The following is a 53,259-nucleotide window of genomic DNA, read 5'->3' on the forward strand; positions in this document are numbered from 1 at the left end:
TGGCGGGGCCTCCCGGTCGTCGAGGTTCGCTGTTGTGCGGTTTCGGGACGGGCCCACAAAAAAACCGCCCAGTATGTATCTTACAGGCAGTGTTCGGGGGCGTCTCAAGAGGCGGGGCGACGGCAGTCCGGCCGGGGGCTGGGGTGCGTCATGCCGACGAGCCCTCGGTGAGTACCTCCCCGAGGGCTCGGGCCGTCAGGTCCGCGGCCCCTCGGCGGAATGGCTCCGGCAGTGGTCGCGGATCAGCTCCACCACCGTGTCGGCGGTGCGGGCCAGATATGTGCGGCCGTCGGGCAGCAGAGCGCTCCGGCTGATGTAGCTGCGCGGTCCCACGTGGGTGGCCGGGTCGAACCTGTGCACCGTGACCTTGCCCGCGCGGGCGGCCCGGTTCCAGCCGCTGCCCCGGAACAGGGGCCAGCGCTGCGGGAACATCCAGGTACCCACCCGCTCGATCCGGTCACCGGAGCTGGTGAGGCGGTGCACGTGTTCCGCGCGCGTGAGGTTGTTGGCGCCGTTGTGGAAGCCGCCGAACATGATGAGCAGCAGGGGGCAGCCGAGTCGCTCGTGCAGTTCGTCGACGGCGCCCGTGGCCACCTGGGCACCGCCGCTGTAGCTCAGCAGAACGACCGGCACGCCGCTTTCGGGCCGGTAGCCGGCCAGGAGCAGCTGGGTGGCGATCTGCGAACCGACGGCCCGGTTGTACAGCGGCCGGTAGCGGCGGTCGGCGGCCACGAAGATCTGCATCACGTTGTGCAGGAAGAGCACCAGCCCGACGCGGCGGCGCAGCCACGACCACACCGGCCGGTCGGCGAGCGGGTCGGCCAGCGGCGAGTAGGGCTGCACCTGGCCCAGCACCCGCAGCTCCGGCGCACCGGCCAGAACGGCCCTGACCAACTCGCCGCCGTCCCGGCTGTCCCGGACGCGGCGCTTGCCGATGCCGTCCAGGTAGACCAGGTAGGCGGCCGGAGGGCGGTCCGGGTCGGCGCCCCGCGCGTACGGCACGCCCTCCGGCAGCTCGGTGGTCGGGGCCCGCCAGCCGGCGCCGTAGGCCAGCACCTCGTAGCGTGCCAGCAGGCCCTCGGCCAGCAGGGCGGGTCCGAGGGCGACGGCCCAGAGCAGGAAGTCGTTCATCGGGTCTCCGCCGTGTCGGTGGCGCTGATCCGCACGACCAGCCGCCGGACGCCCTCGACCGCGACACCGAGCACCACACCCGCCACGGCCACGCAACCGGCCGCGGCCCACCAGCCGAGACCGGTCTCCGCGGACAGCGGACCGGTCAGACCCGCTCCGACCCCCACGAAGAGCAGAAGGTGGAGCAGGGGCCCGAGCAGGGGGAACGCCAGCACGGCCGAGAGCAGCAGGGGTATGACGAGGCCGGGTGTCCACTCGAGCCCGCCCCCGGGCGGCGGCGAGCCCAGCACGAGCTCGGCCAGGGTCCAGGCGGTCAGCGGCCAGAGCGCGAACACGGCGCCCTCGACGACCGCGCCGGCCAGGACCAGCGGGACGATCCGGCTGCGGGGCACTCCCCGTCGCCGCACCGCGACGGGAGTGACGCGTCCGAGCGCCTCGGACAGCCCGGCGAGCAGCAGCAGGGCGACGACGGCCGGTGTCATCGTCAGCCTTCCCGCGGATCGGCGGGAGCCGGGTGCGCGGCACCGGCGCGGCGCAGGTACCGCTCCAGTTCGTCGGCGGCACGCCGGTAGCCGCCCGCCTCACGCTGGGTGGCCCGCAGCCCGGACGTGGCGGCCAGGTAGCGGGAGTCCTCCAGGAGGCGTCGCGCGACCGCGCGCACGGAGCCCTCGGTGACGTTCTCGGTACGGATCGACAGTCCGGCCCCCAGCTCCACGACACGCCCGGCGACCATGGGCTGGTCGGCGCCCTGCGGGACGACCAGGAGCGGGACGCCCGCGAACATGGCCTCGTTGACGCTGTTCATGCCACCGTGGGTGACGAACAGCGCCGCGCGGTCCAGCACCTCCAACTGCGGCACGGAACGCCGGGCGAGCACGTTGTCGGGCAGGGCGCCCAGCGCGGCGGGGTCGGTCTGCCCGGTGGAGACCACCACGGTCCCGGCCAACGGGGACAGCGCGGTGGCGAACGTACGGAGCAGCCGCGGGTCGGCGTTGAAGACCGTGCCCAGTGAGGCGTAGAGCACCGGGTCCCGGAGGCGGTCGGACGGGAACGACGGGTCGTCCGGCCGGGCACCGATGCTCGGGCCCACGAACCGGTAGGACCGGTCGAACTCCTCCACGGCGGGCTGGAAGGCGCGGGAGGTGTACACGAGATTCAGCGGCTGCCGGATGTCCGCCAGGTCGAGCAGCGGCACGCCCGCCGAGGCGAAGCGGCGCCGCAGCGCCAGCCGCGCCCCCACGTAGCCCGCCAGGTTCCGCGGGCGGGCCGCGGCCCCGGCCAGCAGCTCCCGCGAGGCGCGCGTGGGGCTGGGCACATGACGGTTGTAGGCGAACGTGGTGAACGACGAGGCCGCCGGGACGCCGAGCGCATGCGCGGCGAGCGCACCCCACAGGCAGGCGCTGTCGTGGACGATCAGGTCGGGCCGGTCGTCGCGCAGGTCGGCGAGGACGGCGGGCAGCAGGTCCAGGGCGGCGCGCGCCAGCGACTCCATCAGCGTGATGGGCGACGGAGGGTCGGGAAGCGGCTGCTCCCCCGGGTAGGGACGCACGGTCGCGCCGGTCGCGGCGATCTCCTCCCGGAAGGCGGGGGAGGTGTGGTAGGTGACGGTGTGGCCGCGACGGACCAGTTCGGCCGCGACCGGCAGCGTCGGGTTGATGTGACCGTGCATGCCGATGTTGAGGAACGCGATGCTGCTCACAGGCCGGCTCCTTCGGGCGTGCGACGCGGTGCACACCGTGTCGTCGCGGACGCGGCGGCGTGATGCCCGGCCGCCGCGGCGGCCGGGGTGTCCTCGGCGCGGTACAGGCCCGGTCCGCCGACGCGGAGGTCGTCGAGAAAGCGGCCGGCCGTCGCAGAGGCCGCTTCGATGAGCCGCCTGCTGTGACGGAAGTCCCAGGGCGCGGGCCAGACTTCCGTCCCGGTGGGCACGACAACCGTCGGCAGCAGGCGGGACACCTCCGCCAGGTCCCGTTCGATCTGACGGTGTATCAGCAGCAGACCGGCCCGCGATGCGATGGCTACGGCCCGACGGGGCGGCGGGGTCGGCGGCGGCGGTGAACTCTCCGGGCCGGTCGGCACCACGACCACGCTGGCCGCACCGGCCCGCAGGGCGGCCAGGACCGGGACGTAGGCGATCACCCCGCCGTCCACGAGGGTGCGGCCCTCGCGCTCGACCGGGGGCAGGAGGCCGGGGACGGCCGCGGTCGCGAGAAGCGCGGTCGCGAGGTCACCGCGGTCGAGCAGCGCCGGAGCGCCGGAGACCAGGTCCATGGCGACCGCGGTGAACGGCACCGCCAGCTCCTCGATCCGCTCCGGCAGCCCGGCCCGGGCGATCAGGCGGCGCAGTCCCCGATCCGTGAAGATGCCGGACCGCGAGGCAGGGAAGCCCAGCTGGTACACGTCACGGCGGCGCAGTTGGGTCCACACGTGCTCCAGCCACGGCGCGGCCCGGTCGGGATGCGCCGCCGCGATGGCACCGTTCAGCGCGCCCACCGAGGTGCCGATGATCATGTCTGGACGGAATCCGCGTTGCTCCAGGGCGTGCCCGACGCCCACGTGAGCCGCTCCGAGCACGCCACCCGCGCCCACCACCACGGCCACGGGCCGGGGGAGGGCCGCCAGGCCGACCGGGCCCGAGCTTCTCGGGTCCCCCTCTCCGGAGCCGGTGCACGGAGATGGGGCCGACGGCCTCCGGCGGCGGGTCAGCATCATGGTCTACCTCTCTCACCCGTGGTGGCGTGGTATCGCTTCGCTGAGAACAGGACCGGACAGCAGGACGATCTGTGACAGCGGATGTCTCGCCGGACCCCGAGCGGTCCGGTGCTGAGGGTGATCCGGGCGTTCCGGCCGACCCCGAGAGAGCGCCGTCCGCGACCCCCTGACCGGCCCCTGACCGCCCCGGCTCCGCGCGGCGTCAGCACTGTGCCGGGCGTAGCATGGCCCGTAGCCCGGTCGAAGGGGGCACCATGCACGCAGGCCACGACCTCGGCTCGCTCGAGGAGGCGACGAGGCAGTTCATGGAGGCCCGTCCGAAGCTCTTCGGCATCGCGTACCGCGTGCTCGGCAGCGTCGTCGAGGCCGAGGACGTGGTGCAGGAAGCGTGGCTGAGGTGGCAGAAGGCCGACCACGCGGACGTTCTCGAACCGGCCGCCTTCCTGGCCACCGTGACCACCCGGCTCGCCATCAACACGGCACAGTCGGCCCGGGTGCGGCGTGAGGCCTATGTCGGTCCCTGGCTCCCCGAACCGGTCGACACCAGCGCGGACCCGCAGATGGGGGCGGAACGGGCGGAGGCCGTCGAGATGGCGGTGCTCCTCCTGCTGGAGCGGCTCAACCCGGTGGAGCGGGCCGCCTACGTTCTCAGGGAGGCCTTCGACTACCCCTACCGACAGGTCGCCTCGATCCTTGAGACGAGCGAGGGCAACGCGCGCCAGCTGGTGAGCCGGGCCCGCAAGCACCTCGCCACCGAACGCCGGGAGCAGGTGAGCCGCGGCGAACACCAGCGGTTGCTGGAGGTGTTCCTGACCGCGGCACAGTCCGGGGACCTGCGGACCCTGGAGCAGGTCCTCGCGGCGGACGTCGTCAGCTACGCCGACGGCGGAGGCATCCGGGGAGCGTCCAAAATCCCGGTGGTCGGGCGCCCGCACGTCTCCAAGTACCTCACCGCCTTCGCACCGCGTTTCTGGCCGGGGGCGCAGGTGGAGTGGGTCGAGGCGAACGACCGCCCGGCCGTGCTGGTCCACTCCGACGGGAGGGCGGTGGCCCTGCTGAGCATCGACGCGTCGGCCCAGGGCATCGACCGGCTGATGTGGGTGATGAGCCCGGACAAGTTGTCGTCCTACGCGGCGTCGTCGAGCGGCTGAACCGTCCCAGCGACGCGCACGCCGCGTTCGCCCATGGTGTCACGTCCCGTTCGCCACGGTGTCACGGACGGCCGCTCGGCCGGTTGTACGGGGAGACGGAGTACCTACCGGCCTGGAGATCCGGCGCACGCCGACCGTCGTCCCCTGTCACAGAGCCGGCCGCCGTTCGGTCCTTCCTGTTGAGGGATGCCGCCGGGGCGGGGCGACCTCCTTCCCGCCCCGCCCGCACCCGTACGAGAACAAGCCCTGAGACACCTTGAGAACAAGACCCGAGAGGACAGAAATCATGAAGGTCGTAGTCATCGGAGGCACCGGCCTCATCGGCTCCAAACTCGTCGCCAAGCTCCAGGAGCACGGCCACGAAGCCGTCCCCGCCGCGCCCAACACGGGCGTCAACACCCTGACGGGCGAGGGACTGCCCGAGGTGCTCCAGGGCGCCGACGTCGTGGTCGACGTCTCGAACTCCCCGTCCTTCGAGAAGGACGCCGTCATGGAGTTCTTCCGCACCTCGACCACCAATCTGCTGAAGGCCGAGGCGAACGCCGGAGTGACACACCATGTCGCCCTGTCCGTGGTGGGTACCGAGCGGCTGCCCGAAAGCGACTACTTCCGCGCCAAGGTGGCGCAGGAGGAGCTGATCAAGGACTCCGGCATCCCCTACTCCATCGTGCACGCGACGCAGTTCTTCGAGTTCATGAACGGCATCGCGGCGTCCTCGACGGACGGCGACACCGTGCGCCTCGCCCCGGTGATGGTCCAGCCCATCCTTGCCGACGAGGTGGCCGCCGCCGTGGGCCGCGCGGCCACCGGGCAGCCGCTCAACGGTGTGGCCGAGGTGGCGGGCCCCGAGGCCTTCCGGCTGGACGAGCTCCTGCGCGACACCCTCGCCGCCCAGAACGACCCTCGTACGGTGGTGACGGACCCGCACGCCCCGTACTTCGGCGCCGAACTCCAGGACACCACCCTCCTGCCCGGCCCCGACGCCCACATCGCCGAGACCCGGTACGCCGACTGGCTCGCCCGGCAGCAGTGACCCTTCCTCGCGGCGGGGTGGCCACCCTGGGGGAACAGGGAGGGCCACCCCGTTCGTGCTGTCTCCGGCCGCACAGGTCGGGGTCCTCTCTCGACGCCCGTCAGGGAAAACGTGGCCTCCGGCCGCAGCCTATGATGGCCGGGGAAAGTCGAGGATGAGAGGAACACATGGTCTCGGCAACCGGCGCCGCGCACAACATCGAGGTCACCGCTGAGAGCCTTCAGGAAGACCTCGCACGCCTCGAGCTGCAGAAGCAGTCCCTGGAGCGGGAGCTGGCGGCGGTCGTCGCCCATCTCGGCTCCGTCCAGCGGGCACTGAGCGCGCTGGACGTCCTGATGAGCGCCCCGTCGGCCCCCCTGCTCCCGTCCGGTGGGAGCGAGCCGGAACCTGCCGGGCGGGCCGCCGTCCAGAGCCCCGCCGAGCCCGCGCCGAAGGCTGCCGCGGACGCGGCACGAGCCCCGGGCGGCCGACGTCCCCAGGGACAGGTCACGAAGAGGAGGAGCCGGGCCTCCGGGACCGGATCCCAGCCCGACCAGCGGAGTTACGGCAGGCTGACCGAGCAGATCCTCGAGTACTTCGCCGGCGTCGGCGACAAGGACGTACGCGCCCGGGACGTCGCGGCCGCACTCGGCCGGGACACTGACAGCGGCAGCATCAACGCGGTCCGCAGCACACTCGACCGCCTCGTGGGCGCATCCCGCGTCCGCCGGTCCGGCCGGGGCCTGTACCGGGCCGAGCGGCCCTGAGACAGGTCGGCCGTGCCGGTCCGCGGAGACGGTGTCACACGGTCCACGCAACGATGTGAACATTGTGAAGGATGACGAGCCGGGACCGCACGCGTCCGCGCGGCGGCAGTCGCACGCCTGGCAGACGTTCAGCGTTCCGCGCCGGCCTCCGGACCCGCCGGACGGAGCACCGGGTCCCGTTCGACGGCACCGGTCGACGGCAGCAGTGCCACGGCGAGGGCGACGACGGGCAGCATGATCACGGCGGCCCGGGCTCTCCGCCCGAGTCCGTCGCCCGCCCGGCCCGGCCCACCGCCCCTGTCCCCGCTCCCCGCCCTTCCGCCACCCCACAGCCGCGACCAGCGCGGCACGAGCAGCGGCCAGAGGACGGCAAGCCCCACCAGGGCGGACCACAACGGGACCGTGAGGACATCCCGGTGAGCCAGGTCCAGGCTGCTGGCCGCGGCGGACGACCAGGGATCGCCCGCGAGCACCAGGGCCACCGTGGTGAAGCAGACGACCACCGCCGCGTGCACGAGCAGGGCCACCGGGCCGGCGAGGGCCAGCAGGGCGGGAATCAGTGACCCGTCGGCCCGCACGGCGCACCACCGGCGCAGACGGGACGGCGGATGGGTCAGGCCTCCCCGGGCCCGACCGCCGGCCGAGCCGATCTCGGCCAGCGCGTGCTCGACGGCACGGCGGCCGCAGACCGCCGCCGCGTGCCGGTCCGCCGCCAGCTCCGCGCACCACAGCGCGGCCACGGGCACCATGACCACGCTCGCCCGGGACAGAACGACCACGACCTGCGCCCACATCAGCGACGCCGTCGGCTCGTGCCGCCAGGCGAGCCACACCAGCGGGGCGGCCCCGAAGGCCAGAAAGACCACGGGCCAGGCCTGCACGGCCCGCGTGAACGGGCTGCCGAGACCCGCGATGAGGTGCTCGCCCGACCCCAGGTGTCCCGCTTCGTGCAGCAGCAGGGCCCTGGCCCGCGCGGGGTCCCGGCGCCACAGGGCGAGGAACCCCAGTGACACGGCGATCCGTCTCTCCCGCCAGCCCGCCGCGTAGACGCGCGCGGGAGGACCGCTGCCCCACAGGGAGACCATGACCGTGGCGCCCGGGGCGACGGCGGCGGCGAAGTCCCGCAGACCGCCCACCCCTTGGGGTGCTGCCGCGTCCGTGGAGCCGAGCGCCGTGAGCGGCACCAGGCGGTACCGCAGGCGCGTGTACCACCCCCGCAGGTGGGGGAGGGCCACGGCCACCAGTCCGGCGACCAGCACGAGGGACGGCATGAGCTGGCTGACCGTGGAGGCACGGAGCGCGGCGAACCCGGGGCTCGCGACGACCTCCGGGCCGTAGGCGCCCCCGTCCGTCCACAGGTCGCGGATCTGCTCCCGCCACCACACCACCCCCGAGGGCAGCTCCCACAGGTACATGCAGACCAGCAGCCACAGCCACGGGGGCGGCGGGAGGCGGGCGCCCCCGTGAGCCGTGGGTGCCGTCATCGTGAACGGCCCCGGGCGCCGGCGGAGCGCCGCAACCCGGGCACCCGGGCTGCCAGCCGGCGCAGACCGGTGCGTGGGACATCCGACGACCCCTCACCGGACGCGTCGTCCCGGCCCTCGCCCGCCAGGAGGTCCAAGAAGGCCCCGGCTCCCTCGTCCCGCCCCGCGTGGAGTGCCGCCACTGCCGAGGCGGCCGCCTGGTCCGCCACCGCGGGACCCATCCCGTGGGCCTGGAGGCGCCGGGACACCTCGGCCACCGCGCGGGCCAGCACCAGCAGTTCGTCGCCACCGGTCGCCGGCTCCGCCGGTGCCGCCCCGCCGGTCCCCTCCGCAGGAAGGGCGCCGTCGTGTCGCCGGCGAACGGCGAGCAGCAGGGTGGCCGTGGAGACGCCGTTGGCGACCACGGGCGAGCCCAGCGCGGACTTCAGCAGCTCGCACGAGGCCGCCAGCGCGTCCCACAGGGCGGGCAGGACGGCCGTGACCAGTTCGCCACCGCTGCCCGCCGTGACCGACGGGGCCCGACGCACGAGCGCCCGGCGCCCGCGGCCGCCCCGCGTGCAGGTGAGCGCCGTGTGCACGGCGAAGTCGGTCTCGTACGGTGCGGACGCCGAGGCGATGGCCGTGGCCCACGCCTCCAGCAGGGCGGGTGCGCCGTCATGACCATTCGACACGGAAGCTCCTCGTACCGTCGACCGTGGTGCCGCTGAGCGTGACGGACGCGGAGTCGTCGGTGATGCTGCCCTCGATCGTGGTGTCGGTGTTCATGCCGTACGGGAAGCTGGTGTAGGTGCCGCACTGGAACAGGGGCTTGGGCACGAAGAGCAGGTTCAGCGAGGCTCCCGCGGCCGCGGCCGTGTCGGTCAGCTGCCCGGAGAAGGAGCCGTCCCCGTCGTCGGACAGCGACCAGTAGGCGATCTCGACGGACTCCCCGTCGACGGTGTCGGTGCCGCTGTGCGCCGAGGTGACGCCGAAGGCACCGTCCGCGGTCTGGTCGTCGCTGGCCCAGGAGAGGTGGAAGGAGTTGCCCTCCGTGCCCACCGGGTCGTCGATGATCAGTGTGGCGGGCAGCGCGTAGGACCGGGAGTCGGCGGCGCAGCCCGGGTCGGCGAAGTCGACGGTGACCTGCGCGGTACCCGTCCATTCGCCGTGCGGCACGCCGGAGGAGTCTTCGAGGACGTCGTCGCCCTCGTCGTAGCCCTCCGTCCCGGGACCCGTCGCGGACGGATACTCGTCGGGTTCGCTCTCCTCCGTGTACGTCGGCTCGGCGGGTGTCGTATCGGACTCCAGCGGTGTGTCGGTGGCCGGCTCGGGGCTGGTCACGACGGTCGTGGGCGTACTGGTCGTGTCCGTCGCGGACTCGGCTCGGCCCGAGCCGTCACCGTCGCCGCACGCGGTGACCGCCGCGACCCCGACGAGGCAGCAGCTCAGTGCCGCGACGAAGCGCCGCGTCAGTGGACGTGGTCGGCCGGAGCCGTGCGTACGCGGCTCATCCCGGAGTTGTGTCATGTCGTCGTCCCCCCGGCGGTGCCCCCCGGCAGCCGCCTGCTCACCCGAACGGGCCCTTGCCAGCGGCGGATCCGTGCGCCCTGATCGACCGGCACATATGGCCGGAAAAGGGGGTGGACGTCCGCCGTAGTCCAGGACCATACGGGACGGGAACGTAGATCATGGAGAAAACGTGAAAATCGTGCGAACCGGCGAGTGGGGCGGGTCACTGGTACGGCCTCGCTCCCGGCGAGCACCACGTGCATCCCTCCCGGTACTCCCACCAACACCCGGGCTGTACGCCGACGTCGACCTGGTGTGACCCGGTCTGGGCTATCGTTCTGATCGCCCTGGAGATCACGTCCGTCGCGCGGACAGGAAGCGGCAACACGCTCCTGTACAGGCGGGATTCACAGTTCCTGAACGGAGTCCAGGGCCTCCGCCCGATCACACGTAGAGAGAATCGGATGCGCATCAGAAACACGAGCCTCGCGCTCGTAGGTTCCGCGATGGTGGCCGCCCTGGTCACCGCCTCGCCGGCCGTCGCGGACTCGACCCCCACTCTTCCCCAGCCCTCGCTCACCGGTGTCCTCGCCGTGCAGAAGCAGGCGATGGCCGCGGGGGCGCCCGGCGCCCTCACCCGGATCGACTCCGGCTCCGCGGTCTACCGGCTCTCCATGGGCAAGGCGGACCGGGCCGCCGGTACGCCCATGGACGCCGACCGCAGGTTCCGCGTCGGCAGCGTCAGCAAGAGCTTCACCACCGTCGTGCTGATGCAGCTCGTCGCCGAGGGCCGCATCGACCTGGACGCCCCGGCCAACGACTACCTGCCGCAGGCCCTGCCGGACGACCGCATCACCGTGCGGCATCTGCTGAGCCACCGCAGCGGGCTGTGGGACTACACGAACGACATGTTCTACCACACCGTTCCCGGCTTCGAAGCCGTACGGAACAAGGTGTTCACGTACCAGGAACTCATCGACCTCTCGACGGCGCACGCCCCCACCGGCGAGCCCGGGGCCGCCTACGGTTACTCCAACACCAACTTCGTGGTGCTGGGCCTGATGATCGAGCACACCACGGGTGTGCCGATGGCGACGCAGTACCAGCAGCGGATCTTCGAGCCGCTCGGCCTGAAGAACACCTCGTACGTCCACCCGCGGGCCACCCTCACCGGCTCCTACGCGCGCGGGTACGTACGCGACGACGACACCACGCTGCCGCTGGTGGACTCGACCGAGCAGACCGCCTCGTGGGCGCAGTCCGCCGGTGCCGTCATCTCGAACTCCTCGGATCTGAACCGCTTCTTCGCCGCGGTCGTCTCCGGCAAGCTGGTCGCTCCCGCGCAGCTGCGCGAGATGATGAGCATGGTCCCGGTCAACGCGGACCAGACCCAGTCCTACGGCCTCGGCCTGCGTGGGCGGAAGCTCACCTGCGGTGTCACCGTCTACGGTCACACCGGCACCGTCCAGGGCTACTACACCTACGCGTTCACGACGGCCGACGGCCGCCGCAGCATGTCGTCGATGGCGAACACCTCCAACAACGGCACGGTGAACACCATCCTCGGCGGCACCCTCGAGGCCGCCTTCTGCGGCACCGACCCGACGCGGACGACCGCCCTCAGCCGCTCCGCCTCCGCCGGCGGCGGCCACACCGAGGACATCGCTCCGCAGGTCGTACGTCGCTGACCCGACCCGGCGCGTGACCTCCGGGTCACGCGCCGGTACCTCCGCGGCGGGAGCAGGACGCCCGGGGCGCGCGCCATCGCCGCCGTAGCCGCCATCGCCGGATGAGCGGGCCGGGCGGTGTCACATCCGGTGCCGCTCCCCGGTCCAACTCACATACCGGGAGGACCGGAGGACACCGTGTGGTTCCACCATGGAAGCAGGGCGCGGCGTCCCCGTCGGCCGAAGGCTCATCGGGGGAGGAGGCACTGTGGAACAGGCTGGTGAGTCGGTGCCGATCGCGGAGCTGCTGGACGAGCGGCGGCATCTGCTGGAGGTGGCACGCTGCATGCTCGGCAGCCGGATCGAGGCCGAGGGAGTCGTCGACGAGGCGTACCGCCGCTGGTTCGGCCTGTCTGACCGGCAGCGGTCCCGGGTGGTGCCGAGGGTCTGGCTGACGCGGGCGGTGGGAGCCATCTGCCTGGGCCGGCCGGCCCAGCCCGGCAGGGACCCGGAGCCGCCGGACACGGTCGCGGGCATCGTCGGCCGCTCGGAGCCGGAGTGCACCGAGCCGGCCGACCGGGCCTGGCGCAGCCTGATGGCACAGGGCTCCCGGCCGACCTTGCCACACCGGCACGAGCAGATCGTGCGCTCGGTGCGGGGGGCGTGCGCCGAGGGCGACAGGGGCCGGCTGATGTCGCTCTTGGCCCCTGACGTCACGGCCTTCTTCGACGGAGGAGGCAAGGTACGCGCGCTGACGCGGCCGGTGGACGGCGCCGAACGGGTCGCCCGGAGCCTGCTGACGCTGTTCGCCAGGCACCCCCGCACCACCTTGCACACCCACTCCGTGAACGGGAGCACCGGCGTGGTCGCCCGCTACGACGACGAGGTGGCGGCCGTCATCACTTTCGACGTGACCGGAGCGCGCGTCGTCCTGGTGTGGGCCGTCCTCAATCCCGACAAGCTGCGGACCTGGAACCACCCCCGTCCCTCGGGCGCCTGAGACGTCTCACGGTGGGGCTCCCTTCTCCCGCGGCGCGTGGTGCGACGAGAAGCCGTCACCGTGGCGCCCTCCCGCCTCGGCCCGGCGGGGCGGGAGGACGCGCTGGATCAGTCGGCCAGGGACGCCACGTAAGGTGTCAGCTTGGCCGGGTTCATCACCCACATGATCCGGTCGATGCCCTCGGCGCAGACGTCGACGGACAGCAGCGCCGCGGGAGTTCCGGCCGCGAGCACCAGCACCGCGGGACGTCCGTTGGCCTCCACCCAGCGGGTCTCGGCCTGCGGCCAGAAACGGGGCGCGAAGGCTGCGAGGTACCGGGATACGTGCAGCCGCCCGACCACGGGGATCTTGGAGGCGCCCCTGATGCCGCCGCCGTCCGAGTAGCTGACGACGTCCGCGGTCAGAACGTCCTCGAGCACGGCCAGGTCACCGGTCCGCGCCGCGGAGAGGAACACCTCCAGCAGGCGCCGGTGGGTCGCGGGGTCGACACGTTCCCGGCGCTCGTCGGCCAGGTGCCGGCGTGCGCGGCTCACCAGCTGACGGGCGTTGGCCGTGCTCGTCTCCAGGATCTCGGCCACCCGGCCGTAGGGGTAGTCGAACGCCTCCCGCAGCACGTAGGCGGTCCGCTCCACGGCGTTCAGCTTCTCCAGGACGAGCAGGACGGCCATCTCGACGGCTTCGGCCCGTTCCGCGCCCAACTGCGGGTCCGCTGCGGTGTCCACGGGCTCGGGCAGCCACGGCCCGACGTAGGTCTCACGTCGCACCCGGGCGGACTGGGCGAGGTTGATCGCCAGCCTGGTGGTGACGGTGGTCAGGAAGGCACCTGGTTCGTGCACGGCGTCGCGGTCGGTGCTCTGCCACCGTACCCAGGTCTCCTGAAGGACGTCCTCGGCCTCGGCGGCACTGCCGAGGATGCGGTACGCGATACCGAAGAGTCGGGGCCGCAGACGGAGAAAGTCCTCCGTCGCCTGGCCGAGAGGGTCGGGGTGGGCGCCGGCGTGCATGGATCGTCCCTTCTCGCGTGGCACCGGCGATGTTACAAGTGGCCCTGAACGAACGTTGCAGCGGGCACACCATGTGGCAAGGCAGTGGCGCTCGGCTCCGCCGGCGGACCACAACAGTGTGACACTGTGCTACGTTCGGCGCAGTGCTCCGGAGACTCGGTGGACGGTACCCGAGGAGGATTCCGGAGCGCGTACGCACCCGCCCTCAGAGCCGAGCGGGTGAGCGCCCCGGGTGCCCTCGATCCCCCGTGAGCCGGCACCCGGGGCCGCGTACGTCCGCCACCCGGCCGGAGGCGCGAGTCGCGGCGCGTCGTCGGTGTCCTGCTGGCGCAGCCGGCCGAGTCTCGCGGAGGTCTCCCGGATCTGTGCGTCGACAGCGTCGAGCGCTTCGCGCAGGATGTGGGCACGTGTCTCCAGCAGAGCCGCCTGGGCGGCAAGGGACACGCCGACGGCGGCGGTGTCCGGGGCCTCGGGCGGACGGTGGGTCGTACGGGCACTGGACTGCACGAGCGTCACTTCCTTCTGGGCGGCGAGGACCCGAGCGGCGTCACTGGGCCCGTCACGGTATTGACCGGGCACCCGGGGGAGCTGTGACAGTGCCCGCCACGCCCGAATCGGTCGGTGTCTTCCTCGGCTTCCTCTTCCATCGCGTCCGCCCGCGTCGCGTCGCGGCCCCGCCACGATGTGACCGACCGGACGTCGACTCGCCTCGCACGTCGACGGCACACCGCTGCCGAAGCCAGCCGGCCCCGCCCAGCGGCGGCCCGCCGGGCAGCCGATTCCATGCCCGGTCGCCTGCACGCGTCACACATCGGCGCCATATGCGGTCATATCGGGTTAAGAACCGCAAAAACGCCACATGATCGGGAGGAAGCACTGTATGAGTGACGTCGATATCGAGCCCGCCGCGCGGGCGTTCGCGGAGGCGACGGCCGGCCCGCCCCTGCTGTACGTCCCGCCCCAGAGTCTTGGCACCGACTGATCCGTCGGCGCCCCGATACCCCGCACCCCCATGCTCCGTGCGCACGCACGAGGGGGCACCCTGCTCCACCTCTCCCCACTCCTATGAAGAAGAAGGTCATACCCATGCACGCACAGAAGCCGACCGTCGTTCTCGTCCACGGTGCCTTCGCGGACTCCTCCAGCTGGAACGGTGTCGTGGAGGAACTGCGGTCCGACGACCACACCGTGGTGGCGGCCGCCAACCCTCTGCGCGGGCTGACCGCGGACGCGGACTACGTCCGCCAGCTCGTGGCGTCCATCGACGGCCCGGTGGTCCTGGCCGGCCACTCCTACGGCGGCGCGGTCATCACCAACGCCGCCCGGGGACTCGACCATGTCAAGGCGCTCGTCTACGTCGCGGCCTTCATGCCGGATGAGGGCGAGAGCGCGCTCGAGCTGGCCGGCATGTTCCCGGGCAGCACCCTCGGTGAGGCGCTCCGCCCGGTCCCGGTCACGCTGCCGGACGGCAGCCGGGTCACGGACCTCTACATCCAGGCGGACAGGTTCCACCAGCAGTTCGCCGCCGACGTCCCCGAGGGTACGGCCGCGACGATGGCCGCCACCCAGAGGCCCGTCACCGACGCCGCGCTCGGTGAGAAGTCCGGCGCCCCGGCGTGGCGGGACGTTCCGTCGTGGGTCCTGGTGGCGACCGAGGACCGGAACATCCCGCCGCAGACGCAGGCCTTCATGGCCGAACGCGCGGAGGCCACCCTGGTCAGCGCGGCGGCCTCCCACGCGGTCGGCGTCTCGCGACCCGGCGACGTGGCACGGCTGATCGGCGAGGCCGCCCGGGCGACCGCGTGAGCGGTGGCCCCCGACGAGCCCGTCGGACGGCACGACCGGACGGCGGGCGAGTGGGACGGCGCGGGTGGCAGGGCAGGCCACCGGCCGGACAAGGGCCGTCGCAAGGGAAGAGAGCCCGCTTACGGGCACGTAGCCAATGTGCGCTACGTCGCATCCGGATCTTGTTATGCCTGCTGTCCGGCCGGTGTCTCCAGGGCGAGTGCACAACACGAGGGAGACATGATGAACGACAACGTAGACGTGGTCGTGGTCGGCGGTGGGTACGCAGGCGTGACGGCCGCCAATCGGCTGGCTCGGCATGACGGCGTCTCGGTGACCCTGGTCAATCCGCGGCCCGACTTCGTCTCGCGGATCCGCCTGCACCAATTGGTTGCAGGCTCCGATGACGCGATCGAGGACTTCGGTGATGTTCTTGGCCGGAACGTTCGCCTGATGGTTGACTCCGTGACCCGGATCGAGGCTGCCGAACGCCGGGTATCGCTCGCAGGAGGCGGCTCGGTCTCCTACGACTACCTGGTCTACGCGGTCGGCAGTGGTGCCGCCGATCCTGGTGTCGCCGGAGCGATGGAGTTCGCCCACTGGGTATCGGACCTGGAGGGCGCGCAACGGCTGAGGTCCACGCTGGCCGCGACCCCTCTCTCAGCGCCGGTGACGGTGGTCGGGTCCGGTCCGACCGGTCTGGAGACGGCCGCCGAGCTGGCAGAAGCGGGCCGTGACGTGACGATCGTTTGCGGCAACGTGCTCGGCCCGTCCCTGCACCCCCGAGTGCGCCGCCCGGTCGCCCGACGGCTCGCCAGGCTGGGGATCACCGTCCTCGAAGGCCCTCGGACGCAGGTGACGGAAGTGTCAGGCGATGGTGTGCGGCTCGACGACGGCCGAACTCTGCCCAGCGCGGTTACGGTCTGGACCGCGGGATTTCAGTTCCCGGATCTGGCTGCCCGCAGCGGGCTGCACACCGATGCTGAGGGCCGCTTGGTCACCGATGTCACGCTGACGAGTGTCGACGACGGGCGCATCGTCGCCGCCGGGGACGCAGGAGTGATGCCGGACCACCCCTTCCGGATGAGCTGCCAGGCTGCCGTGCAACTGGGCCCGGCGGCTGCCGAGACGATTCTGCGCCGCATCATGGGGAGGAAGCCCACACCCGTCCGCATGTTCTTCGCCGGGCAGTGCCTCAGTCTCGGTCGGGGCGAGGGCGTCACGCAGTTCTCCTACCCCAACGACAGGGTGAACGCGCTCAGCATCGGCGGCGGACCCGGCGCCGGCGTCAAGGAGATCGCCTGCCGCTTCACCCTCAACAAGTTGGTGTCCGGGGCGCGGAAGGCCAGTTCCCGCGCGCCACGTGCGGAGAACGTCGCGCGCGTCCAAGGACAGTAGCCGAATCAAGTGCGGGCCGGCGTCGTGCCATGAGCGCGCGACGCATCTGCCCGTGAGATCCAAGAAAGCGCAGCTCAGATGAACGATCCCGTCCACGATCACGCGACGGAAATCTTCGTCGCCCACCGCGACCTGCTGTTCACCGTCGCCTACGAAATGCTGGGTTCCGCGGCGGACGCCGAGGACGTTCTCCAGGAAGCCTGGCTGCGCTGGGTGAGGGTGGATCTGGGGCAGGTGCGTGACACGCGTGCCTACTTGGTACGCATCACGACACGGCAGGCACTCAACCGGCTGCGCACCCTCAAACGGCGCAAGGAGACCTACGTCGGCCCGTGGCTGCCGGAGCCTCTTCTGACCTCCCCCGATGTAGCTGAGAACACCGAGCTCTCCGAGCACCTGTCGCTGGCGCTCATGCTCGTCCTCGAAACGCTCTCACCCACCGAACGCGCCGTCTTCGTGCTGCACGAGGTTTTCGACTTCGGCTACGACGACATCGCGGCCGCGATCGGCAAGACTCCCACCGCAGCCCGTCAGATCGCCTACCGGGCCCGCCTGCACGTCGACGCTCGGCGTCCCCGGGCCACGGCATCCCCGAGGCAGGCGGAAGCGGCCCTCGACTCGTTCCGGACCGCGCTCGAGACGGGGGACCTTCAGGCGCTGCTCGACGTACTCGCTCCGGACGTCGTCTTCGTCAGCGATGGCGGCGGCCTTCGCCTGGCAGCCCTGCGACCGGTTGAGGGAGTCGACAACGTACTGCGCTACATGGCCGGCAGCCTTACCAAGGCCGGGGGCACATTCACCAGCGTGCCCACGACGGTCAACGGGAACCCCGGCCTCGTCCTGCGCCTGGACGGTGCGATCGACGGAGTACTCGCCCTTGCTGTGGAAGACGCCCGTGTGACCGGCCTCTACTACGTGCGCAATCCCGAGAAACTCACCCGCGTCGAGTCCGAGACGCCCCTCGCCTCCCGCTGACCGCCGCCCATCGTCTCTGCGGGTGTGGGTGCTTACGCTCCCAACGCCCGCGGACCCGTTCAACCAGGGCCTCGTCCGGGGCGTTGCTCATGCCCAGTTCGGCTGCTGCCCCGGGCGGTTTTGGCGTGAACGCCGCGGCTTCTACGATTCGCCGGTGGAACGTCGTGACCGTACGGGGCGCCGACCGGGATCGCCGGCGCCTTGGTGCGCGTGAACGAACGCGAGGTCGGAGTGCGCCATCTGCCGGCAGTCGAGGATGGCCGCGGACACCAACTCCTCACCCAGAGCGAACACCTCCTGCCCGCCACCCGCGACAGAACCCGCGGCATCTTCCTCACCCACCAGGCCGCCGGCCACCTCACCCACCACGACATCTAGCCCGCCGCCCACGCCCTCGAACTCACTCGCCGCACCCACGCGCGGATGGCCGGCTACCGGTAGAGCGACCGCCCCGAACCCTCCCAGGCTCGTGCCACGCGGGCCCCGCCGGGAGCACCCAGCAGGCCAGCGAATCACGGCGTGCGATACGCGCCGACGCGCGAGGGACACCCGCGCCCGTCCCTCTACCGCCACCTCGTGACGCCCAGCCTGACCTACGTGGCCAGGAAGGGACCTGGGCATCTTGGGAGCTGAATTCCCGCAGTCCCGCAGCCCGTGGGTGATCAACCGGCCGCCGATGTCCTTCGAGCCGCTACGCGCGTGTGCGAGTGCGAGTGCAGAGGCTTACGTTTGAGGTATGGCGGGTGAGAGCTACGACGTGATCGTGATCGGGACAAGCCAAGGCGGCCGATTCCTCCCGATCGATCTGGCGAAGGCGGGCAAGAGCGTGGCCCTCGTCGAGCGGGACCACGTCGGTGGGGTCTGTGTGAACACCGGGTGCACTCCGACCAAGACGATGGTGGCCAGTGCGCGTGTTGCTCATCTGGCGCGCCGCGCCTCGGAGTACGGCGTGCGGACCGGTCCGGTGTCGGTGGACCTCGCGGCTGTGCGGGAGCGTAAGCGCGGAATGGTCGCCGGCGCGCGGGAGAACTACGTCAGCCGCCTGGCGCAGGACGGACTTGAGCTGATCGAAGGGGAAGCCAAGTTCACCGGCCCCAAGACGGTCGAGGTCGCCATGAAGGACGGCGGGACGCGGACGCTTGGCGCGCCCGTGATCATTGTCGACGCAGGCGCCAGGTCCAGGCCGCTGGCACTGGACGGTGCACGAGACGTACCCGTTCTGGACTCCACGTCGATCATGGAACTCGATGAGTGCCCCGAGCATCTCATTGTCCTCGGCGGGGGCTACATCGGCTTGGAGTTCGGACAGATGTTCCGGAGGTTCGGCAGCGAGGTCACGATCGTCCAGGCCCGCTCCCGCCTGATGATGCCAGAGGACGACGACGTCTCCGACACGGTTGCCGGCATCCTGCGCGATGAGGGGATCACCATCCTGACCTCGGCCACGCCGGAGCGGGTCGAAGACGCCGGCGAGGGGAGGCTGCGCCTGTTGCTTCGCACGGCGGAGGGCGAGCGATGGATCGAGGGGTCCCACCTGCTGTCGGCCATCGGGCGCGTCCCCAACACGGAGGCACTCGCGCCTGCCGCCGCCGGTATCCGCCTGGACGACAGGGGCTTCATCGAAGTCGACGAGTACCTGGAAACCTCCGTACCGGGCGTCTACGCCATGGGCGACATCAAAGGCGGACCAGCCTTCACCCACCTTTCGTACGACGACTACCGCATCCTCCACACCAACCTGCTCACCCATAAGAAGGCGAGCACTCGGGACAGGATCGTCCCTTACACCGTGTTCATCGACCCGCAGTTCGGCCGCGTCGGCATGTCCGAGCGCCAGGCCAGGGAACAGAACCGCGCAGTGCGCATCGCCAAACTGCCCATGAGTGCGGTCATCCGGGCCATCGAGGCCGGGGAGACCCGCGGCTTCATGAAAGCCGTCGTCGACGCCGACACCCACCAGATCCTCGGCGCCGCCGTACTGGGCGCGGAAGGCGGCGAGATCATGTCCATCATCCAGGTCGCCATGTTGGGCAAGCTCTCGTCCAGCGACATGGCGAACACCATCTTCACCCACCCGCTGCTCGCGGAGGGCCTCAACAGTCTCTTCAGCACGCTCAACGACTAAGAGGTCGCTTCAGAAGGGCGGGTCGTCCGCGCAGCCTTGGGCGTGCACCTGCCTGTCCGTGTCGTACTGGAAGAAAGCACTGCGTGCACGCAGCCCCCGTCCGACGGAAGTCCCGCGTGTTGCGGGGCTTTGACGGTGGCCACCAGTGCGTACTGAGCGAAAAGGTCGCTCTGCCGGATGTCTCTGGCAGACATTTTCAAGGGGATCGAGCGGGACAGCGACGTGGCCTGACGCCCCACGTCGCTTCAGCCGGCCGGGCACTCGATCAGGCGTTGATCACCCGCTGAAAGATCTCGGAGAACTCGCCGTTCTCGATCAGTCCGGCGATCACGGTGGTCATGTTGTCGATGCCGGGATCCCTGACGATCAGACCGTCCGAAACCCAGAAGTACCGGCCCCCGAGGGCCTCGTCGGTCCCTGCCCAGAGCCTCATCAGACGCTCGACTTCCACGACGGTGAACACAGTCGCAGTCCAACGAGACCCATTCTTCAGAGTCACGAAGACGTCGACGTTGCAGACCTCGTCCAAGTCCTCGCCGTCACTTGGCAGGAACGACGCGTCGAAGTCCTCCATGCGGATCCGATACCAGGGCTTGTCCCACCCTCGCTCGATCGCTTCAAATGAAGTGCTACAGCTCACCGCGCGAGTGTCCCTGGTCGGAGCATCCATCTCAACCGAGATCCTCTGTCGCACTGCTGACCGCGGTCAATGCTGGGGATATTCGTCTGCACGCGGCCGGGGAGAAATGTCCGTACGCCGACAGCGTGTGGATCTTGGTCGTCGGTAACCGCAGGCCGCGTCCTGCGGTCAGCCGGCCCTTGCTCCGGTCTCAGGCAGCAGGTCCAAGTCCGACCAGGGCCCGGCGACGTGGCTGACGTCGGCCGCCGAGGTGCAATGCCGCTATATCGCCGAGTCGGTGGGTACCAAGCTGCGCTGGAGTCTGTCGGCGGATGAGGCCGAAGCGGCGGTTGTCCGCGAGGTCGCGGCAGGATGCCCCGGACAGTTCCGTGCCCGGGGCACCGCCAAGCCGTTCGCCCCAGCCTGGGTCGATCTTCGGGTCGGCAGTGGTGTGGGTGGCGACTGGCGGGATGGTGTGGTGCCGCAGCGCCAGCACGGCTTTGACCGCCCCGATGGCACCGGTGGGCCCCGAGTGAATGACTGAAAGTCTCCTGGGGTGCCGTGACCGGTGGCGGATGAACCGATCCGGCGCGTGAACTGTCCGGCGGTGCGGTGCTCAGGTGCTCTGGGTGGAGCGGCGCGCACGCAGGAGGAGGGTGGTGCCCCCGGCGAGGGTCAGCAGGGAGACACCTGCAAGGGCGAGCGCCGGGGTCGAGGCGCCGGTCTTGGCGAGGCTGGGGCGGGCGTCGTCGGCGGCCTGGAGGATCAGTCGGGTGACGTCGCCGGGGTTGGTCTCCATGACGGCGTGCGGGGCGTCCACCTCAACCGTGGTGGAACCAGCGCGCTTTGCCATGAAGCGCAGGTTGTCGGTCCCGATGGTGCGGTCGTCCGTTGCCACCAGGTACCAGGAGGGAATTGTCTTCCAGGCGGCGGCCTTGGAGGGCTCCGCGCCGGTGACGGGGGTCGCAGGGCGCTGGGAGGCGGCCAGGGCGTTGGCACGGCTCTCATCGAGCCGGTTGCTCAGGAAGACGTCGCTGTACTTTTCGGGCTTGATGTACAGGTCCACGTCGGTGGGGCCGCTGCCGATCGGGACGGCATTGAGTGCGGTGGGCACAGGGGCCTTGGGGTCGTCCGTGAGGCGGCTGCCGGGGTATTTGGCGGCCAGTTGCAGCGTGCCTTCTCCCTTGTCAGGGGCGAACGCTGCGATGTAGACGAGGGACTTGACGTTGGGATTGCCGGCTGCGGCGTTGGTGATCACCGCGCCGCCGTATGAGTGGCCGACCAGGACGATGGGGCCCTTGATGGTCTTGATCCGGGCGGCAAGGTAGTCCGAGTCGCCCGACAGGCTCCGCAGCGGGTTGGCGGTGGCGACGACCGGGTACCCCTGGGCCTGCAGGCTTTCGGTGACCTCGTTCCAGCCCGAGGCGTCTGCCCAGGCTCCGTGTACCAGCACAACCGTCGGCATTCCGCTCTTGTGCGACGCCGTGGTGTCGCCGCCGCTCTCGGAGGCCCCTGAGGGGCCGGCGGCTATAAGGGCGGTCGCGGGAAGAATCACCGCGAGCGGAAGGATGCGTCGGGGACGGGCGTGCGCTATTCGCTTCATGTCCACTCTTCCCGGGGAACGGAGTCTGATTGCTGATGACACTGCCTTTCGGGGCGTTGTCCAGCACCGCCGAGCGGTCCGGACGGGTGACGGGGGTGTGGCGGGCGAGTGGATCACACGTGCAAAGGGTGGATGTCACCGCGAGCGGGTGGACGGCTCCGGGGCGAGTGTGATCTGCGGGGCCCGATGGACGACGGCCGGCGGACGTCGAGCCGGCCGATGGCTGAGCGGTTGCCGGATAGGAGCATGCAGGCCCTGCAGCAGTTCGAGTGGACTGCGGTCGGCGTGTGGCCCCGGCCGCACGAGGTCCTCCTCGCGAAGCTGCGCGGCGCGAACGTCGTGGGCTTCTCCCGAGCGGTGGTCGACGGTCCCGTGTCCGGGCATTGAGCGGGGATTCGAGACGGGACGAAGTTCTGTCTCAGAGGGTCGTAGGAGTGCACCACAGCGGGCGGGTGCCGAGGCCGGTGACGTCCAGGGCGAGTTCGGCGTACATCGCGTTCGCCCACGAGAACCAGGGGCGGGTGAAGCGGCGGGGGTCGTCCTTGTGGAACGACTCGTGCATCTGGCCCGTGCCCGCGTCGGTCGTCACGAGCGTGCGCAGAGCCGTCAGGCGCTCGTGCTCGCCGCCGGTCAGGCCCTGCACGGCAATGGCGATCGGCCAGATGTGCTCGTCGGGTGTGTGCGGGCTGCCGATGCCCTCGGCGGCGGTGCCCCGGTGCCAGGTGGGGTTGGCCGGGGAGAGTAGGAACCGTCGTGTGGCGAGGTAGAGCGGGTCCGTGACGGGAACGTTCGCGATCAGGGGCAGCGAGAGCAGTCCGGGCATGTTGGCGTCGTCCATCAGCAGCGCGTTGCCGTGGCCGTCCACCTCGTACGCGTAGATCGTGCCGAACTCGGAGTGCTCCACGGTGCCGTGCCGCGAGGTGGCTTCCCGCAGCTCCGCTGCGAGGTGGGCTGCGTTCTCGGCCAGCTCCATGTCACGGGCGGGGCGGGCCAGTTCGGCGACGGCGTCGAGGGCGGCGGCGGCGCACAGGTTCGCGGGGACGTTGTACCCGTAGGCGCAGGCGTCGTCACTGGGCCGGAAGCCGCTCCACGTCATGCCGGTCCGGGCGACGGGCGTGCCCTGGCCCGCGTTCGGCAGTGTGTCGCTCGGTGAGCCGCCCTCGCGGCGGAAGCGGTACGTGGAGAGGCGTTCGTGGTCCTGCTCCGTGCGCCACAGCGCGATGACCGTGCGCGCGGTCCGCAGGGTGTCCGGGACGTGGTCCGTCCGCCCCGTCGCCACCGAGAAGCGGTGGGCCAGCAGGAGGGGGAGCGCGAGAGAGTCGACCTCGTACTTCTCCTCCCACACCCAGGGGTCCTCGCACAGGTCCGCCGGGTCGTGGGCCTGGCCGGACGGTCCGGCGTTGAAGGCGTTGGCGTACGGATCGCGGGCGATCTGGGCGAACTGGCGGCGCAGCACGGCGAGTACCAGTTCCTGAAGGCCGTCGTCGTCGCGCAGCAGGGCCAGGTAAGGCATCAGCTGCGTGGTGGAGTCGCGCAACCACATGGCGGGGATGTCGCCGGTCACGACGAACGCTGTGCCATCGGGCATCGGCCGGACCGTGCGGGCCAGGGTGTCGTCCAGGCAGCGCGTCAGCATCCGGCCGAAGCGCGGATCACCGAGGTCGTCGAGTCGTCGGACCGCCTCCCGCACGGTGGGGTGGTCCTTGACGCTGGTGGGGAAGCTGAGGGAGCCCATGGGTCGGCCTTTCGGCGATCGGCTGGAGGTGCGTCTCGCATCGGCTGCGGGTGCGTCCCGCAACGTGGGAGTGGGTCCGGCGCCGGCGGGTGCGTGGTGGGGACGCGGGTGTCAGGTGCCGGCCGACGGGCGGTCGGGCCCGTTCCCGGTGGCGGCTCCGTGGCGGACCACGTGGGTGGGGACGGTGACGCGGCGGGAGGCCCGCGGCGCCGCGTCATCCTGTTCCAGGCGGTCGATCAGCAGACGTGCGGCCTGGCGGCCGATCTCGTCGGCGTCGTAGGAGACGAGGGTCAGTGGCAGCCCGAGGACGTCGGACAGGTCGAAGTCGTCGAAGCCGGCGACGGGCAGGGTGGTCCCGGCCTTGTACAGGGCCCGGATGGCGCCCTGACTGATGCGGTTGTTGGTGCAGAAGAGCGCGGTGGGGCCATCGACCCGCTCGAGCAGGTCCAGGGTGGCCCGCTCCGCGGCCGCGGAGTCGACCAGGCCCTGGCAGATCAGGGAGTGGTCCGGCTCGGTGCCGACCTCCTCGTGCGCCGCCCAGAACCCGCGCAGGCGCTCGGCACCGGTGTAGAGCGCCGGCGGGTTGCCGAGGAAGGCGACGCGGGTGTGTCCGTCGGCCAGGAGGCAGGCGGTGGCCTCGCGCGCGCCGTGGAAGTCCTCGACCAGCACGCAGTCCGTGTCCAGACCGGCGGGCGGCCGGGCGGCGAAGACGACCGGGACGTGCCGCATGGCCGCGGCCAGGTGCTGCTGCCGGCTGCCCGCCGGTACGACGATCAGCCCTTCGACCTGGTGGTCGACGAGTCCGTCGATGAGTTCGGGTTCCCGGTCGGCCTCCTCGCCCGAGTTGCTGAGCAGCATGCGGAAGCCGTACTCCGTCGCCACCTCCTGGACGCCGAGCGCGAGGCGCGAGTAGAAGGGGTTGGCGAGGTTGGTGACGACGAGACCGATCATGCCGCTGCCGCCGAGGCGGAGACTCCGGGCGGTCTGATTGCGGCGGTAGCCGAGCCGGTCGACCGCCGCGAAGACCCGCTGGCGGGTCGCTTCCGACACGCCCGGGTCGTTCTTGAGTACGCGTGAGACGGTCATGGCGCTGACCTGCGCGAGCTTGCCGACGTCGTGCATCGTCGGCCCGCTGCCCCGGCGAGCGGTCATGCTCCTGCCCCCTTCTCTGCCCGTCTGCGTCTCGGCCCCGGCCCTCATGGGGCGTCCCCTGCCTCACGCGCCCAGTGGGCGGCGCCGAGCAAGGGGGCCTCCTCGGGCCGCCGGGCCGGCAGCACGGGTACGCGCCGTCCACCGGCCGAGGCCAGCCCCGCGGTGAGCGAGGGGTGGATCAGATCCCACGACCGGGCCACGGAGCCACCGATGATCACCGCGGTCGCCTCGAAGCGGTCGGTCCAGGGAGCCAGGGCCCTGCCGAGTGCGTCGAAAGCGTAGCGGAAGGCTTCGCCGGCGGCGGCCTCCCCCTTCCCGGCGCGTGCGGCTATCTCCCGGACGTCGGGCAGGAGTACGTCGTCCGCGCCGGAACCGGTGGCGAGGCGGGTGGGCACCTCCGCGCCGCCCTCCGCGAACACCCCCACGCCCCCTTCCCCGACCGCGGCCGTCCCGCGGAGCGCGGCGTAGTGGGCGCGGAGGCCGCTGCGCGACACCGTGTCCTCCAGGGGCCGGCCGTGCACGGTCAGTCGGTGCACGTGGCCGCTCGGCGGCACCACGGGGCCGGAGTGGACGGGACGGCCGCAGGACAGGAACGAGGACCCCACCCCCGTGCCCAGAGTCAGGCAGACGACGCGATCGTGGCCCGCGGCGGCACCGGAACGGTACTCGCCGATGGCGAACGCGTCGGCGTCATTGAGGAAGCACAGGCGCTCCGCCCGGCCGGCCAGGCGTGCGCGCAGTCCGGCGCCGACGTCGACGCCGGACAGGGACTCGAACTTGCCCATCCCCGCGAAGCGGCCGACGCCGGTGGCGTAGTCGAAGGGACCCGGCATCGCCACACCCCAGCGTGGGCCGTGCCCGGCGGGCAGCGCCAGGGCCGCCGCGGCGACGGCGTCGAGGACCACGTCGGCCTCCGCGTCCGAGCGCAGGGGCGTGCGGACCATCGACGAGGGGAGCACGCGGCTCGCGGCGAGGTCCACCAGCGCGGCGGTGACGTGCGTACCGCCGATGTCGAGCACCGGGACCGGCAGCGGGGCCCGGCCGGTGGGGGACCCGGTCACGGCTCCACCACCAGCGCCTTGACGATCCGCACCTCGGTGTCGCCCAGGGCGCGGACGCGGTAAGGGCCGACCGCGGCGGGGACGGTGAGCGTCTCGGCGAAGGCGAGCGGGTGCGTACGGCCGTCCGCCGTCTCGACGACGGCGCCCTCGCCCGCGGCCAGGTTGAGGATGTGGAAGCGGCCCGCGGTGTCGTCGGGGATCGCGGAACCCGGTTCCACGACGAGCCGGTGCACCGCGTAGAACATCTCGGGCAGGGCGCCGACGACCTCCTCGCGCCAGCCGTCCCCGGCGCGCAGCGTGCGCGGCTGCTGGACGAGATCCTTGACGACGTCCTCCCCGCGCCGGCCCGTGTCCAGGTTGGCGAACCCGTGATCGTAGGGCAGTGGACGGGACGCACCCGCGGCGTCCTTGCGCAGCCAGTCGTAGAGCCGCAGGGAGTAGAGGTACGGGGTGGCGCTCACCTCCAGGACCAGGTTGCCCGCGCCGGAGGCATGCGGTGTGCCCGCCGGGATCATGAAGAGCTGGCCCACCGTCGCAGGGTGGGACTGGACGTGGTCCTCGACGGGCACCGGGCCGCCGTTCTCGACGGAGTCCTCCACCTGGCGCCGCAGGGTGTCGACGTCGGCCCCCTCGGTGAGGCCGAGGAGCACCCGGGCGCCGTCCTCGCTCGCGGTGACGTAGTACGTCTCGTGCTGGGTGTACGGCCAGCCGAACACGTCCCGCATGTACTGCTCGCGCGGGTGGAGGTGCAGGGACAGGCTGCCCCCGCCCACCGTGTCCAGGTAGTCGAACCGGATCGGGAAGGAGGTGCCGAACCGGCGGTGCACGTCCGCGCCGAGCAGGTCCACGGGGTGGGTGACGCACAGAAGCTGGAAGGGGACCTCGACCTGCGGTCCGCCCCGCTCGCCGACCAGTACGCCCGCCTCGGGCGCGATCAGCTCGTAACCGAGGGCCGTGTTGCCGGCCTGCGGGGTGAAGCCGAGTTCGCTTGCCGCCCACCGGCCGCCCCACGGGGTGGAGTTGAAGTACGGGCGGGTGCGCACCGGGCCCCGGGCCAGGTGGGCAAGGGTGGCGCGCAGGGCCGCACCGTCCAGTGCGGCCGGGGCGGCCGGATCCTGGACGTCGATCCATCGGTCGATCCGTTCGGCGATCGCGTCGCGGTGCCGGTCCAGCACGGGCCAGTCGGTGTAGAACAGGCGCACCAGGTCACCGGGTGCGGCGGGGCGGCCCAGATTGACGCCGACCGGCAGCTCGCCCTTCGACACCGCCGCCTCGGCGTACCGCTTGGGCAGGTCCGCGTACCAGAGCAGGTCCGGCTCGCACAGCGAGGCGCCCGGCCCGTACGCCACGACCACCGTGTCTTCGCCGGGGCGCTCGGGCCGCGGAGGGGAGTCGAAAAGGTCCTGGACCCGGGCCTGGGACAGCGGGGTGAAGAACGGGTCGTCGTCGGGAACGGGCCGGGCCGCCAGCCGCTCGGCGGCGGCCGGCCCGTAGTGGGCGCGCACGTCGACCAGGTCCGCCTCGCGGCCCGCGGCGCGAACCGCCTCGGCGAGGCCGTCGGCCAGCGCGGCCCAGTCCAGGGCCGCGGGACCGTCGACGGCCAGGACGAGCGGGCCCGGCGGCAGGCCGACGGCCAGGGCGGGCCAGCCGGTGACGACCTCGCCGGCGACCGGCTCGTAGCTGGGGAGGGGGTCGTACGAACGAGACGCGGGCACAGCTGCTCCTTACTCGGCTCCACGATGCTCGTTAACGATAACAGTGCATGGCTGAAGGAGTCCATGCCCGTTCCGCGGGCTCTCGGCTACACCTTCATGCGCTTGAACTGCATGTTTGCTCCGTCCCGCGATGAAGCTGGATTTTCTTCGAGTCGAAGCCTTGCTGTGGCCGGAATGGTGTCGTTAACCTCCAGGCAACACGCACCGGGCAACTCCGGGCCTCAACGGGTCCCGCGTGCCCCGTGATTCACATCCGGCCATGCAGGTGGCCCGATTCCGTGAAGGTGATCCATGTCAGCATCGGGCAGGACCAGCAGCGCGACCGCGCCGCTTGCCCGGCGCCGCCTCCTCGTCGGGGCGGCCGCCGGTGCGGCCGCCCTCACGGCGGGGGGCTGCGCACGGGGAGCGAGCACATCCGCGCAGCCGGGGACCACGAGCATTTCCAACGACAACGCCACCTGGGACGACGGCTACCGCGCGGCCGGCCGGGAACTGAAGAAGATCACCGGTTTCGCGCTGCGGCCGCTGTCGAATCCGTCGGTCACCTCGTACCAGCAGGTCGTACAGATGACCCTGCAGACCTCCAAGGCCTCGGACCTCGTCAAGTGGGCGTCTGGCTACCAGCTCAAACGCCTGGCGCGGGCCGGTGGGCTCACCGACCTGACGCACGTCTGGGAGGGATACGCGGCCAAGGGGTGGGTGCGCGGCACGTCCCGGGAGGCGGTCTCCTACCGCGGCAAAGCGTTCGGTATCCCGCTGTACGAGTCGTACTACGTGCTCTTCTACAGCAAGCCCGTGTTCCGGAAGCTCGGCCTGTCCGCCCCGGGCAGCTGGGACCAATTGCTGCACTGCGCGGAAGTCCTCAAGCGCAACGGGATCACCCCGTTCCTCGCCAGCCAGGTGGGCGGCTGGCCCGCGATCGAGTGGTTCCAGGAACTGGTCAGCAAGGTCGACCCCGGCTTCTACGGGCGCCTGGTGGCCGGCGAGGCCTCCTACACCGACGAACCGGCCCGCCAAGCGATGGACATCTGGCACGACTTCATGCGCAGGGGCTGGATGACGCCCCCCGACTTCGACCAGGCCCGCGGCCCCGGCGCGCTGAAGGAGGGCACGGTGGGCATGTTCCTGCACGGCACCTGGCAGGCCTCCGGCATGTCGGCCGCGGGCATGAAACCCGGCACCGACTACGGCGCCTTCATCCTGCCGACGGTGCGGCCCTCCACGCCCAAGAGCGTGATCGCCGAGTCGGGGGTCTTCGTGGTGCCCGGCCGCGCCTCCTCGCACGAGGCGGCGACGGCCAACGTCGGCGCGTGGCTCACGCCCTCCGTCCAGCGAGTGTGGAGCGACTTCCTCCAGGACAGCTCCGCCAACCCCACGGTGCGCGCCGGCAACCCGGTGGTGGCCGAGCTCCAGCGGGACATCGCCCGCAACCGCCGGACGGCCCTGGTCCGCTACTGGGAGGCCAGCCCGCCCAGCCTCATTCAGGGCAACACCAACGACCTCGGCGGATTCATGGCCGGGCAGACCTCCCCGGCCACCACCCTGCGCCGGATGCAGGAGCGCGCGAACGGCGAATGGGCGGCCTGGAAGCGAGACGAAGCATGAGCACTCCTGTGACCGACCGACGCCCTCCGACCGCCGCCGGACCCAAGGCCCCCCGGCGCACCCCGCCCACCCCCCGGACCCACCGGTGGGTCGCCGTGCGGGAACGGGCGGCGGCCGCCGGCTTCATGGCCCCGGCGGTCCTGCTCGTCACACTGTTCCTGCTGGCGCCGTTCGTGTGGACCATCCACCGCGGCTTCTTCAGCGACACCCGGACCTCGCCGTTCAGCTGGTTCGACAACTACGCGCTCTTCGCGTCCGACCCGGCCCTGGCCCGCTCCATCCAGAACACGCTGATGTGGGTGGTGGGCACGGTCGCCCTCCCCTTCGTGCTCGGGCTCGCGATCGCCTGCATGACCAACGCCGGCCGCTTCTCGCGCCTCGCGCGGCTGTGCGTCGTCCTGCCCTACGCGCTCTCCGGGTCCGCGGTCGCGGTGGTGTGGAACTTCATGCTCACCACCGACGGTGCCGTCAACCAGGTCCTGACCGGCATGGGACTCGACTCGCTGGCCCAGGGCTGGCTGCTGACCTGGCCCGGCAACACCGTAGTGATGATCCTCGCCAACGCCTGGCAGGCCACCGGCGTCGCCGTCATCCTCTTCCTCGTCGGACTCCAGTCCATCCCGCCCGAGACCCTGGAGGCCGGCGCCCTGGACGGCGCCGACGGGCGGCAGCAGTTCTGGCACATCGTCCTGCCCCAGCTCCGTCCGGTCTCGATCATCGTGATCGGCATGAGCCTGGTCAACGGCCTCAAGTCCTTCGACCTGATCTGGGTGCTCACCCAGGGCGGCCCCGGACGGGCCACCGAGACGCTCGCCGTCTCCATGTACAACGAAACCTTCCTTGAGCTGCGGCCCGGCGCGGGAGCGGCCATCGCGGTCGTCCTCACCGTGATCGTGCTGGCGGCCTCCTGGCTCTACCTGCGCCGCCAGCTCGACGTGAAAGGTGAATGACGATGCCCCTCGGCCGACTTCTGCGCAACGCCGTCATCGGGGTGCTCGCCCTGCTGTGGCTGATCCCCACCTGGCTCCTGGTCGTCAACGCGCTCGTACCCGCCGGGAGTTACACGGGCAGCCCGCACTGGCTGCCCCGGGAGTTCGGGCTGTTCGACAACATGTCCCAGGCCTGGGAGAAGGCCGACCTGGGCCCCGCGCTCGGCAACAGCCTCCTGTACTCCGTGGTCAGCGCCGTGGCCGCCGCGGTGATCGCCGGCTTCGCCGCCTTCGCCACGATCGTCATGCCGGTCAGGAGGCAGGCCCTGTGGTTCTGGGTGATCTACTCCGGCACCCTCCTGCCCCTCCAGGTCTTCCTCAGGCCGCTGTTCCTGTCCTACGCACACACCTCGCTCTACGACACCCAGATCGGCCTGGTGCTGATCTACACGGCCATCGCGGTCCCGTTCGCCTTCTTCGTCATGCGCAACTACGCCCTGACACTGCCGCGTGAGGTGGTGGAGGCCGCGCGCATGGACGGCGCCTCGTGGTGGCGGGTGTTCTGGCAGATTCACGTCCCACTGACCCGGTCCGCCATGATCGCCGTGTTCGTGTTCCAGTTCGTGGCCGTCTGGAACGACCTGATGTTCGGCATCACCATGGTCACGAGCCGCAACATCCGCCCCGTCATGGCCGCGCTCGCCGACCTCCAGGGCAACTACTCCAACGTCGGCCCGCCCATCGTCCTGGCCGGCGCCCTGCTGGTCTCGCTGCCGACGCTGCTGCTGTTCTTCTCCGCCCAGCGCTTCTTCGTCAGCAGCCTCAAGATCCACCGCTGAGCCCGCACTCCTGCCCGTCGCCTCTCCCGCAACGCCCTCATCATCGCGAAGGGACACCGTCATGCCGAGATCGCTGCTCACCCGCGCCGTAGCCCCCGTCCTCTGCGCCGGACTGCTCTGGGCCGCCGCCCCCGCACAGGCCCGGACCCCCGCGGACGCCCAGAGCCCCACACACCCCCGCCCGCTCTCCTCCGCCCAGTGGGCCGACCGCGCCACCGGCGCCTACCGTGCCCTGCAGAAGCACTTGTACGAGGGCCCCGGCCGCCACGGGCTGTACCTGGAGCACACCCCCCGCCAGGCCTCCGACCCCGAGCACTCCTACCTGTGGCCGTTCCGCGAGGCCGCCCAGGCGGCCGTCGACATGCAGCACCTCCCGCGCACCGGGGCCGCCTACCGCCGCGACGCCACCGAGCGCCTCGAGACGGCCGAGCTCTACTACACCCCCGGTGAGCGACCGGGCTACGAGTCGTACCTGCCCGCCCCCCTGGGCACCGGCGGCGACGTGTACTACGACGACAACGCCGTCGTCGCCCTGTCCCAGCTGGACCAGTACGAGGCGACCGGCGACAAGCGGTACCTGGAGCGGGCCGAAGCGGTCGTGCCGGTCGTCTCCCGGGCCTGGGACGACGACACCACCAAGGCGTGCCCCGGCGGCATGGACTGGTACGACGGTCCCGGCAACACCATCCGGGCCACCAACGTCACCGCCCTTTCCGCCCAGCTCGCCGCCCGGCTCTACCAGCACACCCGCGACCCCGCCCACCTCGCCAAGGCCGAGCAGTGGTACGGCTGGGTGTACTCGTGCATGCGCACCGCACCCGGCCTGTACGCCAACGACCGCGGCGACGACGGCAGCACCAACGGGACGCTGTGGACGTACAACTCGGGCGCCATGATCGGCACCGCCACCGCCCTCCACCGCGCCACCGGTGACGCCGGCTACCTGCGCAAGGCAGTCGAGGACGCCCGCGGCTCCCTGGCGTACTGGACCGAGGGCAGCCGACTGCACGACCAGCCGGCCGTCTTCAACGCCTTCTACTTCAAGGACCTGCTCGACCTGGACGCCGTCCGACCCGACGGGGCCTACCTCAAGACCATGAGCGCGTACGCGGACAGCACCTACCGGACCAACCGCGACGCCACGAACGGCCTGTTCCGCTTCCAGCCCTCCAACGGCGGCGACTACGACCCCGCCGCGCCGGCCGCGACGCTCAACCAGTCGGCCATGGTCCAGATCTTCGCCACCCTCGCCGACGCCACCCACCAGCGCCACCGGTCCTGACGCCACCCACTTGCGCCACCCGCTCCTCCTGACGCGGCCGGCCGCGCCGCACCCTCGACGCAAAGGACACCCACGCACATGCCCAAGCCACCGCTGACCCGGCCGTCCTGGTGGGACTCCGACATCGCGCGCGACCTCCTCAAGGAGCGCGTGGCCACCACCGTCGGCCTCGGCGGCCTGCGGGTGCGGCTGTCGGGGGAGCCCCTGCTGCGCCACGACACCAGGGGCGGACTGCTGCAGTCCGTACGGCTGCGGGTGGAAGGCCCCGACGGCGACCGCCCGCGACCGCCCCTCACCAGGGCCCGCGTCACCACCAGCGGGGGCACCCCGGTCCACAGCGAGCTCGTGCCGGGACCAGGGGGAGACACCCGCCTCCTGGTTCCGGAGGTGGACGCCCCCACCCCGCTGCTGATCGAGCTGCCCGAGCTGGAGGAGGGCACCCTGCTCGCTTTCGAGGCCCACCCGCAGCGCCACTGGACGCTCCACCTGGTGCAGCACTCCCACCTCGACATCGGCTACACCGACCCGCAGGGCAGGGTGATGGCCGAGAGCCGCGCCTATCTCGACTCGCTGCTGGAGCTGTGTCGCGACACCGACGACTGGCCTGAACCCGCCCGGTTCCGCTGGGCCGTCGAGGGGTTTCACTCCTTCCAGGACTGGCGGGCGAACCGCCCCCGGCGCCAGGTGGAGGATTTCCTGGACCGGGTGCGCGAGGGACGCGTCGAACTCACGGCCATGCCGTTCAACCTGCACACCGAGACCTGCTCCACCGACGAACTCCACGAACTGCTGCGTCCGGTGGCGGAACTGCGCGACCGGCACGGCATCGACATCACCACGGCCATGCAGACGGACGTGCCCGGCCAGGTGGTGGGCCTGCCCGACGTCCTCGCGGACCACGGCATCCGCCACCTGTCCGTGGCGCACAACTGGGCGGGCCGCGCCGCACCCCACCTGGTCGGCGGGGAACACCTGCCCCGCCTGTTCCGCTGGCAGGCGCCGAGCGGCAACAGCGTCCTGGTCTGGCGCACGGACACCCCGCACGGGCTCGCCTACATGGAGGGGTCCATCCTCGGCTTCGACGAGTCCTACGACCACGTCGACGACCTGCTGCCCGCCTACCTCAGCGCCCTGGCCCGCTTCCCCTACCCCCACCAGGGACGCGGCATCCCCGGCTTCCCCGCACTCGGCCTGCCGGACACCGCCGACCCCTACCCGTGGGACGTGCTGCACCTGCGCGTACTGGGCAAGTTCGCCGACAACGGGCCCCCGCGCCGCATCATCTCCGACACCGTGCGCCGCTGGAACGACCAGTGGGCCTACCCGCAACTGCGTGCCTCCCGCAACCAGGACTTCTTCGAGGACGCCGAGAAGCGCGTCGGGGACCGGCTGGAGACCTACCGGGGCGACTGGAGCGACTGGTGGGTCGACGGCGTCGGCGCGGGAGCCGTCCCGCTCGCCGCCACCCGGCGCGGCCAGGCGGCCCTCGCCGAGGCGCAGACCGTGGCCGGCTACGCCCACCTGATGGGCGTCCCCGGCAGCACGGCCGTCACCACGGGCGCGCCGGCCGTCTACCGGTCCGCCTCGCTGTTCAACGAGCACACCTGGGGCGCGGGCGACCCCTGGACCCACGGGGAGCACGGCCACGGGTCCGGCGAGAAGCAGTGGCACTGGAAGTACGCCCAGGCCATGCGCGCCCACGACGACGCCGAGACGCTCCTGGACTCCGCGTCCGCCCTGCTCGGCGAGGCCTTCGCCCCCGCCGCCGGCGCGGTGGCGTCCTTCTACACCGTGAACACGTGCAGTTGGCCCCGGAGCGAAACCGCCCGGCTCTTCCTCCCGGAGAGCACGGTCGCGCTCGACGAGCCGGTCCGGGTCCTTGACGCCCGCACCGGCGAACCGCTGCCCTACGCACCAGAGGCCCAGAGCAACGAACGCCACCGCGCGGCCGGCCGCTTCCTGAACGTCCCCGTCTCGGACGTTCCGGCGTGCGGAGCCGTGCGCCTGGACATCCTCACCGGCGCACCGTCCCCGGCGGCTCAGGACGCCGAGGCGGCGGCGCTCGGGACCGCCGACGCCACCGTCCTGATGAACGACCACCTGCGCGTGACGGTCGACCTGCGCGAGGCGTGCGTCTCCTCGATAGTCGACAGGGCCACCGGCCGCGAGCTGGTCCGCCAGGACGCCGTCGTCGGCTTCAACGGCTACGTCTACGACGAGTACGCCACCGCAGGCGCGTTCAACCACCAGTCCAGCAAGACCGTGGCCGACGACTCGATGCACCTGCTCGCCTCGCGCAGCACCGCCCCGCCCGCGGCGCTCGTCGACCGCACGACGGACGCCACCGGGCAGACCCTCGTCTACGAGTGCGCCCCGGCCGGCACCCGCCGGCTGCGGGTGCGGGTACACCTCCCGCACGGAGCGGCCCGCGTCGACATCGAGAACCGCATCGACAAGGACGCGACCCTCACCAAGGAAAGCGCCTACTTCGCCTTCCCCTTCGCCCTCGACCACCCCGTCGTGCACACGGAGGCCACCGGCGGCGTCCTCGGCACCGACCGGGAGACCGTACCGGGCTCGGCGGCCCACATGCGCGCCGTCCGGCGCTGGATCACCCTCAGCGACGGCACCCGCCACGCCGCACTGGCCACCACGGACGCCCCGCTCGTCCAGCTCGGCGGGATCGCCATCCCCTACGTCCCCTATCCCCAGTCGCTGCCCCAGGAGGAGCCGGCCACGGTCTTCTCCTGGGTGCACAACAACATCTGGGACACCAACTTCCCAGCACAGCAGGGCTTCGACCATGTCTTCCGCTACAGCGTCGGCTTCAGTACGGGCGAGGAGGACGCCGACGCCCTGGGCATGCGCGTCGCCGCCGTCACCGGCCACCCCCTCGTCCCGGTCCGTGCCCGCGCCTCGGCCGGGGCCGAGGGCCCGGCCGAGACCCGGTTCCTGACGGTGAACGACCCCCGGGTGCGGCTCGTCGGGGTGACAGTCCCCAACAACGGCCGCTTGCTGGTGCGTCTGCAGTCGGTGGCCGACACCCCGGTCACCTGTCGCCTGAGCACTCCCTTCAGCGTGGCACGTGCCTTCCGCACCACCTACCTGGGCCTGTCCCCGCGCGAGGCCGGGCCGGCCCCGGACGGCACCGTCCCGGTCGACGTACCGGCGCTAGGAACGGCCGCCGTCGTCCTGGAACTCGCCTCACCGACGCCTGGGGAGGACTGACCCGAACGCCCCCACGGGGCGTGCTCAGGGCAGCGCGACTCACCCTGGTGCAGGACGCGCGGGTGGAAGAAGGCTGTCTGTATCGCGCGGAGCCGATGTCACAGAAGATCGGCCCCAGCACCGCCCCCGGCCACGCCGCCCCGCGCCCCGCGGGAGTGGATCAGCGGCCGGTGCCCGCCGGCTGTCGGCGGACGCGGTAGCGCAGGTGGAGGACACGGCGGCCCTGGATCACGGTGTGCGGGTCCTCCAGCAGGTGCTGGGCGTCGACGGAGCCGAAGTACCGCTTGCCGGTGCCGAAGACCACCGGCACGACGTCCATCGCCACCTCGTCCACCAGGCCCAGGGCGAAGGCCTGGCCGCCGACGTCGCCGGCCGCGACCGCCACATTGCGCTCTCCGGCCAGCTCCGCGGCTCTGCGGACGGCGCCGGCCACGTCGCCGACGAAGTGGAAGGGCGCCTCCGGGTGCCAGCCGGCGGGCTTCGGCCGGTGTGACACGACGACGACGTGGTCGCCGGTCGGGGGCTTGCCCTCCCAGCCGTTGGTCATGTCGAAGACGTGCCGTCCGACCACCAGCGCGCCGACGCCGGCCATCATCGACGAGACGTAGTCGGCCGACTTCTCCGACACGGTGCTGGTGACGACGGTGTCGATCTCCTGGTCGCCGTTGGAGTACCAGTCGAAGAGGGGCCCGACCTGGTCGTCCGCGTCGGCGATGAAGCCGTCGAGGGACACGACGTTGTGCATCACTACGGTGCTCATCAGCTCTCCTGAGGTGGTGGAGGACATCCTCGGGTTTGAAGACCGGGCGGGCGCTCGAAACTCATCGGCCGGCCGAGAGCCGGCCGCCCCGCCGGATCCGGGCGGCACCGTCCACAGCGCTCGCTGGTCACGGCCGCCCCGGCGTACACGACCGTGGTTTCGGACACGTGGAGGCGCCGGCCGTCCAAGTGGCTCGGCCGGGGACCGGCTGCCTGCCACGGCAACGGCGACCTGGGCCCGGATGGCGAGGTCCGCCTGGTCGAGGTAGGTGAGGACGAGTTCTTCTTTGCCGGCGAAGTGCCGGTACGGCTTCCTCATCTCCGCCCTGCGCCTCGGCCGCGCCGCTGATGCAGGCTGACGACCCACACTCCTGAGGCGCCTTGTTCAGGCCCGGCCCCGGCCCGTGTACAGCTCCAGTTCTCCGTCGAGTTCGAGGGCGAGGACGCTGCCGTGGCGGGCGAGGTCCGCCGGGTCGGGCGCGTCGATCCAGAGGTCTCCGGGGACGTCGTGCAGACCACCGGTGCGACGGTGGGCGAGTTCGGTCCCGGTCCCGAGGACGCTGACCCGGCGCACCGCGTTGCGCAGGCCGCGGACCGCCACCGTTTCGCTCGGTGGGTCGAAGCAGACCAGGTAGAGCGTGCGGCGGTCGGCGGACAACGTGCTCGGTCCGTAGTGGTGCCCCGGCGGCAGGCCCGCGACGGTGCCGTGGACGGCTGCTGAGTGGCGCCGTATCCAGTCGCCCAGCCCTTCGAGCCGTCGGGCCTGTTCCGCGACGATCGTGCCGTCGGCCCGCGGCCCCACGTTCAGCAGGAGGTTGCCGCCCATGCCTATCGTCTCGGCGAAGTACCGCACGAGTTGTCCCACGCTCTTGTGGTTGTCGTCCCGGGGCCGGTAGCCCCAGGAGTCGTTGACGGTCAGGCACAGCTCCCATGGGGTCTCGGGTGCGGCCATGGGCAGCCCCTGTTCGGGCGTGGCGTAGTCGCCGTGGCCGAGCAGCCGGGCATTGCACACGGTGTCCGGTGCCGTCTGTCGGATCATCCCGGCCAGTTCGGACATCCGCCACTGCTGGGCCGAGCGTTCCCACTCGCCGTCGAACCAGAGCAGGTCCGGCCTGAACCGGGTGAGCAGTTCGTGCACCTGGCCGTCCCGGTAGTGGAGGTAGCGGTCCCAGGCGCGGGGGTCCTCGGCGCCCGGGGCGGGGGAGACGTAGCCGCTGTCGACCAGTTCGGGGTGGGGCGGCCGGGGGTGCCGTATCGAGGCGTAGTCGGGGTGGCTCCAGTCGGAGTGCGAGTAGTACAGACCGGCCCTGAGCCCTTCGGCTCGCATCGCGCTCACGTACTCGGCGACCAGGTCGCGGCTCGCGGGGGTGCGCCGGACCACGTTCAGGTCGCTCAACCGCGTGTCCCACAGAGCCACTCCGTCGTGGTGCCGTGCCGTGAGGACGGCGTACCCGGCCCCGGCGCGGGCGAAGAGCCGGGCCCAGGCGCCGGGGTCGTAGGCGGACGCGGTGAAACCGTCGAGTTGCCTCATGTACCGCTCGTGCGGCATGACGCCGTCGAAGAGGGCCCAGGACTCGGGCACGCCCTCGACCGAGTAGATGCCGTAGTGCACGAATATGCCGAGCTTGGCTTCGGTGAACCAGGATTGCATGGTCATGATGGACCGTCCTCGCAAGATCTCGCCGTAGGGCCGACCCCGTGATTGTCGTCGCGGATCGGTCCCGGCCGGGCTCGACGGCCACCATGTGGTCCGCCGGCATCTGCCCAGGACCAGGCCGGGCACGTGCCGTGCCGTAGCGCCGGCGGCCCGGTCCCTTTGACATCTGTCGGTCGCCGCGCCCTCGGAGCACTCACCAGAGTGGGCCCCATCAGGGCCAAGGTCGGGGAGAACCCGCGTCTGCCCACCCACGGTCGAAGGGGCCCTTGCTGAGCAGTGATGTCATGGTCGTCGGCGCCGGGATGGCCGGAGCGTCCGTGGCCGCGGAGCTGTCCGAGCGGCTGTCGGTCGTGGTGGTGGAAGCGGCCGCCTCGGGGGAGGAGCACAGCACGGGCCGCTCCGCCGCCGCGTTCCTGCCCTCCTACGGAAGCGCCGGGGTGCGCGCGCTCGACCGGAGGGCGAGGGCGCGGTTCGGAGTTGAATGTCGGCGTCGGTGTAGCCGGTGCCGCCGAGGACCGTCCATGTACGACAGCAGTTCGGCGAGGGTGTCGCGGTCGTAGCCGCCCTTTCTGCCGATTGGTTGTCCACCAGATTCACGCACCGTCGCACGGCACTGCGCAGCCGGTCAGTACAACAAACCCATCACCACCGCCTACATGAACGAGCACGCCGACGAGTTCGAGCGGCGCAGGCACACCCTCACACGCACCACTCCGACTCCCAACATTGATCTCGCGGCCGTCCCGCGCACGAGACGGCACGCCCGTGTGATCGCTGGCGGACCACCTCGGGTGCCGCCGGCGACGACCGGCCCCGGCTCATTGGGGTGATGAGCATGTGTCGTCAGCGCTGATGCGACGGTGGTGAGGGCCTTGCCGTCGGCGATGCTGCACACCGCGACGGCCTTGACGGACTCGTCAGGATCCGGCTGCGCCCGGCTGCCTGCTCCCTGACGGCGGCCACCGCGCAGCCCGACGAATCATGCAATCAGACAAGGCCGACGCGGTTGCAGCACGGACGTCTTCGTTGGCCCGTAGGACAGCGGAGCCGACGTCGGTGTGACGCGCGGTGCGGGTGCCGAAGGCCGGGAAGGTGTACTGCTGAGTCAGCGCGGAACTTCCACCTCGATGCCGCCGAGCCTGTAGTTCCAGCGCGCGTCGGACCGGGAGCCGCTCTTCCGGGCGCCCTTGAGGTTCTTCACGAACGCCCTGCGCTGGGCCGGGGTCGCCGAGCGCCAACGCAGTTCGAGGACCGGGCGCACCGGGGGGATGAGTGCGCGCATCCGCTGGTCGAACCTGGCGAGACGCGCCTCGTAGTCGAACGGCCGGTAGACCAGGTCGAGATCGATCGACGGTGCCGTGCCGCCTGTCTCGTGGTGACAGGAACCCAGCCAGCCGGCGAGGTAGTCCAGCCCGATCCGCACATCGAAGGAGATCTGGTCCTGCCACTTGCCGAGATAGGGCGCGTTCACCGCCTCCGCCGTCACCTCTTCCGGCATCACGATCAGACCGCGGACAGAGGTGCCCGACAGGGCGACGTGGATACGCGGCCAGTTTCCGCCGGCCTCGATCCGGAAAGAGGGGAAGTAGCCCGCCATGCCCATCCCTGTCCGCAGTTGGGCCCAGCCCATCGCGTCGGATGGGAGCCGTTCTGGCGAGTAGGGCCCGTGGGTGCGATGCCCGAGGTCGCCCTCTCGCATCATGAACACGGCCTCGAACACATCACCGCGCAGGGTCATGCTCACGGGGAAGTACGCCCCGACCTCCGCCATGAACGCTGTGCCGGTGATCAGGGCGCCGATACTGGACCGGTCCGCAGTCATCGCGGTCTCCTCCATCCCCTCCGTGTCGGCCTGGGCGGTACCGGCTCGGGCACGCTGTCCAATTCGGCTTGGACAGCGAGGGTGTCCGCGTGGTGCTCGCCCAGACGCAGCCGCCTTTTTGCCAGCACTTCGCGTAGTGCCTGCGCCGCGTCACTGTGCCGTCCGAGCCGACGGTGCACACGGGCCAGCCCCACCCGGGCCTCCAGGGTCTGAAGGTCATCGGGGCCGCGGCGCCTCACGAGCTGGGGTATCAGCGTGTCGTACAGCCGCTCGGCCTCGTTCAGTTCGCCCATGTCGGTGAGCAGGGACGCGAGTGCCGTGATCGCCTCCAGGGTGGCCGGATGGTCCGGTCCCAGGTCCCGTTCGCGGTCCGCGGTCACCGCCCGGATCAAGGCCAGGGCTTCCGTCTGCCGGCGCAGATCGATCAATACCGCGGCCCAGCCGAGCATCGCGCGCTGGGTCTCGACGTGCCCGGCGTCCCACAGGTGGGAGCGCACATCGACCACGAGCTGCCAGATCCGCTCGGCCGCGTCCGGATCGCCCTCGCTGTGCAGGAGGGGGGCGGCCTCGGCGAGCGTGACGAGGTCGTCCTGGAGCACGGCGGCGAAGTGGCCGGCCCAGAAGGACTCGGACCGGTTGAGTTCTGCCTCCGGTCTCAGCAGCAGCGTGAGCGCCTCAGCCGTGCCCGGTGTCCTGTCCGGCTCCCGGCTCGCCAGGTCCTCGGCCACGAAGTGCATGTAGAGGCGGTAGCCGGTGTCGTCGCGCGAGGGGACCTTGTCCAGTTCGGCGGCGAGTTCCAGGGTGCGGGTGACAGCGTTCCGCTGCCGCTCGCCGAGGCGGGCCATCGCCTCGATGAGCGCCGGGCGGCTGTCGTCACGGGAGGGCAGCTCGACGGCGACCTCGGCCCGCAGTTCCTCGATCACGGGCTCGGACTCCGCACGCAGCACCCCGGTCGCCGAGCCGAAGTCGTACTCCCAGTCCAGAGCCCAGGTCAGCAGGCGGCCGCGTTCGTCGCCGGCCAGGAGCAGGGCGCCGTCGGGGGCCAGCTCGACGTCGGTGACCGCGGTCGAGAAGCCGGTGAAGGTCCGCAGTTCCCGGCCGGTCGTCAGGTCCCACAGGCGTGCCCGGCAGTCCTCGCCGCCGGACGCCGCGAGGAGAAAGTCCGGCGTGACGGCGAGGCTGCGCACCGCGGCGGTGTGTCCGGTGAGCACCTGGACGCAGCGGGCGGCGGCCACGTCCCACAGCCGGACGGTGCCGTCGGCGGAGCAGGACAGCAGGTGCCGGCCATCAGCGCCGGGCAGGACGTCGACCACGGCGTCGGTGTGTCCGGTGAGCACCGCCTCGCACTGTCCGTCGGCGGTCCGCCAGACGCGTACGGTCGCGTCGGCGCCGCCGGTGACGACGTAGCGGCCGTCCTCGCTCAGCCGTGCGGCACCGATCCACGCCTCGTGCCCGCCCAGCACCCACCGCAGCTCGCCTGTGCGCAGGTCCCAGATCTTCACGGTGACGTCCTGGCCGCGGGAGAGTCCGTACCGGTGGTCGGAGCTGACGGCCACGTCGAGCACGGCTCCGGGATGGGCCTCCCAGCATCCGAGGGACCGGCCGCTGGGGATGTCCCAGGCGGCGACGACGCCGTCGGCGGTCCCGGCGAGGGCCACGTGGCCGTCCTCGCTGACCGCGACGTAGTACACGTGGTCGCGGGAGTTGGTGAAGAGCTGGACGATGCGCCGGTCGCGGGGCTGCCAGGCGACGACCCGGCCGTCCTCGCCCCCGGACACCGCGAGCCGGCCGTCCGCGGTCATCGCCAGGGCACTGAGGTGGCCGGTGTGCAGGCTGAGTGTGTGCAGCAGCTGCCCGGTCTCCACGTCGAAGACCCATGCTTCGGAGTTCCCCGCCCGGGCGAGGGCGGTGGGGCTGCGTCCGCTGAATTCCAGGGCCCAGGACCGGTCGTCGTCGGGGGCGATCCGGCCCGCGGACCAGACGTCGACGAGTGCGCTACGGCGGCCGCGGGCACCGAGTCGGCGCCACAGGCGTACCGGCTCGGTATGGCGCCGGTGGCCGGGCAGTGCGCGGGCGGCGCGGATCAGCTGTGCCGCCTCCTCCAGGCGTCCCGCTGCGCCGTGCGTGACCGCCTGGTCCAGCAGTTCGGCCGCTCGGGCGGCAGCGGCGCTGACGTCCCGGGCCTGGTGAGGGCGGACGTAGCTCCAGGGGGCCGGTGGTCCGGCAGGCGGCAGGTGCCATGCACGCACGGTCTTGCCCTCGGCGGTGAGCGCGCGGTGGCCGGTCGCGCTCAGCGCGACCTCCTTGGTGTCGGGTGTGGCGTCCAGGGAGAGGCGGCAGCGGCCCGTCGGGAGATCCCACACCCGTGACGGCTCGGCGCGTCCGCCGCTGGAGAAGCCGACCGTGCCGTCCGAGTTCAGAGCTGTGCGGCCGTATTCGGTCTTCAGTACCCGTGAGGTGTCACCGGAGGTGAGGGCGGTCAGTCGGACGTGGGCGCTCCCGTCGGTGACCGCGACGAGCCGGCCGTCGTCGGTGAACTGTACTTTCAGACAGGCGTGGTCGAAGCGGTGGAGCAGTGCGCCTGTGCGGACGTCGTACACGGAGCTGGTCCGGCGTGTGTGGTCGACGGCGCAGCACAGGGTGCCCCGGGCGCCCAGGAAGTCGGCCTTGCTCTCCAACTGCCGGACCTCCACGGGTTCGCCGCTCTCGAGGTCCCAGGTGACGACCTCTCCCTCGTACCCGCTGGTGACCGCGTGCCGCTGATCCTGCGTCAGCGCGACCGCGAGCACCCAGCCGGGGTGGCCGGAGAGTTCGAAGCCGGTGGCGGCCCCGAGGTCGAGCACCAGCGCGCGCCGGGCGCCCCCGCCGACGACCAGGACGCGTCCGTCGTCGCGGACCGCGAGCGCCGAGGCGCTGTAGTTCTCCAGGTGCAGTTCCTGGCGGCATTCCCCCGTGGCCAGGTCCCAGATCCGCAGTCCGCCGGAACGGTCCGCCGAGATGCCGGTCGTGCCGTCCGGCGTCAGGGCGAGAGCGCTGATCCAGTCGTCGTGTTCCCCGGGCAGCACGGACTGGGCCGGGGCGGGCGCCTCCCGCACCGAGGCGAGGGCGGCGGTGATCTGCGGGTCGTGGGGCATGCGTGCGGACGCGTCCCGCAGCAGTTCGGCCGCGGCCAGCGCGTCGCCCCGCTCGCGGTGCACCAGCGCGAGCAGGTACGTGCTGTCTTCGGGGTCGCCGAACCGCACGAATTCCAGCTCGTCCACCAGTTCGGCGTCGGTGATCACACCCGTTCGCCAGCGGTACAGTCCGCGGTTGTAGCGGGCGTGCGGGTGGTGGGGATCTGCCCGCAGGGCGCGGGTCCACAGCTCCTCGGCGCTGTCGTGGCGACCGAGGTCCAGCATCGACAGCGCGTGGTTGGAGAGGCTGTCGGCGAGCAGGGTGGCCGCGGACGGGGCACGGCGGGGATAGGGGCCGACCTCGCGCCGGTGCACCGCGGCCAGACGCTCTGCGAGCGGGCCGAGCCGGGAAGGGCGTGCGGCGGGATCCTCAGCGAAGCACTCGCGCAGTACGTCCAGCACCTCGACCGGCACCCGCTGGATCGCGCCCGGCGTCCGGGACCGGGCGTAGTCCTCGAAAGCGGCACCTGCGGTGGTCCCGTCCCGCACCGGCGGCCTGCCCAGGAGCATCTCGAACACCGTGACCGCCCAGGACCACACGTCCGTGGCCGAGGTGAGCCCGGACGGCGACCGTGCCTGCTCGGGCGAGCAGTAGGCGGGGTCCAGGCCGCCCCGGCTGACGAACGGCTCCGCGTCCCCGGCCGTGCGGGCCCGCGCCAGACCGAAGTCGGTGACCTTGACCGTGCCGTCCCGGGTCAGCATCACGTTGGCGGGCTTGACGTCCTGATGGACGACGTCGTTCTCGTGCGCGTGGTCCAGACCCCAGGCCGACTGGATCGCGACGTCCAGCAGCGTAGCGAGGGGATCCTCGCCGTACAGGGTCCGGCTATGGACGGCTTCCGCGAGGCTGCCGCCGTCGGCCCACTCGGCGAACACCCTGGGCACGTCCTCCACGGTGCGCACGTAGACGCAGTTGGCGATGTGCGGGTGCAGACCCAGCCCCACCCACACCTCCGCCTCCCGCTCGAAGTCCCCGATTCCGTCCGGCGAGCGGACGACGGCCGGACGCGGGGTCTTCACCGCCAGGTCGATGTCCCAGCCACGGTGGTGGACCCGGTGCACCAGTCCGAGCCCGCCGGTGCGCACCACATCCAGGACCTCGTACAGATCCAGGATGACGTCGCCGCGGCGCCAGGTGGCCATCGGCGTCAGTCCACCACGGCGGCGTACAGAGGTGTTCCGAGCAGCACCGACGTGCCGGTGCCGTCCGGGCTTTCGCCATGCAGCAGCCGCTTCGCCACGAACTCGACGTTCTGCGCCGGCCAGCGCAATCGCGCAACGGCCCGCTCAACGCGGCCCAGCGCCGCGCGGTCGACGCGGTCGAGGTCGCCGTCCACCGCGTCGGCGACGTACTCGTCCTCCAGGTCGGAGGTGATCCCGAGGCCGTCGAGCATGGAGGACATCATCGAGCGCCCCACACCGTGGGCCTCCGCGTCCGGCACGTAGTCGTACACGTGCCGGTACGAGCCTCCCAGGGCGACGACGGTGTTCTCGCTGCGCCCGCCGAAGAACACCAGGGAAGCCGCGGGGTCGTCGCGGAACGAGCCCCAGCGCATCCGCAGCGAGCCCCAGAAGTACTGGCCCGGTGCGTCCACCGTGCCGAGGTCACCGTGGTCGCGGAGGTGCCGGACGACTGCCTCGAGACGAGTGATCCGGTCGTTCGGCGAGCCCTCGGTGGTGCGCTTCGCCGACAGCACGGAGAGATTCACGCCTACCTCCGTCTGACGCTTGGCCCCGAACCCGGGGTCGATCTGCGGCAACAGCATGTCGACCTTGCTGTCGGAGATGTACACGTAGTAGCTCAACGACACAGCCGGATCCTCCCAAGCTTCGACATCCCAGCCTATCGATCACGGCCCGTTGTGAGCCATGGGATGCGCGGCCGGAATGGTCGTCCGGCTCGCCCGCCGGGCCCCCTTTGACGAGCCCCGGCGGCGTGCTGTGCGCCCGACGATCGTGGAGTCGACCGAGACGATCCAGTCGACGTCGCCTACGGCGTCGGCCTGGGCGAGCAGAGCGGTGAAGACCTTCTCCCAGGCGCCGTCGGCATCCCACTTCCGCAGCCGATTGTGGGCTCCCTTCCACGAGCCGAAGTACTCAGGCAGGCCCGTCCACGGACAACAATCCTGCGGCCTGTTCGTAGCTGAACCGCTGGTCGGGAACCATCTCGACGATGCGCTCGCGACAGCACACTCGTCCAGGCGCGAACGGATGGTTCGGAGATCACCTACCCGCGCCGGCCGCTCGACCCCCGCGGGCAACTCCCACTCGACCTCGTTGTAGGAGGTCCACGACGGCCAGGTTTCTGCAAACAGGAGCGTGGCGTAGACGAGAGCAGCAGGTGCTGATGAGCACGGTGTAGCAGTACCAGAAAGGGACGACACCGTGCTTGGGCCGTCAGCCGATCAGGCGTAGCTTCGTGGGGCACAGGCCGAGGCGGATCGTCTGGCCCCAGGTGAGTTCGAGCGCGTCGCTCTCCATGCCGTCCCCGAAGGCGACGAGGCGCTCGGACTCCACGGTCACCGTGAGCCGCGCGTCCGCCGACAGTTCGCCCGCGTTCAGGTGTGTTCCCGTGGTGGGGGACGGCCACGCTTCGCGTACGAACCAGGCGAGCCGGGCCTCCGTGGGGTGCGGCAGCTCCCACTGGGTGGACCGGTCCTGCCATACGGACCGGAGCCAGCCGCTTGCCCCCGTTCCCGTGCCGATCAGTACCCCCGAGGAGGCCTGGGTCTCGACGGCACCCCTGTCGCCGTCGAGACCCAGGCGGTACCGGGCGGTGCGGTGACCGGCCGCACCGACGTAGATCTCGTTGAGCGCCACCAGGCGTTGCCTGTCGTCGGTGACGGCTTCGACCATGCTCAGCTCGTCCCCGCCCGCCGAGGCGGAGAAGGCGGCTGGCAGCAGCCGGGCGGCGTCCGCCGGCCGGTGCCGTACCAGGACACCCGGATTGCGGCCGGGATCGGCGTCGACGCCGACCACCGGCCGGTCACCGACGTACTGAGCGACGTTGGCCACGAGCCCGTCCTGCCCGACCGCCACCACGACGTCCTCGGGACCGAACAGGAAACGGTCCAGGTCCGCCCGCTCCACCTGCGCGCGCCGCCAGCTCAGCGGCACCGCGGCCGACACGAGCGCGAGCGCCCGCTCCGTCCGGTGATGCCGCTCGACGACCTCCTCGATGGACCGGCCCCGCGAGGACAGGAAGAACGCCGCCTGCCCATGCGTGCCGTGCCGGGCGACCAACTCCTCGTACTCGGTGGCGCGATGCACGAGGACGGCCCTGGGCGCCAGGCTCACGCCGCCGGCTCCTGGCCCGCACCGAGCCGTGCGAGCAGCCCGGTCAGTACGTCGGGGGAGACGGTGACGCTGTCGATGCGCGGCAGGTTCTCGGCGAGGCGGGTGCCGGTCAGGGCGTGCAGGACCGCCACGTCCACGTCGCCGTGCACCCGCAGCCAGGCCGCCTGCGCCTGGGCGCGGGCCTCGCCGACCGCACGGGCGCCCTCCGCCTCCGCCTGCGCGAGGCGCACCGCCCGCTCGGCCTCGGCGCCGACCCGGACCGCGTCGGCCGCCGCCTTCTCCTCCGCCTCCCGGCGACTGTTGGCACCGCGCTGCTCGACCAACTGCTCCTCACGCCGCGCGAGTTCGATCTGGCTGGCCAACTCGTTCTCGGCGATGGCGCGTTCACGCTCCACGGCGACCGCTCGCCGCTCGTACGTGGCCCGGTCGGCCTCCTGCTGGATCAGTTCCCGGGCGGGGGTGCGCAGGGCACGCTCCACTTCCGGCTCGGGCCGCACCGCCATCACGCGGACGGCGACGATCTCGATTCCCGTGGCGGGCAGCCGCGGCTCCTCGCCGAGTCCCTGGAGCACCCGCTCGCGTACCGCGGGCACGCCTTCGGCGAGAGCCGCCGCAAGGGGCGTGCGGGCCAGTACCTCGAGAGCGTGCTGCTGAGCGCTCTCGGTCAACAGCGTGGCCAGCTGCTCCAGCGGGGCGCCGCGCCACACCCCGGTGTCGGGATCGACGGAGAAGTCGAGCCGTTCGGCTGCGACAGCGGGGTCGGCGATGCGGTAGGTGACCGTCGCCTGCACGGCCACGTCCTGGAAGTCGACGGTTCGGGCGTGGAACGTCATCGCCAGCTCCCGGTCGTCGACCGGCACTTCGGACAGCGCGGCGGCCAGCGGCCGGAACCAGAAGCTCAGCCCGGGACCGTCGTGCGTGAGCCGCCCCGAACGGTGGTGCCGTATGTGAGCCGTGGGCGCCGCCCGCAGGTGACGCCAGCCGAAGCGCTTGGTGATGTCGGCCATGAACCCCTCTCTTCATTAGAGTCATAGTGACTATAAAGAAGGAGAGGGATTGCGTCAAGAGGACGAGAAGGGGCTCGCGCTCGACCGGAAGTGGACGCTTCTCGCCGCTCGGCAAAGGAGCCCGGGCCTCGTGACGGCGTCCGCCCGCGGGCTGGCTGCGTACGGCACGTCGAGCGGGCCGTCGGCGATGACCAGCGGCAGCGGGAGCTTGGGCTCGGAGCGTGGATGGGCAACCGGCACAGCGGGGCCGCGATGCCGGCTCCGGAGCGGGCGGAGCAGCCGGCTGCCATCGGGATGCGGTGGGCGAAGCGGACACTGCCTGAACTAGTAGGGCTTGGTCGGCGCGCTGGAAGAGGTCGTTGAGGACGATCAGCCCTTCGAGGTGGTTGCGGCCGAGGCGGTCGACTTCCTGGACGGTGAGCATGTCGCCGTCGCGGAGGTAGTCGAGGGCAGCGGTCAGGCCGGGCCGGTCTTCGACGGCGAGCTATCCGCTGATCTTCTCCTCGAAGACCTTGAGACAGATCGGGCCGAGGGCGTCGTGCTGGGGCCGGGCAGCGCACCATGAGGATTCGGAGGCAGGAGGGGATCTTAATCCGCCGTACGCCAGCTCTCGATGGAGTTCGCCGACGGCGGCGACAGCCGTTGGACCTCAGCGACGATGGCACCGGCGACGCTCTTGGGCATACCGGGCGGCCGTGGACGGTGCGGCCAAGGAGATCGGCTTGCCACCGCCGTTCGCCGGAGTGAACGGCGGCAGCGCCGGTGGGGCCGAGTTTCCTCGAAGTGTGCGGGAACTTAATCGACCGTCAGGCTCGTAGACCTGGGCGCCGCGCATACCTATGGCGACCGTCCTGTGACAGTGAGTTCCCGCGAACACCTTTGCACACAGACGGTGTTCGAGAAACCGCGGCCCGACTGTGCGCCCCCGACTCGTCGGCACGGGCCACGGCCACCACCCGTCGTGCCGACTGCTTTCACCGACGCACGTTGAGCCCGAAGTTGATCAGAGGTCCGGGAGGGGGAACAGTGCCAGCGGCACGTGGTGCTGTCCTGCGTGGACGTCGCGGTCGCGGAGGCTGCCCTGCGGGACCGGGCGCGGGAACGAGATCTTGACGACATTCAGCGCCGGGATGCGGAAGATCTGTACGGTGTCCGCGTCGACGCCGTACAGCCGGGCGATCGCGGACGCGTTGACGTAGCCGGGGTCGGCGACGATGCTGTAGCCGACCGTGTCGCGCATGAACAGTTCCATCGTCACCCAGAACGGGCCGGCATTCTTGGACCGGACCTCGAGGGCCAGATCGGCGATGGTACGGGTCTCAGGCATCGTCGTCCTCCGGCAGGTTGATGCGGAACATGCTGGTCGGGGAGTCCACCTCGACCACGTGGTGCAGCGTGAACTCGTAGACGGCGCCACGCTCGGTCTCGGCCGGCGAGGTCGCGAACGCGAGGCTCGGCAGATAGTTCATGTCCGGCGTCGGAAGGTGCAGCATGAGCGGGTTCGCGACCTTGGCGATCGCCGTGGCGGTCTCCTGGTCGGTGGCCCGCACGAGCAGCATGACACCGACCTCGCGGGGTGGCCGCCGGTCCAACTCGATGCCGTCGAGGATCGCGTCGTGGCCGTACAGCCGCAGGTCGAAGGCGTAGTCGTCGCCTCCCAGGCCGAGGGTGCGGCTCACCCACTCGCCGATCATCTTGCGCATCAGGGCCGCCCACGTGTCGATCTGCCCGAGGATGTGCGGGTCCCGGATCGCGGTGAACGACATGGTCTCGTACCCGGTGATCCGTGCCCCTTCGAGTTTGATCGTGTGTTGGTCGGCGGGCAGGAATCGGGAGTTCTCCACCCGCACCCGACGCGGGTCGAGGGCCTCGTAGACGGCCTCCGACACGTCGATGGTGCCGGCTGGCTCAGACATGGTGAACGGATTGACTGTCTCGTAGAGCATGTGCGCGGCGACCGACGCCGGTGTGCACGCGTTGTCCGCGCTGAGCGGCTCGATCGTGAAGCCGGTCGCGTCGATGGTGGCCAGCACTCCGCCGGCGCGCGGGTTCGTGGTGCACTGCCCGCCGCACTCGACAATCTTCGCCGCGTGCCAGACGGGCCCGGCCGGCATGCCTTTCATCAGTGGGAACGCGGCCGCGATGGCGGTGTCGGTGGCGCGCCCGGCGAGCACCACGTCGGCGCCGGCCTCGAGGGCCGCCGCGATCGGCTCGTGGCCCATCATGCCGACGATGTGCCGACAGCTGTCGAGCGTTGTGGCGTCGAGTGGACCGGTCGGCGGCAGCGGGTGGATCCGGTCGAGCCGCGCGCTGAGATCGGCGGCCCGCTGCTCGCTGTAGATGGTTGCGACCTTCAGGTCGAGGCCCTCCTCGGCGAGGATGCCGTGGGTGATGTCGGCGACCCAGTCGACGCCCGAGTCGGTGCCACTGGTTCCGCAGGAGCCGATGATCAGCGGGATTCCCGAGCCGGCGGCAGCACGCAGGAGCAGCCGCATGTCCTGGGCGACGGCCGCGGCGGCGGTCTTGGCGATGCCGGCGCCCAGGTAGTAGGGGCCGGAGTCGGTCGAGCCGCCGTCCACGGCGATCACGTCGGCGCCCAGTTCCAGGCCGCGGGTCAGGGTCTCGGGCGGGAATCCCGCGCCGAGCATGCCGACCGGCGTGAGGACACGTACTTCGTTCACCGGCTTGCTCCTTGTGTCTTGACGTAGCTGATGGCGTGGGCCGACTGGTGGCCGGAGACTGTCCGCCCGCCGAGGTTCTGCTGGGCTGCCTGGTCGGGGAGGATCACCGGCCGGCCCGGGTGACTGCGGCGGTGGCGACGATCCTCGGCCGGTCCGGTACCGGCGGTGTTGACGTCGGTGCTGATCACGGTGGTCCTCCTACGGCGTGCGCGGGGTGCCCGGCGAGGGCGGCGACCAGTTCGTGGGCGCCCTCGATACCGGCGGCGCGGCGGGCCTCGGCCGTCTGCCCGGCCATGTGCGAGAAGACGGTGATCCCGTCGACGCCGCGCAGCACACTGCCGGACGGCAGCGGCTCGGTCTCTGTGACGTCCAGGGCCGCGCCGGCGATCCGGCCGGTGAGGACGGCGTCGGCCAGGGCGTTCTCGTCGACTATGCCGCCGCGTGCGGTGTTGATCAGGTGCGCGGTCGGTTTCATGGTCGCCAGGGCCTCGGCGTCGATCAGGTGCCAGGTCCGGTCGGTAAGTGCTGTGTGGATCGACACGAAGTCCGAGACGCGCAGCAGTTCTTCGAGGGGGAGACCCTCGGGCACGTTCAGGCCGAACGCCTCGGCGAGTGGCCGTACCCGCTGGGCTACCGCTCCGCGCCCGATGATGCCGAGCGTCTTGCCGCGCAGCTCGAAGCCGTCGCGACGGGGCCAACGGCCCGCGGCGACCCCGGCGGCCGTGGCGGCCAGATTGCGGGCCTGCACGAGCAGCAGCCCGATGGTGTACTCCGCGACGGCGTTGGCGTTGATACCCGGAAGGTTGCTGACGCTGATGCCGTGCCGCGACGCGGCGGCGACGTCGACGGAGTCATATCCGACGCCGGTACGTACGACGGCCCGCAACTGCGATGCCCGGCCGAGCACTTCGGCGGTCAGCGGTTCGTTGGCGACCAACGCGCCCGTCACGCCGTCCAGGGCGGTGACCAGTTGCTCGGCGGTGCGCATGCCGCGCATCGGATCGTGGCGGGTGATGAAGCCGAGCCCGGTGAGGTAGGCGTCGACCTCGTCGCCCGGGGTCAGATAGTCGGTGGTGATCAAAATGGTTGGCATCGGGCTCTACTTCAGGATCGGGGTGACGGCCAGGGACTGGAGGCGGCCGAGTCGGAGCAGGGCGAGAAGGGGGAGGACGGCGAGTACCGCGATGTGAAGCATCAGCAGGTTCCAGCCCGTCAGGTCGACAGCGCCGCCGATCAGGGCGGGGCCACCGAAGCCGCCGAGATACCAGGAGACCGCGTACAGGCCGGTGTAGGTGCCGAGCACCCGGCTGGACGGGGCCAGGTTCCACAGTGCGACGGCGGCGTTGATCAGGAAGGCGGCGGCGCCGACCGCGGCGACACAGAAGACGACGACCGTCGCCGTGGTGGTCCGGAACAGGGCACCGGCGACCATCGCGCCGGCGAACAGGGCCATCCCGGCGCCCATGATCCTCAAGCGGCCCAAACGTTCGGCCAGCAGCGCGGCCGGGTAGGCGGCGATCACGTAGGCGATGCCGCTGGGCAGCGTGAGGCCGCCGGCTTCGCCGCGGGAAAGCCCCAGGGTCTCCATGCCGTACGGGGTAACGAGCGACCGTGAGGCGAACCAGGCGCCGCCGAACAGCATGATGGTGAGCAGCAGCAGGAGCCGACGCCGGTCGTGGTCGGTGATCAACTCGGTGATGACCTGCCGAAACGGTATGCGTGCCGCCTCCGGTCCGGCGGTCGCGTCCTCGGCTTCGGCGGCCTGGTAGGCGGCCGAACGGTTGTCGCGCACCTTGACGACAACCACTGCGGTGACCAGCAGCAGGATCGCCGACGGGATGGCGAACGCCGCCCGGGGGTGTTCGTCGATGACGAAGATACTGATCAGCGACGCGACGATGATGGTCAACGCGGTGGCGATCTTGACGATGGCGTTGGCGCGGCTGCGCCGCTCCGGCGCGATGAAGTCCGGCACCAGCGACTCGGAGAGCGGGCGCATGGTGTTGGCGACCAGTGCATACCCGACCATGACCGCGATGAGCATGGCAGCCGAGTTGGTCCACGGCAGAAAGCTGAACAGCAGCGCCGCCAGGGGCATGCCGACCGCCAGGTACGGCACGCGCCGTCCCCACCGGGTGCGGGTGTTGTCCGACCGATTGCCGATCCACGGCTGGACGAAGATGCCGAGGAGGTTGTCCATGCCCATGAGCGCACCGACCAGTGCGGCGCTGGCGACGTGCTCGCGCAGCAGCACGGGGACCTGATTGTCGTAGAAGTTCCAGGCCGCTTCCTGGGCGAACAGGGTGAGAGCGATGAAGAGCGTGATCCTTCGAGGGGCTTCAGTCATGTGACCTCCACGTGTTCGATGGCACGCTATTTTGATGTAGCAAAAGAATCAATAGTTGCAATGAAGGTTCGCCATGGCATGCGATATGGTGCCGACATGAACTCCGCTGAGACCCTCGCCGACCAGGCGTACCGACATGTCCGCACCGCGATCGCCAGCGGCGAGCTCGCGGCGGGGGAGAGGGTGACCGAGCGAGGGATGGCCGACCGGCTCGCCATCAGCCCCACCCCGGTCCGTGAGGCGCTGCGCCGTCTGGAGATCGACGGTCTCATCGAGCGGATCGGACCGCGTACGGTGCTGGTCGCCGCGATCCGCGGCGCCGCCATCGACGATCTCGCGGAGGTCGAGGTCGGGCTGCGGGGCCTGGTCGCCCGGTTCGCCGCCCGGCACGCCACCGCAGAGCAACTCGACGCCCTCGACGCCCTCCTCGACCGCGCCGACGACCTGCTCATCCTGCTCAAGGAGCGCCGCCGCCAGGACCAACCCACTGACCGGCATCTCGCCGAACTGCTCGACACCATGCAGGAGTTCAACGACACGGTCAGCGCCTGCGCCCACAACCCGGTGCTGGTCCGCATGCTCGAGCAGAGCCGTGTGTTCAGCCGCACCCACCGCCGTGAGCTGCTGCTGAGCCGTGTCGCCGAGGACGAGACGTTCGGCCTGGACCGGTACACGAGCCACCGCGCCCTGGTCCGCGCCCTGCGCGCCCGCGACGAGGTCACTGCCGAGCACCTCGCCCTGTCCGACGCCCAGGGTGGGCTCAGCGCGCTGCGGGAGGGCCGGTGAGCGGGCACCGCATCGCCGTGATTCCCGGCGACGGCATCGGCAGGGAGGTCGTGCCCGCCGGCCTCGAAGCGCTGCACGCCACCGCGAGCCGCTTCGGGATCAGCCTGGAATTCGACGAGTTCGGGTTCGCCAGCGCCGACTACTGGCAGCGGCACGGCACGATGATGCCGGCGGACTGGGAGGAAACCCTGCGCGGCTACGACGCCATCTTCTTCGGCGCGGTCGGATGGCCCGAGGTCCTGCCCGACCACGTTTCGCTCTGG

Annotated in this window: 48 protein-coding genes (1 of these 48 running past the window's edge); 20 read left to right on the top strand and 28 right to left on the bottom strand. The window is 71.2% G+C overall.

Annotation, left to right across the window (positions count from 1 at the left end):
• The 5 genes from ACGF3J_RS31605 to ACGF3J_RS31625 all read right to left on the bottom strand — a co-directional run.
• Position 1: a 1-nt sliver of a ScbR family autoregulator-binding transcription factor gene (locus tag ACGF3J_RS31605; RefSeq protein WP_161331251.1), read on the bottom strand. 662 nt of this gene lie to the left of the window's left edge; just 1 of its 663 coding nucleotides falls inside the window; only part of the start codon is in view: it crosses the left edge, with 1 base visible at position 1; the stop codon falls past the left edge of the window.
• A gap of 194 nt (positions 2-195) precedes the next feature.
• Positions 196-1,131, bottom strand: coding sequence for a hypothetical protein (locus tag ACGF3J_RS31610; protein ID WP_161331250.1), 936 nt, complete (start codon positions 1,129-1,131; stop codon positions 196-198).
• Complete coding sequence (locus ACGF3J_RS31615; protein ID WP_161331249.1) at positions 1,128-1,613, bottom strand: hypothetical protein; 486 nt, start codon at positions 1,611-1,613, stop codon at positions 1,128-1,130. The genes ACGF3J_RS31610 and ACGF3J_RS31615 overlap by 4 nt, the downstream gene beginning before the upstream one ends.
• A gap of 2 nt (positions 1,614-1,615) precedes the next feature.
• Positions 1,616-2,830 (bottom strand): macrolide family glycosyltransferase, encoded by a 1,215-nt coding sequence (locus ACGF3J_RS31620; RefSeq protein ID WP_393855317.1) that lies wholly within the window; start codon positions 2,828-2,830, stop codon positions 1,616-1,618.
• Positions 2,827-3,732 (bottom strand): patatin-like phospholipase family protein, encoded by a 906-nt coding sequence (locus ACGF3J_RS31625; protein ID WP_393855318.1) that lies wholly within the window; start codon positions 3,730-3,732, stop codon positions 2,827-2,829. The genes ACGF3J_RS31620 and ACGF3J_RS31625 overlap by 4 nt, the downstream gene beginning before the upstream one ends.
• Positions 3,733-4,097: 365 nt before the next feature.
• Between ACGF3J_RS31625 and ACGF3J_RS31630 the strand changes: the two genes are divergently transcribed.
• From ACGF3J_RS31630 to ACGF3J_RS31640, 3 genes are all read left to right on the top strand, one after another.
• A complete protein-coding gene (locus ACGF3J_RS31630; protein WP_393855319.1) occupies positions 4,098-4,994 on the top strand; it encodes an RNA polymerase sigma-70 factor in 897 nt (298 codons plus the stop codon).
• A 286-nt stretch (positions 4,995-5,280) separates the two neighbouring features.
• Complete coding sequence (locus tag ACGF3J_RS31635; RefSeq protein ID WP_161331246.1) at positions 5,281-6,027, top strand: SDR family oxidoreductase; 747 nt, start codon at positions 5,281-5,283, stop codon at positions 6,025-6,027.
• A gap of 167 nt (positions 6,028-6,194) precedes the next feature.
• Positions 6,195-6,773: a hypothetical protein gene (locus tag ACGF3J_RS31640; RefSeq protein ID WP_161331245.1), complete on the top strand. Its 579-nt coding sequence runs from the start codon at positions 6,195-6,197 to the stop codon at positions 6,771-6,773.
• A 128-nt stretch (positions 6,774-6,901) separates the two neighbouring features.
• Here ACGF3J_RS31640 and ACGF3J_RS31645 read toward each other — a convergent pair whose 3' ends face one another.
• From ACGF3J_RS31645 to ACGF3J_RS31655, 3 genes are read right to left on the bottom strand one after another with little or no spacing between them, the layout of a single operon-like run.
• On the bottom strand, positions 6,902-8,257 hold the full coding sequence (locus ACGF3J_RS31645) for a hypothetical protein (protein ID WP_393855320.1): 1,356 nt from the start codon (positions 8,255-8,257) through the stop codon (positions 6,902-6,904).
• The gene (locus ACGF3J_RS31650) at positions 8,254-8,928 is read right to left on the bottom strand and encodes a hypothetical protein (RefSeq protein ID WP_393855321.1); all 675 of its coding nucleotides are present in this window, start codon (positions 8,926-8,928) and stop codon (positions 8,254-8,256) included. The genes ACGF3J_RS31645 and ACGF3J_RS31650 overlap by 4 nt, the downstream gene beginning before the upstream one ends.
• Complete coding sequence (locus ACGF3J_RS31655; protein ID WP_393855322.1) at positions 8,912-9,763, bottom strand: hypothetical protein; 852 nt, start codon at positions 9,761-9,763, stop codon at positions 8,912-8,914. The genes ACGF3J_RS31650 and ACGF3J_RS31655 overlap by 17 nt, the downstream gene beginning before the upstream one ends.
• 446 nt (positions 9,764-10,209) lie before the next feature.
• Between ACGF3J_RS31655 and ACGF3J_RS31660 the strand changes: the two genes are divergently transcribed.
• Together ACGF3J_RS31660 and ACGF3J_RS31665 are read left to right on the top strand one after the other, a co-directional pair.
• Positions 10,210-11,433 (top strand): serine hydrolase domain-containing protein, encoded by a 1,224-nt coding sequence (locus tag ACGF3J_RS31660; RefSeq protein ID WP_393855323.1) that lies wholly within the window; start codon positions 10,210-10,212, stop codon positions 11,431-11,433.
• A 247-nt stretch (positions 11,434-11,680) separates the two neighbouring features.
• Positions 11,681-12,412, top strand: a complete 732-nt coding sequence (locus tag ACGF3J_RS31665; RefSeq protein ID WP_393855324.1) for an RNA polymerase subunit sigma — start codon at positions 11,681-11,683, stop codon at positions 12,410-12,412.
• Positions 12,413-12,519: 107 nt separating this feature from the next.
• On the opposite strand, the gene ACGF3J_RS31670 is transcribed toward ACGF3J_RS31665, so the two are convergent.
• Positions 12,520-13,416: an RNA polymerase sigma-70 factor gene (locus ACGF3J_RS31670; protein ID WP_161327841.1), complete on the bottom strand. Its 897-nt coding sequence runs from the start codon at positions 13,414-13,416 to the stop codon at positions 12,520-12,522.
• Between the two features lie 129 nt (positions 13,417-13,545).
• Complete coding sequence (locus ACGF3J_RS31675; RefSeq protein WP_393855325.1) at positions 13,546-13,923, bottom strand: hypothetical protein; 378 nt, start codon at positions 13,921-13,923, stop codon at positions 13,546-13,548.
• Between the two features lie 579 nt (positions 13,924-14,502).
• Between ACGF3J_RS31675 and ACGF3J_RS31680 the strand changes: the two genes are divergently transcribed.
• From ACGF3J_RS31680 to ACGF3J_RS31700, 5 genes are all read left to right on the top strand, one after another.
• Positions 14,503-15,222, top strand: a complete 720-nt coding sequence (locus ACGF3J_RS31680) for an alpha/beta fold hydrolase (RefSeq protein ID WP_393855326.1) — start codon at positions 14,503-14,505, stop codon at positions 15,220-15,222.
• 222 nt (positions 15,223-15,444) lie between these two features.
• Positions 15,445-16,599: an NAD(P)/FAD-dependent oxidoreductase gene (locus tag ACGF3J_RS31685; protein WP_393855354.1), complete on the top strand. Its 1,155-nt coding sequence runs from the start codon at positions 15,445-15,447 to the stop codon at positions 16,597-16,599.
• Positions 16,600-16,677: 78 nt separating this feature from the next.
• Positions 16,678-17,574, top strand: a complete 897-nt coding sequence (locus ACGF3J_RS31690; RefSeq protein ID WP_393855327.1) for an RNA polymerase sigma-70 factor — start codon at positions 16,678-16,680, stop codon at positions 17,572-17,574.
• Positions 17,575-17,784: 210 nt separating this feature from the next.
• On the top strand, positions 17,785-17,952 hold the full coding sequence (locus tag ACGF3J_RS31695; protein ID WP_393855328.1) for a hypothetical protein: 168 nt from the start codon (positions 17,785-17,787) through the stop codon (positions 17,950-17,952).
• Positions 17,953-18,310: 358 nt separating this feature from the next.
• A complete protein-coding gene (locus ACGF3J_RS31700) occupies positions 18,311-19,699 on the top strand; it encodes a mercuric reductase (protein WP_393855329.1) in 1,389 nt (462 codons plus the stop codon).
• Between the two features lie 265 nt (positions 19,700-19,964).
• On the opposite strand, the gene ACGF3J_RS31705 is transcribed toward ACGF3J_RS31700, so the two are convergent.
• On the bottom strand, positions 19,965-20,339 hold the full coding sequence (locus tag ACGF3J_RS31705; protein ID WP_161327834.1) for a hypothetical protein: 375 nt from the start codon (positions 20,337-20,339) through the stop codon (positions 19,965-19,967).
• Positions 20,340-20,616: 277 nt separating this feature from the next.
• Here ACGF3J_RS31705 and ACGF3J_RS31710 point away from each other — a divergent pair, with 277 nt between their 5' ends.
• A complete protein-coding gene (locus ACGF3J_RS31710) occupies positions 20,617-20,862 on the top strand; it encodes a hypothetical protein (protein ID WP_393855330.1) in 246 nt (81 codons plus the stop codon).
• A gap of 72 nt (positions 20,863-20,934) precedes the next feature.
• Here ACGF3J_RS31710 and ACGF3J_RS31715 read toward each other — a convergent pair whose 3' ends face one another.
• Positions 20,935-21,921, bottom strand: a complete 987-nt coding sequence (locus ACGF3J_RS31715; protein WP_393855331.1) for an alpha/beta fold hydrolase — start codon at positions 21,919-21,921, stop codon at positions 20,935-20,937.
• A 246-nt stretch (positions 21,922-22,167) separates the two neighbouring features.
• Here ACGF3J_RS31715 and ACGF3J_RS31720 point away from each other — a divergent pair, with 246 nt between their 5' ends.
• On the top strand, positions 22,168-22,308 hold the full coding sequence (locus tag ACGF3J_RS31720; RefSeq protein ID WP_393855332.1) for a hypothetical protein: 141 nt from the start codon (positions 22,168-22,170) through the stop codon (positions 22,306-22,308).
• A gap of 31 nt (positions 22,309-22,339) precedes the next feature.
• Here the strand turns inward: ACGF3J_RS31720 and ACGF3J_RS31725 are convergent, their stop codons facing one another.
• From ACGF3J_RS31725 to ACGF3J_RS31740, 4 genes are all read right to left on the bottom strand, one after another.
• Complete coding sequence (locus ACGF3J_RS31725) at positions 22,340-23,656, bottom strand: glycoside hydrolase family 125 protein (protein WP_393855333.1); 1,317 nt, start codon at positions 23,654-23,656, stop codon at positions 22,340-22,342.
• Positions 23,657-23,767: 111 nt separating this feature from the next.
• On the bottom strand, positions 23,768-24,808 hold the full coding sequence (locus tag ACGF3J_RS31730) for a LacI family DNA-binding transcriptional regulator (RefSeq protein ID WP_393855334.1): 1,041 nt from the start codon (positions 24,806-24,808) through the stop codon (positions 23,768-23,770).
• Between the two features lie 44 nt (positions 24,809-24,852).
• The gene (locus ACGF3J_RS31735; RefSeq protein ID WP_393855335.1) at positions 24,853-25,869 is read right to left on the bottom strand and encodes an ROK family protein; all 1,017 of its coding nucleotides are present in this window, start codon (positions 25,867-25,869) and stop codon (positions 24,853-24,855) included.
• Complete coding sequence (locus ACGF3J_RS31740; RefSeq protein WP_393855336.1) at positions 25,866-27,584, bottom strand: class I mannose-6-phosphate isomerase; 1,719 nt, start codon at positions 27,582-27,584, stop codon at positions 25,866-25,868. Before ACGF3J_RS31740 ends, ACGF3J_RS31735 begins: the two co-directional genes overlap by 4 nt.
• Before the next feature lie 291 nt (positions 27,585-27,875).
• On the opposite strand from ACGF3J_RS31740, the gene ACGF3J_RS31745 reads away from it, so the two are divergent.
• The 5 genes from ACGF3J_RS31745 (at position 27,876) to ACGF3J_RS31765 (ending at position 35,467) form a co-directional block, all read left to right on the top strand.
• Positions 27,876-29,189: an ABC transporter substrate-binding protein gene (locus tag ACGF3J_RS31745; protein WP_161330927.1), complete on the top strand. Its 1,314-nt coding sequence runs from the start codon at positions 27,876-27,878 to the stop codon at positions 29,187-29,189.
• Positions 29,186-30,139: a carbohydrate ABC transporter permease gene (locus ACGF3J_RS31750; protein WP_393855337.1), complete on the top strand. Its 954-nt coding sequence runs from the start codon at positions 29,186-29,188 to the stop codon at positions 30,137-30,139. The genes ACGF3J_RS31745 and ACGF3J_RS31750 overlap by 4 nt, the downstream gene beginning before the upstream one ends.
• Complete coding sequence (locus ACGF3J_RS31755) at positions 30,136-30,957, top strand: carbohydrate ABC transporter permease (protein WP_161330929.1); 822 nt, start codon at positions 30,136-30,138, stop codon at positions 30,955-30,957. Before ACGF3J_RS31750 ends, ACGF3J_RS31755 begins: the two co-directional genes overlap by 4 nt.
• 61 nt (positions 30,958-31,018) lie before the next feature.
• Complete coding sequence (locus ACGF3J_RS31760; protein WP_393855338.1) at positions 31,019-32,239, top strand: glycoside hydrolase family 76 protein; 1,221 nt, start codon at positions 31,019-31,021, stop codon at positions 32,237-32,239.
• A gap of 78 nt (positions 32,240-32,317) precedes the next feature.
• On the top strand, positions 32,318-35,467 hold the full coding sequence (locus tag ACGF3J_RS31765) for an alpha-mannosidase (protein ID WP_393855339.1): 3,150 nt from the start codon (positions 32,318-32,320) through the stop codon (positions 35,465-35,467).
• A 160-nt stretch (positions 35,468-35,627) separates the two neighbouring features.
• Here the strand turns inward: ACGF3J_RS31765 and ACGF3J_RS31770 are convergent, their stop codons facing one another.
• Both ACGF3J_RS31770 and ACGF3J_RS31775 read right to left on the bottom strand, forming a co-directional pair.
• Positions 35,628-36,227 carry a dihydrofolate reductase family protein gene (locus ACGF3J_RS31770; protein ID WP_393855340.1) on the bottom strand — a complete coding sequence of 200 codons (600 nt, stop codon included), beginning with the start codon at positions 36,225-36,227 and terminating at the stop codon, positions 35,628-35,630.
• Positions 36,228-36,611: 384 nt separating this feature from the next.
• Positions 36,612-37,883, bottom strand: a complete 1,272-nt coding sequence (locus ACGF3J_RS31775; RefSeq protein ID WP_393855341.1) for an alpha-L-fucosidase — start codon at positions 37,881-37,883, stop codon at positions 36,612-36,614.
• A gap of 284 nt (positions 37,884-38,167) precedes the next feature.
• On the opposite strand from ACGF3J_RS31775, the gene ACGF3J_RS31780 reads away from it, so the two are divergent.
• Positions 38,168-38,443 carry an FAD-dependent oxidoreductase gene (locus ACGF3J_RS31780; RefSeq protein WP_393855342.1) on the top strand — a complete coding sequence of 92 codons (276 nt, stop codon included), beginning with the start codon at positions 38,168-38,170 and terminating at the stop codon, positions 38,441-38,443.
• A 545-nt stretch (positions 38,444-38,988) separates the two neighbouring features.
• Here ACGF3J_RS31780 and ACGF3J_RS31785 read toward each other — a convergent pair.
• The 10 genes from ACGF3J_RS31785 to ACGF3J_RS31830 all read right to left on the bottom strand — a co-directional run bounded on the left by ACGF3J_RS31785 (position 38,989) and on the right by ACGF3J_RS31830 (position 52,210).
• A complete protein-coding gene (locus ACGF3J_RS31785; RefSeq protein WP_393855343.1) occupies positions 38,989-39,720 on the bottom strand; it encodes a hypothetical protein in 732 nt (243 codons plus the stop codon).
• The gene (locus ACGF3J_RS31790) at positions 39,702-44,021 is read right to left on the bottom strand and encodes a protein kinase (RefSeq protein WP_393855344.1); all 4,320 of its coding nucleotides are present in this window, start codon (positions 44,019-44,021) and stop codon (positions 39,702-39,704) included. The genes ACGF3J_RS31785 and ACGF3J_RS31790 overlap by 19 nt, the downstream gene beginning before the upstream one ends.
• Positions 44,022-44,026: 5 nt before the next feature.
• Positions 44,027-44,689 (bottom strand): DUF7019 family protein, encoded by a 663-nt coding sequence (locus ACGF3J_RS31795; protein ID WP_161328764.1) that lies wholly within the window; start codon positions 44,687-44,689, stop codon positions 44,027-44,029.
• A gap of 586 nt (positions 44,690-45,275) precedes the next feature.
• The gene (locus ACGF3J_RS31800) at positions 45,276-46,175 is read right to left on the bottom strand and encodes a hypothetical protein (protein WP_161328762.1); all 900 of its coding nucleotides are present in this window, start codon (positions 46,173-46,175) and stop codon (positions 45,276-45,278) included.
• Positions 46,172-47,182 (bottom strand): SPFH domain-containing protein, encoded by a 1,011-nt coding sequence (locus ACGF3J_RS31805; RefSeq protein ID WP_393855345.1) that lies wholly within the window; start codon positions 47,180-47,182, stop codon positions 46,172-46,174. Before ACGF3J_RS31805 ends, ACGF3J_RS31800 begins: the two co-directional genes overlap by 4 nt.
• A gap of 1,003 nt (positions 47,183-48,185) precedes the next feature.
• A complete protein-coding gene (locus ACGF3J_RS31810) occupies positions 48,186-48,509 on the bottom strand; it encodes a DUF4387 domain-containing protein (RefSeq protein ID WP_161328760.1) in 324 nt (107 codons plus the stop codon).
• Positions 48,502-49,863 (bottom strand): acyclic terpene utilization AtuA family protein, encoded by a 1,362-nt coding sequence (locus ACGF3J_RS31815; RefSeq protein ID WP_393855346.1) that lies wholly within the window; start codon positions 49,861-49,863, stop codon positions 48,502-48,504. The genes ACGF3J_RS31810 and ACGF3J_RS31815 overlap by 8 nt, the downstream gene beginning before the upstream one ends.
• On the bottom strand, positions 49,860-50,051 hold the full coding sequence (locus ACGF3J_RS31820; RefSeq protein ID WP_393855347.1) for a hypothetical protein: 192 nt from the start codon (positions 50,049-50,051) through the stop codon (positions 49,860-49,862). Before ACGF3J_RS31820 ends, ACGF3J_RS31815 begins: the two co-directional genes overlap by 4 nt.
• Positions 50,048-50,956 (bottom strand): NAD(P)-dependent oxidoreductase, encoded by a 909-nt coding sequence (locus ACGF3J_RS31825; RefSeq protein ID WP_393855348.1) that lies wholly within the window; start codon positions 50,954-50,956, stop codon positions 50,048-50,050. The genes ACGF3J_RS31820 and ACGF3J_RS31825 overlap by 4 nt, the downstream gene beginning before the upstream one ends.
• 6 nt (positions 50,957-50,962) lie before the next feature.
• Positions 50,963-52,210 (bottom strand): MFS transporter, encoded by a 1,248-nt coding sequence (locus ACGF3J_RS31830; RefSeq protein WP_393855349.1) that lies wholly within the window; start codon positions 52,208-52,210, stop codon positions 50,963-50,965.
• Between the two features lie 96 nt (positions 52,211-52,306).
• Here ACGF3J_RS31830 and ACGF3J_RS31835 point away from each other — a divergent pair, with 96 nt between their 5' ends.
• Positions 52,307-52,996 carry a GntR family transcriptional regulator gene (locus tag ACGF3J_RS31835; RefSeq protein WP_393855350.1) on the top strand — a complete coding sequence of 230 codons (690 nt, stop codon included), beginning with the start codon at positions 52,307-52,309 and terminating at the stop codon, positions 52,994-52,996.
• On the top strand, positions 52,993-53,259 hold a 267-nt coding region (locus tag ACGF3J_RS31840; RefSeq protein ID WP_393855351.1), incomplete at its 3' end, for an isocitrate/isopropylmalate family dehydrogenase. The genes ACGF3J_RS31835 and ACGF3J_RS31840, both read left to right, overlap by 4 nt.

Origin of the sequence: Streptomyces sp. NPDC048171, assembly GCF_043202655.1 — a bacterium.
In the GTDB taxonomy this organism is placed as follows: domain Bacteria; phylum Actinomycetota; class Actinomycetes; order Streptomycetales; family Streptomycetaceae; genus Streptomyces.

Excerpts from the sequence above, each read along its gene's own strand:
- ACGF3J_RS31835 (WP_393855350.1), top strand. The coding sequence starts at position 52,307 with ATGAACTCCGCTGAGACCCTCGCCGACCAGGCGTACCGACATGTCCGC.
- ACGF3J_RS31775 (WP_393855341.1), bottom strand. The coding sequence starts at position 37,883 with ATGACCATGCAATCCTGGTTCACCGAAGCCAAGCTCGGCATATTCGTG.
- ACGF3J_RS31685 (WP_393855354.1), top strand. The coding sequence starts at position 15,445 with ATGAACGACAACGTAGACGTGGTCGTGGTCGGCGGTGGGTACGCAGGC.
- ACGF3J_RS31655 (WP_393855322.1), bottom strand. The coding sequence starts at position 9,763 with ATGACACAACTCCGGGATGAGCCGCGTACGCACGGCTCCGGCCGACCA.
- ACGF3J_RS31770 (WP_393855340.1), bottom strand. The coding sequence starts at position 36,227 with ATGAGCACCGTAGTGATGCACAACGTCGTGTCCCTCGACGGCTTCATC.
- ACGF3J_RS31825 (WP_393855348.1), bottom strand. The coding sequence starts at position 50,956 with ATGCCAACCATTTTGATCACCACCGACTATCTGACCCCGGGCGACGAG.
- ACGF3J_RS31785 (WP_393855343.1), bottom strand. The coding sequence starts at position 39,720 with ATGGAGGAGACCGCGATGACTGCGGACCGGTCCAGTATCGGCGCCCTG.
- ACGF3J_RS31680 (WP_393855326.1), top strand. The coding sequence starts at position 14,503 with ATGCACGCACAGAAGCCGACCGTCGTTCTCGTCCACGGTGCCTTCGCG.
- ACGF3J_RS31615 (WP_161331249.1), bottom strand. The coding sequence starts at position 1,613 with ATGACACCGGCCGTCGTCGCCCTGCTGCTGCTCGCCGGGCTGTCCGAG.
- ACGF3J_RS31830 (WP_393855349.1), bottom strand. The coding sequence starts at position 52,210 with ATGACTGAAGCCCCTCGAAGGATCACGCTCTTCATCGCTCTCACCCTG.
- ACGF3J_RS31805 (WP_393855345.1), bottom strand. The coding sequence starts at position 47,182 with ATGGCCGACATCACCAAGCGCTTCGGCTGGCGTCACCTGCGGGCGGCG.
- ACGF3J_RS31645 (WP_393855320.1), bottom strand. The coding sequence starts at position 8,257 with ATGACGGCACCCACGGCTCACGGGGGCGCCCGCCTCCCGCCGCCCCCG.
- ACGF3J_RS31755 (WP_161330929.1), top strand. The coding sequence starts at position 30,136 with ATGACGATGCCCCTCGGCCGACTTCTGCGCAACGCCGTCATCGGGGTG.
- ACGF3J_RS31720 (WP_393855332.1), top strand. The coding sequence starts at position 22,168 with ATGCAGGCCCTGCAGCAGTTCGAGTGGACTGCGGTCGGCGTGTGGCCC.
- ACGF3J_RS31745 (WP_161330927.1), top strand. The coding sequence starts at position 27,876 with ATGTCAGCATCGGGCAGGACCAGCAGCGCGACCGCGCCGCTTGCCCGG.
- ACGF3J_RS31670 (WP_161327841.1), bottom strand. The coding sequence starts at position 13,416 with ATGCACGCCGGCGCCCACCCCGACCCTCTCGGCCAGGCGACGGAGGAC.
- ACGF3J_RS31725 (WP_393855333.1), bottom strand. The coding sequence starts at position 23,656 with ATGGGCTCCCTCAGCTTCCCCACCAGCGTCAAGGACCACCCCACCGTG.
- ACGF3J_RS31790 (WP_393855344.1), bottom strand. The coding sequence starts at position 44,021 with ATGGCCACCTGGCGCCGCGGCGACGTCATCCTGGATCTGTACGAGGTC.
- ACGF3J_RS31730 (WP_393855334.1), bottom strand. The coding sequence starts at position 24,808 with ATGACCGCTCGCCGGGGCAGCGGGCCGACGATGCACGACGTCGGCAAG.
- ACGF3J_RS31630 (WP_393855319.1), top strand. The coding sequence starts at position 4,098 with ATGCACGCAGGCCACGACCTCGGCTCGCTCGAGGAGGCGACGAGGCAG.
- ACGF3J_RS31610 (WP_161331250.1), bottom strand. The coding sequence starts at position 1,131 with ATGAACGACTTCCTGCTCTGGGCCGTCGCCCTCGGACCCGCCCTGCTG.
- ACGF3J_RS31635 (WP_161331246.1), top strand. The coding sequence starts at position 5,281 with ATGAAGGTCGTAGTCATCGGAGGCACCGGCCTCATCGGCTCCAAACTC.
- ACGF3J_RS31660 (WP_393855323.1), top strand. The coding sequence starts at position 10,210 with ATGCGCATCAGAAACACGAGCCTCGCGCTCGTAGGTTCCGCGATGGTG.
- ACGF3J_RS31760 (WP_393855338.1), top strand. The coding sequence starts at position 31,019 with ATGCCGAGATCGCTGCTCACCCGCGCCGTAGCCCCCGTCCTCTGCGCC.
- ACGF3J_RS31810 (WP_161328760.1), bottom strand. The coding sequence starts at position 48,509 with ATGCCTGAGACCCGTACCATCGCCGATCTGGCCCTCGAGGTCCGGTCC.
- ACGF3J_RS31700 (WP_393855329.1), top strand. The coding sequence starts at position 18,311 with ATGGCGGGTGAGAGCTACGACGTGATCGTGATCGGGACAAGCCAAGGC.
- ACGF3J_RS31765 (WP_393855339.1), top strand. The coding sequence starts at position 32,318 with ATGCCCAAGCCACCGCTGACCCGGCCGTCCTGGTGGGACTCCGACATC.
- ACGF3J_RS31640 (WP_161331245.1), top strand. The coding sequence starts at position 6,195 with ATGGTCTCGGCAACCGGCGCCGCGCACAACATCGAGGTCACCGCTGAG.
- ACGF3J_RS31715 (WP_393855331.1), bottom strand. The coding sequence starts at position 21,921 with ATGAAGCGAATAGCGCACGCCCGTCCCCGACGCATCCTTCCGCTCGCG.
- ACGF3J_RS31780 (WP_393855342.1), top strand. The coding sequence starts at position 38,168 with ATGGTCGTCGGCGCCGGGATGGCCGGAGCGTCCGTGGCCGCGGAGCTG.
- ACGF3J_RS31690 (WP_393855327.1), top strand. The coding sequence starts at position 16,678 with ATGAACGATCCCGTCCACGATCACGCGACGGAAATCTTCGTCGCCCAC.
- ACGF3J_RS31750 (WP_393855337.1), top strand. The coding sequence starts at position 29,186 with ATGAGCACTCCTGTGACCGACCGACGCCCTCCGACCGCCGCCGGACCC.